The 55,407-nt window shown below is 72.2% G+C and carries 61 protein-coding genes, 1 tRNA gene and 2 pseudogenes (2 of these 64 running past the window's edge); 32 read left to right on the forward strand and 32 right to left on the reverse strand.

Annotated elements, in window-relative coordinates:
• Positions 1–733, reverse strand: a pseudogene (locus tag DQ240_RS24505) (siderophore-interacting protein); it reaches 109 nt to the left of the window's first position.
• 317 nt (positions 734–1,050) lie between these two features.
• On the opposite strand from DQ240_RS24505, the gene DQ240_RS09015 reads away from it, so the two are divergent.
• The 12 genes from DQ240_RS09015 to DQ240_RS09070 all read left to right on the forward strand — a co-directional run bounded on the left by DQ240_RS09015 (position 1,051) and on the right by DQ240_RS09070 (position 9,496).
• Positions 1,051–1,857, forward strand: coding sequence for a hypothetical protein (locus tag DQ240_RS09015; RefSeq protein WP_113839289.1), 807 nt, complete (start codon positions 1,051–1,053; stop codon positions 1,855–1,857).
• A 3-nt stretch (positions 1,858–1,860) separates the two neighbouring features.
• The gene (locus DQ240_RS09020; protein WP_113839290.1) at positions 1,861–2,397 is read left to right on the forward strand and encodes a phage holin family protein; all 537 of its coding nucleotides are present in this window, start codon (positions 1,861–1,863) and stop codon (positions 2,395–2,397) included.
• Positions 2,398–2,437: 40 nt separating this feature from the next.
• Entirely contained in the window at positions 2,438–3,103 is a 666-nt protein-coding gene (locus DQ240_RS09025; protein ID WP_113839291.1) for a DUF3618 domain-containing protein, read from the forward strand.
• Between the two features lie 159 nt (positions 3,104–3,262).
• Positions 3,263–3,652 carry a response regulator transcription factor gene (locus tag DQ240_RS09030; protein ID WP_113839292.1) on the forward strand — a complete coding sequence of 130 codons (390 nt, stop codon included), beginning with the start codon at positions 3,263–3,265 and terminating at the stop codon, positions 3,650–3,652.
• Positions 3,649–4,914 (forward strand): cell wall metabolism sensor histidine kinase WalK, encoded by a 1,266-nt coding sequence (locus DQ240_RS09035; protein ID WP_199589195.1) that lies wholly within the window; start codon positions 3,649–3,651, stop codon positions 4,912–4,914. The genes DQ240_RS09030 and DQ240_RS09035 overlap by 4 nt, the downstream gene beginning before the upstream one ends.
• Before the next feature lie 200 nt (positions 4,915–5,114).
• Positions 5,115–5,726, forward strand: a complete 612-nt coding sequence (locus DQ240_RS09040) for a TasA family protein (protein WP_113839293.1) — start codon at positions 5,115–5,117, stop codon at positions 5,724–5,726.
• A gap of 84 nt (positions 5,727–5,810) precedes the next feature.
• Entirely contained in the window at positions 5,811–6,482 is a 672-nt protein-coding gene (locus DQ240_RS09045; protein ID WP_113839294.1) for a signal peptidase I, read from the forward strand.
• Positions 6,479–6,664, forward strand: coding sequence for a hypothetical protein (locus tag DQ240_RS09050; protein ID WP_113839295.1), 186 nt, complete (start codon positions 6,479–6,481; stop codon positions 6,662–6,664). The genes DQ240_RS09045 and DQ240_RS09050 overlap by 4 nt, the downstream gene beginning before the upstream one ends.
• Positions 6,658–7,311: a response regulator gene (locus DQ240_RS09055; RefSeq protein WP_113839296.1), complete on the forward strand. Its 654-nt coding sequence runs from the start codon at positions 6,658–6,660 to the stop codon at positions 7,309–7,311. The genes DQ240_RS09050 and DQ240_RS09055 overlap by 7 nt, the downstream gene beginning before the upstream one ends.
• A gap of 176 nt (positions 7,312–7,487) precedes the next feature.
• On the forward strand, positions 7,488–8,099 hold the full coding sequence (locus tag DQ240_RS09060; RefSeq protein ID WP_113839293.1) for a TasA family protein: 612 nt from the start codon (positions 7,488–7,490) through the stop codon (positions 8,097–8,099).
• A 32-nt stretch (positions 8,100–8,131) separates the two neighbouring features.
• Positions 8,132–8,779: a signal peptidase I gene (locus DQ240_RS09065; protein WP_113839297.1), complete on the forward strand. Its 648-nt coding sequence runs from the start codon at positions 8,132–8,134 to the stop codon at positions 8,777–8,779.
• Positions 8,780–8,902: 123 nt separating this feature from the next.
• Positions 8,903–9,496, forward strand: coding sequence for a hypothetical protein (locus tag DQ240_RS09070; RefSeq protein WP_113839298.1), 594 nt, complete (start codon positions 8,903–8,905; stop codon positions 9,494–9,496).
• Positions 9,497–9,553: 57 nt separating this feature from the next.
• Here DQ240_RS09070 and DQ240_RS09075 read toward each other — a convergent pair whose 3' ends face one another.
• Positions 9,554–10,255 carry a response regulator transcription factor gene (locus tag DQ240_RS09075; protein WP_113839299.1) on the reverse strand — a complete coding sequence of 234 codons (702 nt, stop codon included), beginning with the start codon at positions 10,253–10,255 and terminating at the stop codon, positions 9,554–9,556.
• Positions 10,256–10,361: 106 nt separating this feature from the next.
• Positions 10,362–10,697, reverse strand: coding sequence for a hypothetical protein (locus DQ240_RS23245; protein WP_158548606.1), 336 nt, complete (start codon positions 10,695–10,697; stop codon positions 10,362–10,364).
• A 148-nt stretch (positions 10,698–10,845) separates the two neighbouring features.
• Here DQ240_RS23245 and DQ240_RS23250 point away from each other — a divergent pair, with 148 nt between their 5' ends.
• Together DQ240_RS23250 and DQ240_RS09085 are read left to right on the forward strand one after the other, a co-directional pair.
• A complete protein-coding gene (locus DQ240_RS23250) occupies positions 10,846–11,136 on the forward strand; it encodes a flagellar FlbD family protein (RefSeq protein WP_158548608.1) in 291 nt (96 codons plus the stop codon).
• A 48-nt stretch (positions 11,137–11,184) separates the two neighbouring features.
• The gene (locus tag DQ240_RS09085; protein WP_158548610.1) at positions 11,185–11,364 is read left to right on the forward strand and encodes a hypothetical protein; all 180 of its coding nucleotides are present in this window, start codon (positions 11,185–11,187) and stop codon (positions 11,362–11,364) included.
• A gap of 13 nt (positions 11,365–11,377) precedes the next feature.
• Here the strand turns inward: DQ240_RS09085 and DQ240_RS09090 are convergent, their stop codons facing one another.
• Positions 11,378–12,172, reverse strand: a complete 795-nt coding sequence (locus DQ240_RS09090; protein WP_113839302.1) for a MerR family transcriptional regulator — start codon at positions 12,170–12,172, stop codon at positions 11,378–11,380.
• 92 nt (positions 12,173–12,264) lie between these two features.
• Here DQ240_RS09090 and DQ240_RS09095 point away from each other — a divergent pair, with 92 nt between their 5' ends.
• Genes DQ240_RS09095 through DQ240_RS09105 form a run of 3 tightly spaced genes read left to right on the forward strand, consistent with a single transcriptional unit; the run spans position 12,265 to position 15,842 of the window.
• On the forward strand, positions 12,265–14,097 hold the full coding sequence (locus DQ240_RS09095; protein WP_113839362.1) for a hypothetical protein: 1,833 nt from the start codon (positions 12,265–12,267) through the stop codon (positions 14,095–14,097).
• Positions 14,094–14,531: a hypothetical protein gene (locus DQ240_RS09100; RefSeq protein WP_233498600.1), complete on the forward strand. Its 438-nt coding sequence runs from the start codon at positions 14,094–14,096 to the stop codon at positions 14,529–14,531. Before DQ240_RS09095 ends, DQ240_RS09100 begins: the two co-directional genes overlap by 4 nt.
• Before the next feature lie 6 nt (positions 14,532–14,537).
• Positions 14,538–15,842 (forward strand): hypothetical protein, encoded by a 1,305-nt coding sequence (locus DQ240_RS09105; RefSeq protein ID WP_113839303.1) that lies wholly within the window; start codon positions 14,538–14,540, stop codon positions 15,840–15,842.
• Between the two features lie 6 nt (positions 15,843–15,848).
• On the opposite strand, the gene DQ240_RS09110 is transcribed toward DQ240_RS09105, so the two are convergent.
• The 4 genes from DQ240_RS09110 to DQ240_RS09120 all read right to left on the reverse strand — a co-directional run bounded on the left by DQ240_RS09110 (position 15,849) and on the right by DQ240_RS09120 (position 17,863).
• The gene (locus tag DQ240_RS09110; protein WP_113839304.1) at positions 15,849–16,406 is read right to left on the reverse strand and encodes a hypothetical protein; all 558 of its coding nucleotides are present in this window, start codon (positions 16,404–16,406) and stop codon (positions 15,849–15,851) included.
• 27 nt (positions 16,407–16,433) lie between these two features.
• Positions 16,434–16,622: a hypothetical protein gene (locus tag DQ240_RS23120; RefSeq protein WP_147261967.1), complete on the reverse strand. Its 189-nt coding sequence runs from the start codon at positions 16,620–16,622 to the stop codon at positions 16,434–16,436.
• Positions 16,623–16,692: 70 nt separating this feature from the next.
• Positions 16,693–17,376, reverse strand: a complete 684-nt coding sequence (locus tag DQ240_RS09115; protein ID WP_113839305.1) for a DUF6766 family protein — start codon at positions 17,374–17,376, stop codon at positions 16,693–16,695.
• 85 nt (positions 17,377–17,461) lie between these two features.
• Entirely contained in the window at positions 17,462–17,863 is a 402-nt protein-coding gene (locus DQ240_RS09120; RefSeq protein ID WP_147261968.1) for a hypothetical protein, read from the reverse strand.
• A gap of 693 nt (positions 17,864–18,556) precedes the next feature.
• Here DQ240_RS09120 and DQ240_RS09125 point away from each other — a divergent pair.
• Positions 18,557–18,841 carry a type II toxin-antitoxin system Phd/YefM family antitoxin gene (locus DQ240_RS09125; RefSeq protein WP_176832633.1) on the forward strand — a complete coding sequence of 95 codons (285 nt, stop codon included), beginning with the start codon at positions 18,557–18,559 and terminating at the stop codon, positions 18,839–18,841.
• On the forward strand, positions 18,838–19,125 hold the full coding sequence (locus DQ240_RS09130) for a type II toxin-antitoxin system RelE/ParE family toxin (protein WP_091382421.1): 288 nt from the start codon (positions 18,838–18,840) through the stop codon (positions 19,123–19,125). Before DQ240_RS09125 ends, DQ240_RS09130 begins: the two co-directional genes overlap by 4 nt.
• A 104-nt stretch (positions 19,126–19,229) precedes the next feature.
• Here the strand turns inward: DQ240_RS09130 and DQ240_RS24510 are convergent, their stop codons facing one another.
• From DQ240_RS24510 to DQ240_RS09160, 6 genes and pseudogenes are all read right to left on the reverse strand, one after another.
• Complete coding sequence (locus tag DQ240_RS24510) at positions 19,230–19,652, reverse strand: MarR family winged helix-turn-helix transcriptional regulator (protein ID WP_113839307.1); 423 nt, start codon at positions 19,650–19,652, stop codon at positions 19,230–19,232.
• Positions 19,653–19,742: 90 nt separating this feature from the next.
• Positions 19,743–20,303, reverse strand: coding sequence for a hypothetical protein (locus tag DQ240_RS09140; RefSeq protein ID WP_158548612.1), 561 nt, complete (start codon positions 20,301–20,303; stop codon positions 19,743–19,745).
• Positions 20,304–20,459: 156 nt separating this feature from the next.
• Positions 20,460–21,770, reverse strand: coding sequence for a ferric reductase-like transmembrane domain-containing protein (locus tag DQ240_RS09145; RefSeq protein WP_091382417.1), 1,311 nt, complete (start codon positions 21,768–21,770; stop codon positions 20,460–20,462).
• Positions 21,767–22,774, reverse strand: a complete 1,008-nt coding sequence (locus DQ240_RS09150) for a flippase-like domain-containing protein (protein WP_113839308.1) — start codon at positions 22,772–22,774, stop codon at positions 21,767–21,769. The genes DQ240_RS09145 and DQ240_RS09150 overlap by 4 nt, the downstream gene beginning before the upstream one ends.
• 83 nt (positions 22,775–22,857) lie before the next feature.
• Positions 22,858–24,788, reverse strand: a pseudogene (locus tag DQ240_RS09155) (glycoside hydrolase family 15 protein).
• Positions 24,785–25,366: a copper chaperone PCu(A)C gene (locus DQ240_RS09160; RefSeq protein WP_091382413.1), complete on the reverse strand. Its 582-nt coding sequence runs from the start codon at positions 25,364–25,366 to the stop codon at positions 24,785–24,787. The pseudogene DQ240_RS09155 and the gene DQ240_RS09160 overlap by 4 nt, the downstream one beginning before the upstream one ends.
• A gap of 530 nt (positions 25,367–25,896) precedes the next feature.
• On the opposite strand from DQ240_RS09160, the gene DQ240_RS09165 reads away from it, so the two are divergent.
• Positions 25,897–27,375 carry an NAD(P)/FAD-dependent oxidoreductase gene (locus DQ240_RS09165; protein WP_158548616.1) on the forward strand — a complete coding sequence of 493 codons (1,479 nt, stop codon included), beginning with the start codon at positions 25,897–25,899 and terminating at the stop codon, positions 27,373–27,375.
• A gap of 104 nt (positions 27,376–27,479) precedes the next feature.
• Here DQ240_RS09165 and DQ240_RS24235 read toward each other — a convergent pair whose 3' ends face one another.
• Complete coding sequence (locus tag DQ240_RS24235; protein WP_255363698.1) at positions 27,480–27,608, reverse strand: hypothetical protein; 129 nt, start codon at positions 27,606–27,608, stop codon at positions 27,480–27,482.
• 284 nt (positions 27,609–27,892) lie between these two features.
• On the opposite strand from DQ240_RS24235, the gene DQ240_RS09170 reads away from it, so the two are divergent.
• From DQ240_RS09170 to DQ240_RS09195, 5 genes are all read left to right on the forward strand, one after another.
• Positions 27,893–28,435 (forward strand): DUF1269 domain-containing protein, encoded by a 543-nt coding sequence (locus DQ240_RS09170; protein ID WP_091382410.1) that lies wholly within the window; start codon positions 27,893–27,895, stop codon positions 28,433–28,435.
• A 223-nt stretch (positions 28,436–28,658) separates the two neighbouring features.
• On the forward strand, positions 28,659–29,558 hold the full coding sequence (locus tag DQ240_RS09175; RefSeq protein WP_199589200.1) for a S1C family serine protease: 900 nt from the start codon (positions 28,659–28,661) through the stop codon (positions 29,556–29,558).
• 103 nt (positions 29,559–29,661) lie between these two features.
• On the forward strand, positions 29,662–30,705 hold the full coding sequence (locus tag DQ240_RS09180) for a TerC/Alx family metal homeostasis membrane protein (RefSeq protein WP_091382407.1): 1,044 nt from the start codon (positions 29,662–29,664) through the stop codon (positions 30,703–30,705).
• A gap of 395 nt (positions 30,706–31,100) precedes the next feature.
• Positions 31,101–31,568 (forward strand): universal stress protein, encoded by a 468-nt coding sequence (locus tag DQ240_RS09190; protein WP_091382406.1) that lies wholly within the window; start codon positions 31,101–31,103, stop codon positions 31,566–31,568.
• A gap of 204 nt (positions 31,569–31,772) precedes the next feature.
• Positions 31,773–32,612: an IS5 family transposase gene (locus DQ240_RS09195; protein ID WP_091382404.1), complete on the forward strand. Its 840-nt coding sequence runs from the start codon at positions 31,773–31,775 to the stop codon at positions 32,610–32,612.
• 27 nt (positions 32,613–32,639) lie between these two features.
• Here DQ240_RS09195 and DQ240_RS09200 read toward each other — a convergent pair whose 3' ends face one another.
• The 7 genes from DQ240_RS09200 to DQ240_RS24515 form a co-directional block, all read right to left on the reverse strand.
• On the reverse strand, positions 32,640–34,010 hold the full coding sequence (locus DQ240_RS09200) for a glucose-6-phosphate dehydrogenase (protein ID WP_091382403.1): 1,371 nt from the start codon (positions 34,008–34,010) through the stop codon (positions 32,640–32,642).
• Complete coding sequence (locus DQ240_RS09205) at positions 34,007–35,833, reverse strand: glycoside hydrolase family 15 protein (protein ID WP_091382401.1); 1,827 nt, start codon at positions 35,831–35,833, stop codon at positions 34,007–34,009. Before DQ240_RS09205 ends, DQ240_RS09200 begins: the two co-directional genes overlap by 4 nt.
• Positions 35,834–35,907: 74 nt before the next feature.
• Positions 35,908–36,459, reverse strand: a complete 552-nt coding sequence (locus DQ240_RS09210; RefSeq protein WP_091382400.1) for a copper chaperone PCu(A)C — start codon at positions 36,457–36,459, stop codon at positions 35,908–35,910.
• A 17-nt stretch (positions 36,460–36,476) separates the two neighbouring features.
• Positions 36,477–37,952, reverse strand: coding sequence for a basic amino acid/polyamine antiporter (locus tag DQ240_RS09215; protein WP_199589202.1), 1,476 nt, complete (start codon positions 37,950–37,952; stop codon positions 36,477–36,479).
• A 5-nt stretch (positions 37,953–37,957) separates the two neighbouring features.
• Complete coding sequence (locus tag DQ240_RS09220; protein ID WP_091382398.1) at positions 37,958–38,212, reverse strand: hypothetical protein; 255 nt, start codon at positions 38,210–38,212, stop codon at positions 37,958–37,960.
• Between the two features lie 125 nt (positions 38,213–38,337).
• Positions 38,338–39,576, reverse strand: coding sequence for an arginine deiminase (gene arcA / locus DQ240_RS09225; protein ID WP_199589204.1), 1,239 nt, complete (start codon positions 39,574–39,576; stop codon positions 38,338–38,340).
• Between the two features lie 32 nt (positions 39,577–39,608).
• Positions 39,609–40,076, reverse strand: coding sequence for an STAS domain-containing protein (locus DQ240_RS24515; RefSeq protein WP_113839310.1), 468 nt, complete (start codon positions 40,074–40,076; stop codon positions 39,609–39,611).
• A 996-nt stretch (positions 40,077–41,072) separates the two neighbouring features.
• Between DQ240_RS24515 and DQ240_RS09235 the strand changes: the two genes are divergently transcribed.
• The 3 genes from DQ240_RS09235 to DQ240_RS09245 all read left to right on the forward strand — a co-directional run bounded on the left by DQ240_RS09235 (position 41,073) and on the right by DQ240_RS09245 (position 43,807).
• Positions 41,073–41,282: a hypothetical protein gene (locus tag DQ240_RS09235; protein WP_204262315.1), complete on the forward strand. Its 210-nt coding sequence runs from the start codon at positions 41,073–41,075 to the stop codon at positions 41,280–41,282.
• Positions 41,283–42,219: 937 nt separating this feature from the next.
• Positions 42,220–42,525: a helix-turn-helix domain-containing protein gene (locus tag DQ240_RS09240; protein WP_091382393.1), complete on the forward strand. Its 306-nt coding sequence runs from the start codon at positions 42,220–42,222 to the stop codon at positions 42,523–42,525.
• 82 nt (positions 42,526–42,607) lie between these two features.
• A complete protein-coding gene (locus DQ240_RS09245) occupies positions 42,608–43,807 on the forward strand; it encodes a tyrosine-type recombinase/integrase (RefSeq protein WP_091382392.1) in 1,200 nt (399 codons plus the stop codon).
• A gap of 178 nt (positions 43,808–43,985) precedes the next feature.
• Here DQ240_RS09245 and DQ240_RS09250 read toward each other — a convergent pair whose 3' ends face one another.
• From DQ240_RS09250 to DQ240_RS09275, 6 genes are all read right to left on the reverse strand, one after another.
• Positions 43,986–44,342 (reverse strand): helix-turn-helix transcriptional regulator, encoded by a 357-nt coding sequence (locus tag DQ240_RS09250; RefSeq protein ID WP_176832632.1) that lies wholly within the window; start codon positions 44,340–44,342, stop codon positions 43,986–43,988.
• The gene (locus DQ240_RS09255) at positions 44,335–44,745 is read right to left on the reverse strand and encodes a hypothetical protein (protein WP_091382390.1); all 411 of its coding nucleotides are present in this window, start codon (positions 44,743–44,745) and stop codon (positions 44,335–44,337) included. Before DQ240_RS09255 ends, DQ240_RS09250 begins: the two co-directional genes overlap by 8 nt.
• Positions 44,746–45,025: 280 nt before the next feature.
• Positions 45,026–45,098: transfer RNA gene (locus DQ240_RS09260), tRNA-Ala, on the reverse strand.
• Positions 45,099–45,191: 93 nt separating this feature from the next.
• Positions 45,192–45,605 (reverse strand): VOC family protein, encoded by a 414-nt coding sequence (locus tag DQ240_RS09265; protein WP_113839311.1) that lies wholly within the window; start codon positions 45,603–45,605, stop codon positions 45,192–45,194.
• 20 nt (positions 45,606–45,625) lie between these two features.
• Positions 45,626–46,039: a helix-turn-helix domain-containing protein gene (locus DQ240_RS09270; protein WP_113839364.1), complete on the reverse strand. Its 414-nt coding sequence runs from the start codon at positions 46,037–46,039 to the stop codon at positions 45,626–45,628.
• Between the two features lie 21 nt (positions 46,040–46,060).
• On the reverse strand, positions 46,061–46,825 hold the full coding sequence (locus DQ240_RS09275; RefSeq protein ID WP_113839312.1) for a M23 family metallopeptidase: 765 nt from the start codon (positions 46,823–46,825) through the stop codon (positions 46,061–46,063).
• A 470-nt stretch (positions 46,826–47,295) separates the two neighbouring features.
• Here DQ240_RS09275 and DQ240_RS09280 point away from each other — a divergent pair, with 470 nt between their 5' ends.
• The 4 genes from DQ240_RS09280 to DQ240_RS09295 all read left to right on the forward strand — a co-directional run bounded on the left by DQ240_RS09280 (position 47,296) and on the right by DQ240_RS09295 (position 51,569).
• The gene (locus tag DQ240_RS09280; protein WP_113839313.1) at positions 47,296–48,843 is read left to right on the forward strand and encodes a mannitol dehydrogenase family protein; all 1,548 of its coding nucleotides are present in this window, start codon (positions 47,296–47,298) and stop codon (positions 48,841–48,843) included.
• Positions 48,840–49,640, forward strand: a complete 801-nt coding sequence (locus DQ240_RS09285; RefSeq protein ID WP_113839314.1) for an HAD family phosphatase — start codon at positions 48,840–48,842, stop codon at positions 49,638–49,640. The genes DQ240_RS09280 and DQ240_RS09285 overlap by 4 nt, the downstream gene beginning before the upstream one ends.
• Positions 49,637–50,764, forward strand: coding sequence for a CDP-glycerol glycerophosphotransferase family protein (locus DQ240_RS09290; protein ID WP_113839315.1), 1,128 nt, complete (start codon positions 49,637–49,639; stop codon positions 50,762–50,764). The genes DQ240_RS09285 and DQ240_RS09290 overlap by 4 nt, the downstream gene beginning before the upstream one ends.
• 91 nt (positions 50,765–50,855) lie before the next feature.
• Positions 50,856–51,569, forward strand: a complete 714-nt coding sequence (locus DQ240_RS09295; RefSeq protein ID WP_233498601.1) for an NTP transferase domain-containing protein — start codon at positions 50,856–50,858, stop codon at positions 51,567–51,569.
• Between the two features lie 67 nt (positions 51,570–51,636).
• Here the strand turns inward: DQ240_RS09295 and DQ240_RS09300 are convergent, their stop codons facing one another.
• The 4 genes in view from DQ240_RS09300 to DQ240_RS09315 are tightly spaced (at most 29 nt apart) and all read right to left on the reverse strand, a layout consistent with a single transcriptional unit that may run on beyond the window.
• Positions 51,637–52,695: a hypothetical protein gene (locus DQ240_RS09300; RefSeq protein ID WP_113839316.1), complete on the reverse strand. Its 1,059-nt coding sequence runs from the start codon at positions 52,693–52,695 to the stop codon at positions 51,637–51,639.
• A 2-nt stretch (positions 52,696–52,697) separates the two neighbouring features.
• Positions 52,698–53,354 carry an SCO family protein gene (locus DQ240_RS09305; RefSeq protein WP_113839317.1) on the reverse strand — a complete coding sequence of 219 codons (657 nt, stop codon included), beginning with the start codon at positions 53,352–53,354 and terminating at the stop codon, positions 52,698–52,700.
• Entirely contained in the window at positions 53,351–54,088 is a 738-nt protein-coding gene (locus DQ240_RS09310; protein WP_113839318.1) for a YcnI family protein, read from the reverse strand. Before DQ240_RS09310 ends, DQ240_RS09305 begins: the two co-directional genes overlap by 4 nt.
• Positions 54,089–54,117: 29 nt before the next feature.
• Positions 54,118–55,407: the 3' portion of a copper resistance CopC family protein gene (locus DQ240_RS09315; protein ID WP_113839319.1), read on the reverse strand. The gene runs 507 nt beyond the window's last position; only the last 1,290 of its 1,797 coding nucleotides appear in the window; its start codon lies beyond the right edge, outside the window; the stop codon is at positions 54,118–54,120.

The following is a 55,407-nucleotide window of genomic DNA, read 5'->3' on the forward strand; positions in this document are numbered from 1 at the left end:
AGGCGCTCCCGCGGGACGTCGAGCTGGCCGCGCAGCCACCGCCGCAGCTCGCGGACCGCACCGGCTTCGCCGTGCACGAACGCGTGGACGGAGCCCTCCGGCAGCGGCGCGGCGAGGACGGCGGCCACGAGCGCGGTCCCGGCACCCGGTCCCCCCTGTGCACCCAGGTGAGCTCCACGCCGTCGGGCAGCGGGAGCTGCTGCTCCTCGGTGTCGTCGGCGACCTCGACGAAGGCCAGCACCCGGGCGCCGGCCGGCAGCTGCTCGATCGTGGCGGCGATCGAGGGGAGCGTCGTCTCGTCCCCCACCAGCAGGTGCCAGTCGGCGTCCGGGTCGGGGGTGTACGCGCCACCGGGGCCGAGCAGCACCACCGCGTCGCCGGGCTGCGCGGCGGCCGCCCAGGGACCGGCCAGCCCCTCGTCCCCGTGGGTGACGACGTCGAGGGTCAGCTCACCGGCGGCCGCGTCCCACCGCCGCACCGAGTAGGTGCGGGTGCACGGCCAGAACTCCCGCGGCTGCTCGGCCTCGACCGTCTCCGGGTCGAAGGGGGCCGCGTACGGCGCACCGCGCGGCGGGAGCACCAGCTTCACGTAGGAGTCGGTGTGCACGGGTGCGAAACCGTCGAGTCCGGGGCCGCCCAGGACGAGGCGCACGAGGTGCGGGGTGACCCACTCGCTGCGGACGACGACGGCCTGTCGGGCGGAGCGCCGGCGGCGCGGGGCAGGGGCGGCCATGACGGGCTCCAGACGACGAAGGGAAGCCTCACCTTACTCCCGTGCCGACGTCCGGTTCGACCTCGTCGTTTCGTCCGCGATCACACGGGTACCGCTTGATCCGCAGGCCGGTGGCCCACTCAGACACGGTGGGACGACCCGGCCGGCGCCCACCGCGGGGTCGCCGGCCGCCTTCCCACAACGCTCCCGAGGTCGCTCCCGCGACCGGTGGAGCCGTGTCCACTGGGCCCGCACGGACGCGGCCCGGTCGCGCCCCGAACAGGGGCACTCACCGGTGCACGCACGCCCCGACCACGTCATTCGCCTGAGGAGGACCGATGACCCACTCCATCGACACCCCGTTCCCGCCGCCCCCCGCCACCAGCGCGGGCGCGACCAGCCCCTCGACCGGCGAGTCCACGTCGAAGGCCGACGTCGCCAAGGACGAGGCCCGCAACGTCGGGCAGACCGCCGCGCAGGGCGCGAGCCAGGTCGCCTCGACCGCCGCCGACCAGGCCAAGGAGGTCGTGCAGGAGACCAAGGCCCAGGCCCAGGACGTCATCGCCCAGGGCCGCGACCAGCTGCGCCAGCAGGTCGTGAGCCAGCAGCAGAAGGCCGGTCAGGGCCTCGCGGGTCTCGCCGACGCCCTCCGCGGCATGGCCGACGGCAACGCCCCGGCTCCCGGCCCCGCCGCCGACCTGGTCAAGCAGGGTGCGAGCAGCCTCCAGCAGTTCGCCGACGCCCTGCAGAACCGCGAGCCCGCGGACCTGCTCGAGGAGATCCGCTCCTTCGCCCGGCGCAAGCCCGGCACCTTCCTGCTCGGCGCCGCGCTCGCCGGTGTCGTCGCCGGTCGGCTGACCAGCGGCGTCAAGGCCGCGCACTCCGACACGAGCACCAGCTCGTCCGGGACCACCGGCACGTACCGCACGCCCGCCAACTACGTCGACCCCGCCCCGGCCTACTCCGGCTACGGCGAGACCGGCGTCTACAGCGAGGCCACCACCGGCTACGGCACCGCGACCACCGGTGGCGCCCCGGTCCCGCCGCCGCCGTACGGCACCGTCCCGCCCGCCGGCAGCGTCGTCCCCCCGACGACCCCCGCCGGCTGGGACGACCCGGCCCGTCGCCCCGGCGGGGTGGTCTGAGCCATGACCACCCCCTACTCCGGTGCCACCCCGGTCGGCACCCAGTCCGGGTACGGCGAGCCGCAGGCGAACTACGCCGTCACCCCTGACCAGTACGGCGCCCACTCCGGCGCCGGGGTCTCGGGCGACATGGGCACGCCGACCACCGCACAGGGCCGCCCCGACGTCGAGGGCACCTCGGTCGGGCAGCTGATGGGCGAGGTCGCGAAGGACCTCTCCACCCTGATGCGCCAGGAGCTCGAGCTGGCCAAGGCCGAGGTCAAGGCCGAGGCGACCAAGGCCGGCAAGGGTGCCGGGCTCATGGGCGCCGCCGGCTTCGCCGGCTACATGGTGCTGCTGTTCCTCTCCATCGCCCTGTGGTGGGCGCTGGAGAACCTCATGGACGCCGGCCTGGCCGCCCTCATCGTGGCGATCCTCTGGGGCGTCGTCGGGGCCGTCGCGTTCGTGATGGGCCGGAACCAGCTCAAGAAGGTCAACCCGAAGCCGGAGCGCACCGTGGACACCCTGTCCCAGGTGCCCGGCGCCCTGAAGCCCCACTGACCAGCGGCCCCCGGCCCCCACACACCTGGAGAGACCAGAGATGACCACTCCCACCAGCAACGACCCGGACGTCATCCGCCGGCAGATCGAGGAGACGCGGCGCGAGCTCAGCTACGACGTCGACGCCCTCAACGAGAAGGTCAACCCCGCGCGGGTCATGGACCGGCGCGTGACCGCGGCCAAGGGCCGCTTCAGCCGAGCCAAGGAGAAGGTGATGGGCAGCGCACACGACACCACCTCGACCGCCCAGTACCACGCGCAGAGCGCCATGAGCTCGGTGCAGGGCACCGCCTCGAACGCGGCCGACTCGGTGCAGGGTGCCGCGCAGCAGGCCGCGCACGCCGTGCAGCAGGCGCCGGACCAGATCGTGCGCCAGACGCAGGGCAACCCGATGGCCGCCGGGCTCATCGCCTTCGGCGTCGGCTGGCTGGTCTCCAGCCTGCTGCCGGCCACCCAGAAGGAGCAGCAGCTGGCCCAGCAGGCCGAGACGGCCCTGCGGGAGAACAAGGACGCGCTGCTGGCCCCGGCCAAGCAGGCCGCCCAGGAGATCGGCGAGGAGCTCAAGCCGGTCGCCCAGCACGCCGTCGAGGAGGTCCGGTCCACCGCGACCGACGCCGCCCAGACGGTGAAGCAGGAGGGCCAGTCGGCCGCTCAGGACGTGCAGGGCCAGGCCCAGCAGTCCAAGGAGACCGTGCAGAGCCAGTAGGACAGCACCGCACAGCGCGCCCCGCCGGTCCTCCGGCGGGGCGCGCTGTCGTCTGCGCAGGTCACCTGGACGGGTGAGCCGGCCCCGGCGCGGGCTGCAGGAGGAGCGCCCGGACGCCGACGTCGACGGTGAGGACCGCCGACCGACGGGAGCACCACCGTGGAGCCGCACGCAGCACGCGTGCTCGTCGCCGACGACGAGGACGACATCCGCGGCCTGGTCTGCCTGGCCGTGCGGCGGGCCGGCGGCACCGTCGTCGCCGAGGCGGCCGACGGGCCCACGGCGCTGGACGCCGCCCGGAGCACCGTCCCCGACCTGGCGGTGCTCGACGTCTCCATGCCCGGCGCCACCGGCCTGGAGGTCTGCACCACCCTGCGCGCCGAGGCCGCGACCGCCGGCGTGCGGGTGCTCCTGCTCTCGGCCGGCGCCTCCGAGGAGGACGTCGCCCGTGGACTCGCCTCGGGCGCCGACAGCTACCTCGCCAAGCCCTTCGCCGTCGCGGGCCTGGTCGCCCGCATCCGCGAGCTGACCACCGGGGGGACCGCGTGACGACCGTCGAGGAGACCCCGGCCGCGCTCGGTGAGGTGGACCTGCTGCGCGCCGAGGTGGCCCGCCTGACCGCCGAGCGGGACGCCCTGCGGGCGGACATGGACCGCCGCGACGGCGAGCTGGAGACGGCCGGCCGGATGCTCGCGGCCCGCGCCCAGACGATGACCAGCGTCATCGACGCCGTCACCGAGCAGTCCATCATCGGCACCGACCTCGACGGCGTCGTCCGGGTGTGGAACCCGGGCGCCGAGAAGCTGCTCGGCCTCCCCCGCGCCGAGGTCGTCCGGCGGCGCCTGATCACCGACTTCCACCTCGCCGAGGAGCTGGCCGCCGAGGGAGGCGGACTCCACGCGCTCGTCCGGCTGGCCCAGGCCGAGGGCCGCGACGTCCGCGACTGGACCTACGTGACCGCCGGCGGCGAGGAGCGCACCGTGTCGGTCGCGGTCACCCCGCGCTCCGACGACTCCGGCGAGCACGCCGGCTGGAACTTCGTGGGCACCGACATGACCGAGGTCCGGGCCAGCGAGCGGCTCAAGGACCAGTTCGTCAGCCTGATCAGCCACGAGCTGCGCACGCCGCTCAGCTCGATCCTCGGCTACCTCGAGCTGGTCCTCGACGACCCCGACCAGCCGCTCACCGAGGAGCAGCGCTCCTACCTCGGCACGGTCGAGCGCAACGCCCAGCGCCTGCTCCGGCTGGTGGGCGACCTGCTGTTCACCGCCCAGGTCGAGGCCGGCCGCTTCACCCTCCAGCCCGAGGACGTCGACCTGGCCGCCGTCCTGCGGGCCGCCGAGGAGAACGCCCGGGTCGCCGCTGCCGCCGGCGACGTGCGCCTGGACCTCGACCTGCCCGCCGCGGACGTCGTCGTCGCCGGCGACCCCGTGCGGCTGGGCCAGGCGTGCGACAACCTCGTCTCCAACGCCGTGAAGTTCACCCCCGCCGGCGGCCGCGTCACGCTCTCCCTCCGGGCAGGCTGGCAGGCGGCGGACGGGGCGTTCACCGAGCAGCCGTGCCCGGGTGGCGCGCCGGTCGCGCGGATCTCGGTCAGCGACACCGGCTACGGCATCCCCGCCGCGGAGCTCGACCAGCTCTTCACCCGCTTCTTCCGGGCGTCCACCGCGAAGCGCAACGCCGTGAAGGGCGTCGGACTGGGGCTGTCGATCACCAAGGCCATCACCACGGCGCACGGCGGGAGCCTGGACGTCGTCAGCGCCGAGGGCCGCGGCACCACCTTCACGCTCACCCTGCCCATCCCCCGCTAGGCGACGTCCGCCACGTCCGCCCGGGCAATACCGCCACATCGCACGGTGCAGAACCGCCATTCCCACGGGGACGGCGGCGTCGGAGGTCCGCTTCTTGCGGAAGCCTTGAGGCACGCGGGCGGGCCGCCTGCGGTTGGGCTCGCAGAGTCGTTCCTGCCAGCCGGGACACCCCGCCCCGGCCCACCCCGCAGGAGAACGACATGAGCACGCGCACCCGCAAGGCCTCCACCACCCGCAAGGTCCTGGGCTCCCTCGGCGTCCTGGGCGCCACCGCCGCCGTCGCCGGCCTGGGCACCTTCGGCACCTTCACCGACTCCACCACCCCGATCTCCACCGACGTCGCCTCCGGCACCGTGAAGATCAACCTCGCCAACCCCGGCGCCGCCATCCCCGCCAGCACCACCAACTTCGTGCCCGGCGACGCCATGACCCGCGCCGTCACCCTCACCAACACCGGCACCTCGGCCCTGTCCACGGTCACCCTGGGCACCACCGCCACCGTCTCCAGCGTCCTCAACACCGACGCCAACGGCCTCAAGCTCACCGTCCGCTCCTGCACCGTGCCCTGGACCCAGGCCGGCACCGCCACCGCCCCGACCTACACCTGCGGCGGCACCGTCACCGACTTCGGCACCACCCCGGTCGTGTCCAACCGCACCCTCGCCGGCCTCAACAGCCTCACCGCCGGCGGCACCGACCACCTCACCTTCACCATCTCCCTGCCCGAGACCGCCGGCAACGACCTCCAGGGCAAGTCCTCCACCCTCAGCCTCGTCTTCACCGGCACCCAGCGCGCCGCCGGCGCCCGCTGACCCCGGCGCCCGCAGCCCGGGCGCCCGCACAGAGGTGAGCGGCCGGCATCCCCGGCCACGACGACGAGATCGACGGAGAAGACCATGACCGCTGTACTCCCCGCCCCGCGGACGGCACAGGCGCCGTCCGCGGGCGGACCGGCCGGAGCCCGCCCCGTCCGCCGCCGCCGGCGCCCGGTCCGCGCGCTCCTGCGGTTCACCGGCCGCTGGACGGTCCGCATGCTGGTGTGCACCGCCGTGCTGTCGTTCCTCGGCCTGGCCGTCGGCCCGCGCGTCGCGGACTACCGCACCATGACGATGCTGACCGGCAGCATGGCCCCGACGATCGACCCGGGCGACGTGGTCGTCTCCACGCCCCTGGACGTCGAGGACGTCGAGGTCGGCATGGTGATCACCTACCACATCCCGATCGACGACCACCGCGTCGTCACCCACCGCGTCATCGAGGTCGACCGCACCGCCGACGGCACCGTCGCGGTCCGCACCCAGGGCGACGCCAACGACGCACCCGACCCCTGGACCGCCGTCCTCAGCGGCGACACCGCCTACCAGGTGCAGGCCGTCGTGCCGGAGATCGGCAACGTCATCACCCTGCTGCGCGAGTCCGTGCTGAGCACGCTGTTCGTCCAGCTGCTGCCGATCGGCCTGGGCGTGTGGATGCTGCTGGCCATCTGGCGGCCGGGCCGCGAGGTCGACGACGCCGACACCCACACCGCCACCGCCGCGCGCACCGAGCCCCCGGGGGCGACCCGATGAGCAGGATCCGGACGTCGGAGCAGCCGCCCTCGCGGGCCCTGCCCCTGGCCGGCCTCCTCGTGGCCCTCGTGCTCACCAGCGCGCTGCCGGCCTGGGCCGGCGCCGTCTCCGCCCGCCCCGACCAGCCCGTCACCGCCTGCGCGGGCGACGCGGCCGACACGCCGGAGCCGGGCCGGTGCTGACCGCCCTGGTGGTGGCCGCCGACGGCACCGACCGCGCACGGACGGCGGCACTGCTGGCCGCCGCCGGCTGGCGGATCCGGGAGGCCGACGACCTGCGCTCCGCGCTCGCGGTGGCCCGCGCGGCCGAGCTGGACCTGGTCGTGGCCGACCTCGACCTGCCCGGCGGCGACGGTCCGGCACTGCTGCGCCGGCTGCGGCTGATCGGCTGCCGCGCCCACCTGCTGGGCACGAGCCGGGGCCTCACCGCCGAGGTGCGCGAGGCCGGGAGCGCCGCGGGGGCGCTCGCCGTCCTCCCCGCACCGGTCGACGCCGGCGTGCTGCTCCGGTTCCTGCTGGACCGCGTCACCGGCACGGCCGTGGACGCTCTGCACGGCGCCGCGGACGACGTGGTGGACGGCGAGCTGTCCGGCCGGCTGCAGTCGCTGTACGCCGGCGCGCTGCCCGGCCGCCTCTCGGCGATCGCCGACGGTGCCCGGTCCGGGGACGCGCCGGCCCTGGCCTCGGCCTCCACGACGCTGGCCGGGACCAGCGCCCAGCTGGGGCACCCCGAGGTGGCCGAGCTGTGCCGCGCCATCGCCGCGGACGCCCGCCGGGGCGTGCTGGCGCACGAGCTCGTCGACCGCCTGCTGGACCTCGCGACCGGCTAGCGCTCCTCCGGCCCGCGTGCAGGGGCCCGCCGCGAGCCTGCGAGCGGTGGGGGGCACGGGGGTCCTCCAATTGCGGTGATCTTGCGGATCGCGGGCGGGGAGCCTGCGGTTGGGCTCGCAGAGTCGTTCCTGCCAGCCGGGACACCCCGCCCCGGCCCACCCCGCAGGAGAACGACATGAGCACGCGCACCCGCAAGGCCTCGACCACCCGCAAGGTCCTGGGCTCCCTCGGCGTCCTGGGCGCCACCGCCGCCGTCGCCGGCCTGGGCACCTTCGGCACCTTCACCGACTCCACCACCCCGATCTCCACCGACGTCGCCTCCGGCACCGTGAAGATCAACCTCGCCAACCCCGGCGCCGCCATCCCCGCCAGCACCACCAACTTCGTGCCCGGCGACGCCATGACCCGCGCCGTCACCCTCACCAACACCGGCACCTCGGCCCTGTCCACGGTCACCCTGGGCACCACCGCCACCGTCTCCAGCGTCCTCAACACCGACGCCAACGGCCTCAAGCTCACCGTCCGCTCCTGCACCGTGCCCTGGACCCAGGCCGGCACCGCCACCGCCCCGACCTACACCTGCGGCGGCACCGTCACCGACTTCGGCACCACCCCGGTCGTGTCCAACCGCACCCTCGCCGGCCTCAACAGCCTCACCGCCGGCGGCACCGACCACCTCACCTTCACCATCTCCCTGCCCGAGACCGCCGGCAACGACCTCCAGGGCAAGTCCTCCACCCTCAGCCTCGTCTTCACCGGCACCCAGCGCGCCGCCGGCGCCCGCTGACCCCCGCCCACGAGACCGCCGGAGATCCCGCCATGACCGCCGTCCTCCCCGCCCGCGCCCCGGAGGCAGCCACCGAGCTGCCCCCGGCCGCCGAGGCCCCCCGCACCGCTCGCGCCGGCCTGCCCGGCACGGTGGCCCGCTTCGTCGGCCGCTGGAGCCTCCGCGCCCTCGTGGCCGGAGCCGTCGTGGCCTTCCTGGGGCTGGCCGTCGGCCCGCACGTCCTCGGCTACCGCACGATGACGATGCTGACCGGCAGCATGGCCCCGAACATCGAGGCCGGCGACGTCGTCGTCAGCACCCCGCTCGCCGTCGAGGACGTCGAGGTCGGCATGGTGATCAGCTACCACATCCCGATCGACGACCACCGCGTCGTCACCCACCGCGTCATCGAGGTCGACCGCACCGCCGACGGCACCGTCGCCGTCCGCACCCAGGGCGACGCCAACGACGCACCCGACCCCTGGACCGCCGTCCTCAGCGGCGACACCGCCTACCAGATGCAGGCCGTCGTCCCCGAGCTCGGGAACCTGATCACCGTCCTGCGGGACCCGGTCGTCAACAAGGTCCTGGTCTACGGCGCCCCGGCCCTGCTCGCCGGCTGGATGCTCCTCGTCATCTGGCGCCCGGCCCGCGACGAGGACGACGAGCCCGCCGCCGACGAGGGCCAGCCCGCCGCCTGACCACCCGGTCTTGCGGATCTCTTGCGGGAGACCCGCGCAGACCCTGCGGTCGGCCCACCAGAGTTCGACGTGTTCCAGCAGTCCCCCGCCGGGACCACCCCGCACCAGAGAGGAGACCGAGCCATGACCCGCACCCGCCGCTGCGTGCTCCTGCTCGTCCTCACCGTCGCCGTCGTCCTCGGGGCCTCGCTCCCCGCCAACGCCGTGTTCTCCTCGACCGCCGCGCCGGCCGTCCAGCCCGCGTTCTCCACCGCGACCGTGACCGGACCGCTGAACGTCCGCGTCGACACCGAGTGCACCACCTACACGCGAGTCATCAAGCGCGTCTACAACACGGCCACGGGCGCCCAGATCGGCTACTCCGACGTGACGACCTCCGCGAGGAGCAGCAGCAACGTCGAGAGCGACAGCACGGTGCGCACCGACAACAGCCCGCAGACCGGCCAGCACACGGTCACGCAGACGATCAAGGACACGACGCTCTTCGCGACGGCCCGCTGGAAGGCGAGCCCGACGCCGGGCATCACCGGCTACACGATGACGGCGTTCCTGGGCACCCAGGCGTACCCCATGGGCACGGCCGCACCGACCGACACCAGCTTCACCGGCCAGTACGACGCGTCGGTGGTGAACTTCCGGCCGGTCCTGTCGATGGTCACGAACACCGGCTACGGGTGGACCGCCCCGGGGACGATGAGCAACACCGTCACCTGCTGACGACGGACACGCGGAGGGGCCCGGACCTGATCAGGTCCGGGCCCCTCTGCACGTGCGTCAGGCGACGAGCCGGTAGCCGACGCCGCGGACGGTCTTGATCTCCGGCGTGCTCAGGCCGGCGGCCTGCAGCTTGCGGCGCAGGTTGGACATGTGCGCCTCGACCAGGCGCACGCTGCCCTCCCAGTCGGTCTGCCACACCTCGCGCAGCAGGGTCTCGCGCTGCAGCACCCGGCCGGGCCGGGAGGCCAGCGCGGCGAGCAGGTCGAACTCCGTGCGGGTCAGGTCGACGACGGCGCCGTCGACGCGGACCTCGCGGCTGTCCTCGTCCACCTCGAGCTCGGCGAGGCGGCGGACGTGCTCCTCGACGGCGGCGGGCTCGGGAGCGGCGGCGACGCGGGGACGGCGCAGCATCACCTGCACGCGGGCGACGAGCTCGCGCGGGGAGAACGGCTTGGACATGTACCCGTCGGCGCCGACCGCGAGGCCGATCAGCAGGTCGACCTCCTCGGCGCGCGCGGTGAGCATGAGCACGTAGCACTCGGACTCGGCCCGGATCTGCCGGCACACCTCGGTGCCGTCGGCGTCCGGGAGCCCGAGGTCCAGGACGACGACGTCGGGGGTGGAGCGGCGGACCTCCTCGATGGCCTCGGCCCCGGTGGCGACCGCGCGCACGTCCATCCCGGCGCGGGTCAGCACGGTGACGACGAGCTCACGGATCTCGTCGGTGTCCTCGACGACCAGCACGGACTGCTCGGCCACGACCTGTTCCTCCCGTCCCGGTGGACGTACGGCGGCGGCGCGGGATGCGTCACCTGACCGGGTGATCGGTCCGGGGCCGACGGCGCTTGACCCGCGACGCGCGGACCTACCCCCTGGGAGTGACCTGCCCGCCGGTCCGCAGCTCGACCGCCGCCGAGGGCATCGGCGCCGTCGCGCCCCGGTGCACCGCGGTCGCCCGCAGCCCGCGCGCGGCGGCCGGCCGCTCCACCCCCGCGGCGACGTCGTCGTCCGCGCCGGGACGCATGACCGAGAAGCCGATCACCACCCGCCCACGCGGGGCGAGGACACGGGCGACGACGGAGCAGCCACGGCCGGCCAGCAGGTCGACCGGCACGCCGAGTCCGCGGCCCACCTCGAGGACGCGCTCCCCCGGCGCGGGCGCGACGATCCCGGCCATCCAGGTCAGGCAGGGCGAGGCCACGCGGCACCGTGGCGCCGCGGCGCGCGTCACCCCGACGAGCGGGAACCAGTCGTCTCGGCTCAAGGCAGCCTCCGGAACAGTCGATCCCTCTCCTGCCCGACGATGGGCGCCGCCGGGGCCCGATGCCCCGCCCAGCAGGAGGACCGCCATGATCGGTCTCACGTGTCGCACCGGGGAGTCGTGCCGCATCGACCCCACCGCGATCCAGCGGGTCGAGTCGACGCCGGACACGGTCGTGTTCCTCGTGGACGGGACGCACTTCACCGTCGCCGAGACGGTGGAGCAGGTGGCGCTGCGGGTCCGCGACGCCCGGGCCGGCGACATCGTCGCCTGCTACGAGCTGGACCGCGGCCAGACCGCCGACCCCCGCGCGTTGCAGGACATGCTGGCGGAGATCGCGGAGAGCCGCGGCTGCCCCGCGGCCGCGCTCCGCTCCTGACGCCCGTTTGACACGTGACACCGACCGGTGTCACATGGAGTCGTGGACGTGACCCCCGACGCCGTCCTCGCGATGGACGGGCTGAGCCTGATCGCGACCGCCGGCTTCTTCGTGCCCGCCGCGGCACTGGTCGCGGTGGTCATCGGCGCCGTGGTGCGCGACCGCCGGCTGACGGCGCGGGAGAACGCCCGGCTCGACGGCTCGCACGAGCGCATCGACCCGGACTGAGCCGCAGCGGGGCTCAGCCCCGGTCGAGACCCTCCAGGCCCTCGAGGACCTCGGTCAGCGCGCCCTGGACGCGGGTCGCCATCTCGGTCCGGAAGCTGGCCAGCAGTGCCTGCGCGGCGGCCGGTTGCAGCCGGTCCACCATGTCGCGCACACCGTCGAGCTGCTCCTCGGGCGTGCCCTCCCCCGACCGCTCCAGCAGCGCGCGCCAGCCGCTCTCCAGGAACATCGAGACGTAGACGTCGGCGATCGCCCGGACGTGCTCGACGACGCGGGTCTGCGCCGCGATCAGGGCGGCCGGCGGCACCCCGAGCTCGACGACCTGGAGGCCCGCGGTGAGCAGCGAGGGGTCGAGGACGCGCAGCCGACCGTCCTCCATCCGCTCGACCAGGCCCAGCCCGACGAGCTGGTCGACCAACCCGGTGTCGGGGGCTATCCCGGCCCGGACCGCCAGCTCCTCGGCGGTCGTCGTCTCCGCCTCCGGCGGCAGCCACGGCGCGAGCAGGGCGCGGTGCAGGGCGAGGGTCGCCGAGCTCGCCGCCTCGGGTGCGTGCGCGAGCGTCCGCTCGATCATCGTCAGCGGGTAGCCCTCGGCGAGCATCTCGCGCACGAGCACGAGCCGGGCGACGTGCTGGCGGCCGTAGTAGCCGGTACGCCCGACCAGCCGCGGCGGCGGCAGCAGGCCCCGGGCGGCGTAGGCGCGGACGTTGCGCACCGTCATGCCGACCCGGGCGGCGAGCTCGTCCACCGTGAGCTCCCGGTCCAGCTCCTCCTCGGGCACGCCCGGCGCACTGACGGACAGCGCTCTCACCCCCTCGATCCTCTCCCCACGGTAACGCCGGACCACATGTAGCACTTGCCGATGTCACATGGCGGGTGTTCCATACCCTCGTGTCGACGACGATGTCCACCGTTCTCGCCGCTGACAGCCGTCCGGCCGGGGGTGCCGCCCTCGGGGAGGTCGCCCTGGCCACCGGCATCGGCGTCGCCCTCACCGTCGTGCTGCTCGGTCTGGTGTTCCTGCACCGCACCCGGCGCACGACCGTCCTCAGCCGGGTCGGAGGCCGCCTCGGCCGGGCCACCGGCGTCCCGGACTGGGTGGCGCTGCCCACGATCCTGACGACGTTGTCCCTGCTGGTCGCCCTGTTGGGGATGCTCTGGGACATCTCGCTGCACATCGGCGTGGGGCGCGACGAGGGGCCGCTGGCCAACCCCGCGCACTACCTGATCCTCTTCGGCCTGTTCGGCGTCTTCGCCGCCGGCGTGCTCGCCTGCGCGATGCCGCTGGACGAGAAGCCCGGCCCGGCCGCCGTGCACTTCATCCGCGGGTGGGACGTGCCGGTCGGCGGCATCCTCCTCGGCGCCGCCGGCTTCTACGCCCTGCTCGGCTTCCCGCTCGACGACGTGTGGCACCGGCTGTTCGGCCAGGACGTCACGCTCTGGGGCCCGACCCACCTGATGCTCATCACCGGCGCGGGCCTGTCGATCGTCGGCCTGCTGATCCTGGAGATGGAGGGCCACGGGGGTGCGTCCACCGACGACGGCGACCGCAAGGTCGGCAACGTCGGCCGGTTCCTGCGCCAGGGCTCGGCGATGGGCGGTCTGCTCCTGGGTCTGTCGGTCTTCCAGGGCGAGTACGACTTCGACGTCCCCCAGTTCCGCCTGGTGCTCGAGCCGTTCATGATCGCCGGCGCGGCCGGGCTGGCGCTGGTCGCCGCCCGCATGTGGATGGGCCGCGGCGGCGCGCTCATGGCCGCGGCGTTCTTCCTCGTGATCCGGGGCGTCATCGCCGTCGTCGTGGGCGGGGCCTTCGACGAGATCACGCCGACCTTCCCGCTGTACCTGGGCTCGGCGATCCTCGTCGAGCTGCTCGCGCTGGCCTGGCCGCTGGCCCGGCGCCCGCTGGCCTTCGGCGCCGTCGCCGGCGTGCTGATCGGCACCGTGGGCACCGCGACCGAGTGGGGCTGGACGCAGTTCACCCAGACCCTGTCGTGGAACTCCGACATCCTCGTCGAGGGCACGATCATGGCGGTCGTGGCCGGGGTCGCCGGCGGCTCGCTGGGCGCGCTGCTGGCGCTCGGCCTGCGCCGCCGGCTGCCGCGCCCGGCGGTCTCCCGCGCCGTGCTGCTTGCCTGCCTGGTCGCCATCGCCGCGGGCGTGACCAACGGCCTGCTGGCCACCGTCCCGGAGGACGTCGAGGCGACGTTCACGATCACCGACGTGCAGACCGACCCGCGGACGGCCGACATCACCGTCCAGCTCAGCCCGGCCGACGCCGTCGACGACCCGGCCTGGGTGCAGATCACCGCCTGGCAGGGGCAGGGCCTGGTGGTCGACGACCTCGAGCGGACCGGTCCCGGGGAGTACCGCACCACCGAGCCCGTCCCGCTGCACGGCACGTGGAAGACGCTGCTGCGCGTCCACGACGGCCGGTCGCTGTACGCCGTCCCGATCTACCTGCCCGAGGACGAGGCGATCCCGGCCGAGGAGATCCCGGCCGACGACGGCGTCACCCGTGGCGCGATCCCCGAGATCGACGTCCTGCAGCGGGAGCTCAAGGAGTCCGGCGGCGGCCTGTGGGCGCTGGCGAACGTCGTGGTCCTGGCCTGCACCCTCGCGCTGATCGCCGGGATCTCCTGGGGCGTGGGCCGCTACTCCCGCCGTGGCAGCGCCGGTGAGCGGTTCCCCGACGCACCCGTCGAGGGTCCGGTGCCCACCGGCGCGGACAGCCGGTGAGCGCCCGGGCACGGACGGCCGCTGCCGTCGGGCTGCTGGCCCTCGTCCTCACCGGCTGCGCCGGGACCGAGCCGGAGTCCGACGGCGACGCCGCCGCGACGAGCAGCACGCAGTCGTCGTCGTCCTCGGCGGGCGGGACCGGCAGCTCCTCCGCGGCCCCGGAGACGCCGGCGGGCACGCAGCTGGCCGTGACGGTCGCCGGCGGCGAGGCCAGCGGCGACACCGGCCGGGTGCCGGTCGGGCTCGGCGAGCAGGTGACGCTCACGGTCACCAGCGACGCCCCGGACGAGCTGCACCTGCACGGCTACGACCTCACCGCCCAGCTGGCGCCCGGCGAGCCGGCGTCGCTGACCTTCACCGCCGACATCGCCGGCGTCTTCGAGGCCGAGCTGCACGACGCCGGGACGGTGCTGCTGAGCCTGCAGGTGGGCTGACACCCGGTGGAGGTGCTGGCACACGGCGTCGGGTCCCGCACCGACCTGCCGCTACCGCTCGGGCTGGCGCTGTACGGGGCCGGGGCGGCCACCCTCGTCAGCTTCGTCGTCCTGCTGCTGCTGTGGCGGACCCCGAAGCTCGGGGACGACCGGTCGGGGCGCCCGCTGCCGACCGCGCTGCAGCGGGTCGCCGACTCGGGAGCCGTCCGACGGGGCGCCCAGGCGGTCGCTCTGGCCCTCGCCGTCCTCGTCGTGGCCGCGGCGCTGGCCGGGCCGGAGGAGACCTCGCGCAACCTCGCCCCCTGGGTCCTGTACGTCACGTTCTGGGTCGGGCTGGTCCCGGCCAGCCTGCTGCTCGGCCCGGTGTGGCGGGTGGCGAACCCGCTGCGCCTGGTCTCCCGGCTGCTGCGCCCGCTGGTGGGCCCGCCGCGCGGTGCCGACCGGCTCCCGACCCTCGGGCTGTGGCCGGCGGCGGCGGCGCTGCTGGCGTTCGTGTGGCTGGAGCTGGTCCCGGCCGGGCGGACCGATCCGGACGTCGTCGCGGCGTGGCTGATCGGCTACGCGGTCGTCCAGATCGGGGCCTCGCTGTGGTTCGGCGAGGAGTGGTTCGCCGCCGGTGACGGCTTCGAGGTCTACTCGACCCTGCTGGCCCGGCTGTCGGTGCTCGGCCGGCGCGACGACGGCCGGCTGGTGCTGCGCTCCCCGCTCACCAACGCGATGACGACGCCGGCCCGACCCGGGCTCGTCGCGGTGGTCATGGTGCTGCTCGGCTCGACCGCGTTCGACGGCCTGACCCGGACGGTGTGGTGGCAGGACGGTCCCGGTGCCGCGAACGACGTCCTCTCCGGGACCCTCGGGCTCGCCGGGTCGGTCGTCCTCGTCTCCCTGCTGTACGTCGCGGGCACGCGGCTGTCCGGGCGGCTCAGCCGGCTGCCCCTCGGGCCGCAGCCACGGCTGTTCGCCGCGACCGTGCTGCCCATCGCGCTCGGGTACACCGTGGCGCACTACTTCAGCCTGCTCGCCCTCGACGGGCAGACGACGTGGATCCTGGCCAGCAACCCGTTCGGGACGGCCGGGGTCGACCTCTTCGGGACCTACGGCAACGTCGTCGACCTGCGCGCGGTCTCCGCCGACCTCATCGCCTACGTGCAGGTCGGCGCGGTGGTCACCGGGCACGTGCTGGGCGTGACGCTCGCCCACGAGCAGGCGCTGCGGGTCGCGCCCCGGGCCCCGGCGTCGGACCAGCTCCCGCTGGTGGTGGTCATGGTGCTGTTCACCGTCGGCGGGCTCGGGCTGCTGTTCGGCTTCTGACCGGGCTCAGATCCCGGTCCCGAGCTCGGCGGTCAGGGCGCGCCGCCGGGTGAGGTCCGCCGCCCGCCGACGGGCCAGGTCGACCAGGTCGGCGGACAACCGGGCGGTCTCCTCCGCCTCCTCGGCGCGCAGTGCCTCGAGGTGGGCCTCCACCGCGTCGACGGCCCGCGCCGCCCACGCCCGCACGGTGTCGGCGTCGACGTCGTGCGCGAAGTTCTCCGGCAGCCGCAGCACCGGCCCGTCGTCGGCCCAGCGGTCCCAGTCCCCCACCGGCGGCTCGGCCTCCGGCGGTCGGCCCGGACGGGTGGCGAAGAACCGGCCGTCGCCGTCGAAGGGCACTCGGACGGTCACGGTCAGCCGTGCGGCGGTGCCGGTGCCGAACGTCGCCTCGGCCCGGCGCAGCCGCAGCAGCTCCGGCGCGGTGGCGCGCAGGACGTCGTCCACGCAGCGGACCGGATCGGTCAGCTCCGCGTCGAGGGACCACTGGAGGACCTGAGCGGTCAGCGCGGTGCGCCGGCGGGAGGTCTCGTCGGCGAACCGGCCGACGGTGAACAGCTGCGGCATACCGCCCATCCTGGCGGGCGGACGGGGCTACTCGCGGACGACCCAGACCTCGGCCGGGCCCTCGGCGGTGTCGCGCACCTGCACCGGCTCGAAGCGCTGGTAGACGCCGAACCAGTGCGGGCCGTCGTAGACGAGCGTGCTGGAGGCCAGCCGCTCCGCCGCCACGTCGTCCACGGCGCCATGGCGGGGTCCACCCCAGTGGAAGATCAATGACATGTCACGACGGTAGTCCCACCGTGGCCGCCCACCGGCCACGGTGGGACCGGGTCCGTCGGGACGGAGGTGCTCACCCCGTCTCGCCGGTCTCGGCGTGGGAGACGCCGACCGGCTTGGACTCCGGGGAGCCGCGCTGGCGGAGGTACACCGACAGCACCGCCATCGAGCCGACGGCCAGCATCTCCGACTGCCAGTTCTGGAAGGACCGGTTCCAGAAGTCGGCTTCCCCGAGGTAGCCGATCCAGCTGACCGGGTCCTGCTTCTCGGCCAGCTGTTCGCTGTTGTAGGCGGCCCAGCCGGCGACCGAGGACGCCGCCCAGGTGAGCAGGAAGATCCCGCCCATCACCAGCCCCAGCGACCGGGAGAAGACCGTCGTCCGCCAGCCGCCGGCGCGCACCCACGCCGGGGAGTCCGCGCGGGCGTGGGCACCGACGCGCTGCTCCTCGTCGGACTCCATGCCCTCGTCGCCCGGTTCCTTCGACTCCGCCGAGCCCCGCTGCACGAGCCAGACGGTGGCGAAGATGTACAGGAAGAACTGCAGGTACTCCGACTGCCCGTTCTCCATCACGTCCACCCCGAACGACGACGAGGTGACGTAGTCGAGGAACGAGACCGGCTCCAACCCGTTCGCCACCTGCTGGGCGTTGTGGTCCGCCGTCCCCGAGACCGCCTGGCCGACCAACGTGACCAGGAAGACCCCGCCGAAGGCCAGGCCCAGCGCGTTGTCCCGCACGAAGCCCCGCTCGGCGGTCATCGGCCCATCGGCCCCAGCGCGGTGACGTAGGCGATGCCCAGCAGGATCACCGTCAGGTAGCTGACATACAGCCGGCGCACACCTCTCATGGCCCCTCCACCTCGCAGTCGTAGGGCGCCTCGCCACGTGACTCGCAGGCGGCGGCCACGACCCGCCAGCCGGTCGAGGTCTCGGTCAGGAACACCGTGTCGCCGCTCAGCCGCACCTGGGCGTTGCCGCCCCAGATCTCCACGGACTCGACCGCGCCGCCGGCCAGCGGCAGATCTCCGATGACGTCAGGGCAGGCCGCCGATTCCTCCGACTCCAGCGCCGCCCGGGTCGCCGCGGCGAGCAGGTCGCACCGGGCATCCGGCGCCAGCCCCGGGTCGACGAAGTCCACCGCGACGTCCCGCACGTCGCCGTCCTGTGCGCTCGCGCAGCCACCGAGAGCGAGAGCCAGCACCGTCGCCGCGCCCGCCACCCGCGCGCCCAGCATCGAGAGCCTCACGCCAGTCCCCTCCCGCGGGCACCGCCTCCGCCGGCTGAGCTCACCCGCGTGACCTGGCGCTACCCGTCCGCCGCGGCCGGGCAAACGGGCCGTCACCCGGCCGGGCGACCAGCGGCTCCGGTACCGGTCGGCTGCGCACCGCCAGCTCCGCCGCCGCGCTCGAGGAGTCGTTCGCCTCGCCGCGGACGCCCGGTGACCTGGCACGGAAACCGGCGTCCGGCCACGACTGCGAGGACCGGGGGAACCGCTCGCGCCGCGCCGACGCCCGAGGAGCGGCCTCCGGGCACGCGCCGGTGCGTGCGAGGCACCGCCGTTCTGCACCGGCACCCGCCGGGACCTCGTCAGCGCCCGGAGACGACTCAGGGCGCCCTCCGGAGAGGACGCCCTGAGTGGATCGGGTGGAGCTGAGGGGACTCGAACCCCTGACCCCCACACTGCCAGGGCGGCTGAGTGGGGTCCAGGGCGGTACGCCAGAGTTCATTTGCGCAGGTCAGAAGGTTGCGTTGTCATCTGCGGACTCCTGCGGACGACCATGAATACCGTCGTCAGGCCACCATGGTGGCACCACACGGCAGCCGCCTGACCGACCGTTGAGCGCCGCCTGAGCAGCTGACGATCGGACGGCCTCCTCACCTCGGGGCTCGTGATGCGCTCACCTGGACGATGCACGGCTATTTGGTCATACTTCCGACCATGACGACTCTGTCGCTCGCGGACGCCAAGGCGCACCTGTCGGCCCTTGTGGCCCGGGTCAGCGGCCAGCACGAGCGGGTCTACGTGACGGTCCACGGCAAGCCGTCGGCCGTCCTGGTGGCGACGGAGGATCTCGAGTCGCTTGAGGAGACGATCGAGATCCTGGCCGATGCCGAGACGATGCGGCGATTGCACGCCTCGGATACCGAGCTGGCCCGTGGCGATGTGGAGACGCGCGAGGAGCTGGACGCGGCCATGCGTCGGCGCCTCGGCTCCAGTTCGTGACCGAGGAGCGGGCGGACTACGACCTAGCGATCACGCCGACCGCCCGCCGCCAGCTCGCCGAGAACCTGCCCGAGGCGGTCGCCGCGGCCGCATATAAGTTCATCACCGGCCCGCTGCTGGACAACCCCCATCGGGTCGGCAAGCGGCTTCGTCCCCCGCTCGAGGACCGGCACAGCGCGCGCCGCGGCACCTACCGGGTCATCTACCGCATTGACGAGGACATCCACACGGTGACCGTCGTCGATGTCGCCCATCGTCGAGATGCGTATCGCTCCGGCCATTGACCACCTGTCGCTACGTTACTGCCGAGGACAGAATCACCAACCGCCAGATTGCGAGTTCGCTGGTGTGCGGTTCGCGGTTGTCCGCCCCCGTACGGATGTGCAGGTCAACGAGGCAGGCCGGTCGGGGGCGAACGGTGCTGGATGACCGTGAACGCCATGCTGTGGCACACACGCTGGCACACAACACCACCAGTCGAGGCGATTGGCTGCCCTCCGCCCGGTCCGCGCCCTCGCCGTCTTTCCAGCCTGAGGCGGAAAAGCTCGTCAAGCCGATCGGCCAACCAGGCGAGCCGGGCCCGAATGGAGCGAGCCTGCAATCCCGCGCCGGCCGCGGTGAGGATCAGCGCGGTTCTTCGAGCGTCAAGCGTGGACGGAACACGCAGGAGACCGGTCGATTGGGCTCGGTCGACGAGCCGACTGGCCGTGGAGGGCGCCACGTCGGCCACGCGGGCGACGTCGCCGATGGTGACTTCCTGGCTGGCGGCGGCCCCCCGAGCGCATGCCTCGACCACGAGCAGGCTCGACATCTCGACCGGAGCGTCGTCCTCCGTGATGATTTTGTAACTGGGTGCGCTCCAGACCCACAGGTCCGGTGGACGGCCTTGCTCACCTAACAGTCAGACCACAGCGCCGTCCTCGCGACGCGGACTGGAGGTCCGCCGCCCGGCGGCGACCGGAGCCTCGGGCCGCGGCGGCCAGCGTCGGTCCAAAGCCACGGTGAGCGGGACGGCGACCGACACCGTGGAGATGGTGCCGGCGATGGTGCCGAGGATCAGAGCGAGGGCGAAGCCGGTCAACGAGTCGCCGCCGAGGGCGAGCAGGGCTGTGACGGTGGCCGCGAAGAGCGTGTGCGGGAGCGCGAGGTAGACGAGGACTGGCCCGTCGGCGCACCGCACGATCGGCCGCAGGTCCTCGGCGGAGGTGACGTCGGCGGCCACATACCGCAGCTGGCGGCACAACGCCGCCCGATGGGCGAAGTCGACCTCGGCGGCGTGCTCGGCGAGTGCAGCGGCAGCCTGCTGCCTGAAGGCGTCATCGTCCCCATCCTCACGGCCGACGCCGATGATGGTGAGGGCGTCGGGCAGTCGGCCCGCGCGCTGCAGATGCGCGAGGGCCGGCAGAAGGTAGCGCCTGCTCAGGTCACCGCCGGCACTGAGGAGCAACAGGGTCGAGGGCACCGGTCCTACCTCTCCGCGTCTTGGTCCGCTGCGCCGGGGCCGCTCAATTCTGGATGGCAGCAAACGCCAGGCAGGCCAGGGTCAACAGCAGGCCGGCGCCGAGGGTGATGCGAGCCATGTAGGCGTGGCGCATGGTCGTTCCTCCGTCGTAAGCGTTCAGACCCAGGCGAACCGTTCGGTGTGGATGCGGTCGGCGGGCACGCCGATCGTGGGAAGAGCGGCTTCCATCGCGTCGAGCATCGGGTTGGGGCCGCAGGCGAAAAACTGGAACCGCCGGTACCCGGAAGGCAGGTGGCGGCGCAGCACGTCGACGGTGACGTACCCGGTTTCCCCAGTCCAATCCGAAGGTGGCTGCTCGAGCACGTGCACGACCCGCAGGTTCATCCGGTCGGTCAGCTCGTCGAGTTCCGCACGGAACGGGATACTGTCCCAGTCCCTGTTGGCGGCGAAGAGCACCACGGGCCGGACGTCGCCGCGATCGGCCAGCGTCCGAACCATGCTCATCGCCGGGGCGAGACCGACGCCGCCGGCGATCAGGACGTACCCGGCACCCTCGTACTGGTCGATCGAGAACGCCCCATGCGGGCCATCGACGTAGACGGTGGTGCCCGGTGCCACCCCGCCCACGGTGGAGGTGAAGTCGCCGGCGGCCTTGATGGCGACGGCGATCGTGCCGCCGTCCTCGGCGCTGGAGGCCAGGGAGAAGGGGTGGGAGGTGACGGTGAACGGGGACCGGCCGACGGTGATCCAGGCGAACTGCCCCGGGGCGAACTGCAGTCCGTCGTGCCCCTCGGCGCGGAGGGCGAGGACGGTGGTGCCTCCGGGCTCGGGGACGACCCGGTCCACGGTCCAGGGCCGGCGGCGCAGCCGCAACGGCCGCAAGATCCGCACCCAGATCAGCAGCCCGACGAACGTCGCCGACATCAGGCCCCAGAGCACCTGCTTCCCGACGCTGTCGACGTAATAATTGACCAGCAACACATGAATCAGGGCGGCGAGGACCGCAACGACCGCCAGGACGGCGTGCGTCAGCTGCCAGGCCTCGTAGGACAGCCACAGCCGCCGGCGCCACACCGACGTCGCTACCAGGACGAGCAGGGCGAGCGCCGCCGCCACCCCGAACCGGACCCGCCACGGCGTGTCCGGAGAGAACAGGGCGGCGACCAGGCCCCAGTCCGCCGACAGCGCCACATGGACCATGACGAAGGTCAGTCCGATGTAGCCGATGTGCCGGTGGAACTGGACCACCGCGTCGGTGCCGAACGGCTCAGCCACCGCGCGGATGCGGGCGACGAGCGCGAACTCCACCCCCATCAGCGCCAGCCCGACAAAGCCGAGCGCGACGGAGAAGTCGGTCCAAAAGCCCTGTCCCGCCCGGTTGGTGCCCACCAGCGCGAACACCAGCGGAGCCAGGCAGATCCCGACGAACACCGCCAGCCAGACGATCCCGCGGGCGACCGGCCTCATGCCGCGCTCCCTGGCGTGCTACCGGCGAGCGCACCGGCCTTCCGGCGGGGTCCGTATCGGGAGCGGAAGAGCAGGTAGGCGACCGGCCCGGCGAGGATGGGCAGCCAGTAGGAGGCCAACCTATACATCAGCGTGGCCAGGACCGCCTGACCGGTGGCCACGCCGGCGAGCGTGAGGGTTCCGTACAGGCCGGCCTCGACGAAGCCGAGCCCGCCAGGGGTGATGGGGATCATCCCCAACAGCAGGGCGGAGGCGAAGACCAGCAGCACCAGCGAGGGGTGCGGACGGCTGCTGCTGGCGGCCAGGGCCGCCAGCAGGGACAGGTAGTCGAAGCCGAGCTTGCCGGCCACGGCCAGCAGCGCCTTCCACCAGCCGGCGCCGAGTACCGCGCGCACGGCGTTGCGCTCCTGCAGCAACCGCTGCGGCAGCCCCGTTGACGGCGGACGGCGGCGGACCAGCCGGTTGCGCAGGGACTGCACGGCTCCGGCCGCGGCGACCAGCGGCCGGTCGGCGACCAGCACGGCCGCGCTGAGAGCGGCGACCAGCACGAAGACGGCCCCACCGAGGATGGCTGACTGGAGCAGGGTGCGGGGTACGTAGACGCCGGTGAGCACCGCGGGCAGGGCCAGCACCGGCAGGAAGAGGACGCTGGCGGTCTGCAACACGGAGAAGGCGGTCAGCCCGGTGACCGCGGTGGCCGGTTCGATGCCGGCGCGGCCGAGCATGCGGAACTGCAGCGCCGCGCCGGCGGCCGCGCCGCCGGGCACGACCCGGCTGAACGCGTTACCCGACAGCTGGGCGGTCGCCACCGGGAACCAGGCGGTGGTGCGCAGCGCCATCCGCTGCAGCACGAGCAGGCAGCAGACGCTGGCGACCTGCCCGGTGACGACGGCGGCGAACCACCCTGGGGCGATGTCGGACAGCTTCGGCCAGGACGCGAAGACCTCGGTGACTTGCGGCGCGAGCAGGTACAGCGCCACCCCCATCACCGTGAGCAGGAGCACCCGCCCGACGCGGATCCGCCCGACCGGCGTCCGGGTGATCCGCTCAGCTCGCGTAGCCCCCACCCCCCAGTCGGCCGGCCCGCTCACGGGCGACCGCGCCGGCCAATGGGGCTGAAGCGGCCGGGGGCGGCCCCGCCGGCCCGGATCAGGTGCATGACGGCGTTGATCAGCGCCAGGTGAGAGAATGCCTGCGGGGTGTTGCCCAAATGCCGGCCGCTGTGCGCGTCCAGCTCCTCGGCGAGCAGCCCCAGGTCGTTGGCGTGGTGCAGCAGCAGCCGGCACAGGTCGTCGGCGCGGGCGGTCTCGCCGATCTCCACCAGCGCGGAGACCAGCCAGAACGAGCAGATGACGAAGGTGCCCTCCTCGCCGGACAGGCCGTCGTCGGTCTCCTCGACCCGGTAGCGCAGCACCATCTCGTCCTCGGTGAGCTCGTCGGCGATCGCCAGCACGGTGGCCCGCGCCCGCGGGTCCTCGGGCGGCAGGAAGCCCAGCGCGGAATTAGCAGCGCCGAGGCGTCCAGCGCGGTGCTGCCGTAGAACTGGGTGAACACGCCGCGTTCATCGACGCCGGAGGCGCAGACGTCGGCGTGGATCTCCTCGGCGGCCGCGCGCCAGCGCGCGGCCTGCTCAGTGGCGCCGCAGAGGTCAGCCAGCTTGGCGCCGCGGTCGGCGGCCACCCAGCAGAGCACCTTCGAGGAGGTGAAGTGCTGCAGCGCGCCGCGGACCTCCCAGATGCCGGAATCGGGATGCCGCCAGTGCACCAGCGCCTGCTCGACCTGCCGTTCCACCAGCGGCCACAGCCGGTCGGGCAGGGCGCCCACGGCGGTGGTGTGCAGGTAGACGGAGTCCAGCAGCATACCCCAAACGTCGTGCTGGGCCTGATCGTAGGCGCCGTTGCCGATCCGCACCGGACGGGAGCCGGCGTAGCCGGACAGGTGCTCGAGCTCGACCTCGGTCAGCGTCCGCTCCCCGCCGATGCCGTACATGATCTGCAGTCGGTCGGTCTCCCCGCCGGCGACCTCGGCGATGAAGTCGAAGAAGTCGCCCGCCTCCGCGGTGAACCCGAGCGTGTGCAGGCCCCACAGCGTGAAGGCGGCGTCGCGGATCCAGGTGTAGCGGTAGTCCCAGTTGCGCTGCCCGCCGAGCTCCTCGGGCAGGGAGGTGGTCGCTGCGGCGACCATCGCGCCGGTGGGCGCGTACACCAGCCCCTTAAGCGTCAGGGCGCTGCGCTGCATGTGCGCCCGCCAGGGATGGTCGGGAAAGGTGCCGCCGGCCAGCCAGTCTCGCCAGTACGTGCCCGTGTACTCAAGCCGCTCGTGTGCCTCGGCCACCGAGCCAGGCGGTGCGGCGCCGGCCCAGGACAGGGCAACGACGGCCTCCTCACCGGCGGTCAGGACGGTGCGCCAGCCCACGCGGGCGCCCTCCGCCAGTAGCGGCCGGTCACTGGTCAGACGCAGCGAGAGCCCTGAAACGGGGTCGCTCGCCGACGCCTGTCCTTGCGTGGCGGGATCCAGCTGCCAGGCCGGCGCATGGCGGCCGTAGTCGAAGGCGGGGGTGCAGTCCACGCTCAGCTCGACACTGCCATGTTCGCAGCGGGCGGTGCGCAGCAGGACGTGCGCGGCCCGCTGGCCTGAGGCCTCGCGGCGGTAGGGCGGCAGGTCGCCGCAGGCGTCGTCGTCCCAGGGGGCGACCAGCAGCGCGTCGGTCACCGTCAACCAGCCGGAGCTTGTCATGTACGTCGTCTCTAGCACGAGCGTGCCCGGCAGGTAGCGTCGGGTGACTGGTACCGAGGTCTCCGTGGGGGCCAGCGTGAAGGTGCCGGCGTCGCGGTCGAGGACTGCGGCGAACAGGCTCGGCGAGTCCATCCGCGGCGCGCACAGCCACTCCACCGCACCGCGGGAGGTCACCAGGGCGATGGTCTCCCCGTCGGCGAGAAGCGCGTAGTCCTCGATCGGCGGAAAGCCCTGGGTGCGGTCGACATGTGTGTCCCGGGGCGAAGAGTCCGGACGGCTCATGACGGGTCGGCCGGCGTGCTGGAGACCGCCGCCGGGTCGTAGGTCGCCACCGGCACCTGCAGCGTCACCGACCCGGCGCCGGTGAAGGTGAAGGTGATCTCCACGCTGGTCCCGCTGCGCAGCTCCTCTCTGAGCCCGGTCAGCTCCAGGTGCGGGCCGGCCACGTCCTGCAGGTCCGCCACCCCGCCGGCCGGCACCGGCACGTCGATCGACGACGTCGCGGCCTCCCCGCCCTGGCGGAGGACGACCTCGGCGGCCTCCTCGCTGCTGACAGCGGATAGCGTGTCGTCGGCGTCGCCGTCGTTGGCCACCGTCAGCAGCAGCTCCGCGCCGCCTTCGGGCGTGTGGGTGCTGCCCCGCTCACCCGGCGAGGCGATGTACACGTGCAGCAGCCGCAGGTCACCGACCTGCCCCTCGACGCTGTCGAGATCCGGACGGCCCACGCTGGGACTCAACGGCGAGCCGTGCTCGGCCTCGTCCTCGCCGCACCCTGCCCCCACCAGTCCGACGATCAGCAGCAGCAACAGCAGAGGAGCGGCGGTGGGAACCCAGCCCGTGCCGCGATCGACATGGAGCATTACGACCCTCCCAGCCATCTCGCCTGACCGACGGACGAGCTCAAACGGTGCGGTCGGTTGCTCGACCCCGGAGCCTCTTACCCTGGTGACACCGTCGGAACCCTCGTTCGAACACCGTCCTCGTCGCCGGGTATGTCCACGTATTCGGCGGGTACCAGTCGCAGGGGCCGAGCAGACGGCGCTGCAGGACGGTCCCGGCAGAGCCGGTCGACGTGACTCGGATCCGCGCAGCGCGCCGGGCCCATGAGTTGTTCCACTGGGTGCCTGCGGGGTAGACGTCGTCGAGCGAAATGGGGGGAGACAGCGCGTGTCTCACTTTTGTGCTTAGCGTGTCGACGTCACGTCCGCGGACCCCACGGGGCACGTGCCCGCAGATGCAGCGATCAGTCCTTTACTCGGCTCGAACCCGCACGCCCTCGCCACGCATTGAATGAGTGAGAACGCCTCGACCAAGCGCGAAAGGCGTGTCAGGTCCCCTGCCTTCAGTTCCGGCCAACCCACGCCCGGAGGTACTGACAATGGCGGCACACGTGTTCGAGCAACTGAACAGACTCGTCGGTTCAGCGGTATCGGGATCGAGTCTCGCGGATCTGTCCAGATCGAAGCGGCAGGCCCTGCGGGACTCCTTCTTGATGCCCGACGCCCTCGACCTCGAGGCCGTGCACTCCAGCGAGGAATTGCAAGACATCAATGTCGTCGTCGTGGGCGGTGGGTTCGCCGGACTTTCCGCGGCCTGGTACCTGAACCGCTGTGGGGTGCTGGTCGCCGTACTCGAGGCCTCGGAGCGGCTCGGCGGTCGGGTGCGCACCGACCGGGACTTTGTTGCGAACAGGACTGTCGAGGCGGGCGCCGAGCTGATCGGGGCGAACCATCCCATGTGGAACGACCTGGCCGACACCTTCGGATTGCAGCTCATCGAGGTTAGCGAGTCCGACCCCCGAGTACGGATCGGAGACCACGACCTCACCCACGATGAAAAGAAGCAGGTGTACGACGAACTGTTGGACGTCATCGACGTGATCGGTCAGGACGCGAAGGACATCGACCCAGTACATCCGTGGCTCTCGCCAGGCGCCGCCGCCTTCGACGCGATGACCGTCGCCGAGCGGCTCGACGAGTTACTCGGGGCCGCCGGCTCGCTGACTCGCTCGGTCATTGACTTTCAACTAGGCAACGACAACTGCGCGCCACCCTCGCAGCAGAGCTACCTCGGGCTGCTCGCGCTCGTAAGCGCGGGCCGCGTCGATGATTGCGACGAGACGACGAGCTTGCGCGGCTACTGGGACTACACCGAAACTTTCCGCTGCAGCGGCGGCAACGATCAGCTGGCAGCCATGCTGGTCGGCGACATCGACGCGGACAACGTGACCCTGAACGATCCAGTCACCGACATCGCGGTCCGGGAGGACCGAGTCGACTTCACCACCGCATCGGGCACCGGGACGTGCGACTATCTCGTGCTTGCGGTGCCGCCGACGGCATGGCCGTCCATCACCTCCCACCTCGAGTGGGATCCCGCCGAACGCACTATGACCCACGGGCCGGCCGTGAAGTACCTCAACAGCTTCGTCACCGCGTTCTGGGACGACTCAGGACTCACACCCAATGCGCTCGTGGACGGCATCGGGTCAGTGTGGGAGGGCACTGATAGTCAGCCTGTTGCGCCTGACGCGGAGTTCGCGCTGTCGGTCTACTCCGGCGGCACATTTATCCGTGACCGAAGCAGCTACCCGACGCAGCTCGCCTCGATCTTTCCGGGCTACGCGCCGGTCGATGAACGATTCGTGGACTGGCCGAATACGCCGGGCGTGCTGACCGGGTACTCGGTGCCCGCTCCGGGCGAGGTCACCACGGTTGGGCAGGCCCTGGCTGAGCCGCACGGCCGCATGTACCTGGCGGGCGAGCAGACCTGGATGCCGTTCTTCGGGTACATGGAGGGCGCGCTGCAGTCCGGGGCCCGCGCCGCCCGGGAAATCATCCGGCTCGAATGTCCGGAGGCGATGCCGTGATCGGCGCTGAAGCGGACGGCGAAGACCCCGGCGATCACCTCCTTGCCGCCGCGCACGGCGATCGCCATGGCCAGCGCGGTCTACGCCAGCTGCGCGTCGTGGGCTCACCGGGGCGAACCCTGTTTGACCTCAGCTCCTTGGGCCTCCTGTGCGTTCAGCTTGCCGGTCTCGAACACCAGCCGGACCGCGCCGGACTTGAAGTCCTCGTCGAGCTTCTGGTACTGCCTCGTCATCGCTGCCCTCCTCACAGACGCGATGTCTTCACGCTATGGGGGGAAGCTCAGCGCTGTCTCCATCGATTTGAGGGAGGAGCGCTGAGGCTCGCTGTCGGTGCGGACGGAGCCGAAGGACTCATTGTCGGGTGAATGCTCTCCGTCGCGCCGGGTATGGTTCGTGGCGGTTGAGCAGTCAGCCTCAAGCATGTGGCGTCCTTGGCAAGACTTCCGCTGGAGAGTTCGGACGGCGCCCATGGAGGGCTCTGGCCTCGGAGCGGGGTCACGGGACGAGGAGAAGGCGCATGAGTCAGTTGCTCGTGTTTGGGGTGGACAGCCCGCAGACCGCTGAGAAGGTCTTCGAGCTCGCCGGGGAACTCGATCGGCAGCAGTTGCTGGAGCTGGCCGACGCCGCCTGGGTGGAGCGGACTCCCGACGGGAAGATCAAGCTGCACCAGTCGGTCAACCTGACCGCGGCTGGAGCCAGCTACGGAGCGGCCAGCGGCGCGCTGTGGGGGTCGCTGATCGGACTGCTGTTGCTCAACCCGCTCGCCGGCGCCCTGGTGGGGGCGGGGGTGGGTGCCGGGTCGGGAGCCCTGGGTGGGTCGCTGGCCGATGTCGGCATCCCCGATGACCTGATCCGTGAGATCGGGCAGACCCTGCAGCCCGGTGGGGCGGCAGTGTTCTTCCTGGCCCGCAACGCCACCGTCGACCGGGTCGTTGAGGCGATCCGGCCCTACAACCCGACGGTGATCCAGACCAACTTGAGCCGCGACTCCGAGCGTGAGCTGGTCGCGCTTCTACAGCAGAACCACCCCGTCGGTGCCTCGGCGGCAACCGGGTTGTGACCCCATGTCGTCCCCGCGTACCACTCGAGACGGGGCGCCGTCTGCGGGTGTGTGCCGCCACGTGGTGGCCCGACCGCGGTCAGCAGTTGCGGCAGGCGTAGTCGCGGCTGCACTGCTCACCGGCGGCTGTACCGGCTCCGACTCCTCGGCTGACCAGCAGGCGTCCAGCGCCACGACGACCGCTCAGCAGCCTGCCGAGGCGGCCGCCGGAGGCCTGGAACAGGTGCCGCAGGTCCTCGCGCGGGCGCAGCCCAGCGTGGTGACCGTGCTGGTTGCCGGCGGAAACGGCAGCGGGGTCGTCTACACCGCCGACGGGCTCATCCTCACCAACGAACACGTCGTGCGCGGCGCCTCGGACGTGGAGGTGGCCTTCGCCGACGGGCGGCGCGTCCCGGGCACCGTCACCGCCACCGACCCGGTCACCGACCTCGCCCTGGTGCAGGCCGACCGGCGCGACCTGCCACCGGCGGAGTTCCGCACCGACCTGCCCCAGGTGGGCACCCTCGCGGTCGTCGTGGGCAGCCCGCTGGGCTTTGCGAACACCGTCACCGCCGGCATCATCTCCGGCCTGCACCGGGAGATCCCTGGCAGCGCAGTGCAGTCCCAGGCGCTGGTCGACCTCATCCAGACCGACGCCCCCATCAGCCCGGGCAACTCCGGTGGCGCCCTGCTCAACGCTGCCGGTGAGGTGATCGGCATCAACGTCGCCTACATCCCACCCCAGGCCGGCGCGGTCGCCCTCGGCTTCGCCATCCCGGCGGCAACCGCCGTCGACATCGCCGACCAGCTGCAACGTTCCGGTCGCGCCCAGCACGCCTATGCCGGGCTCGTGCCCGTGCCGATCACCCCGGAGATCGCCGCGCAGCTGGGGCTCGGCGACCTGGAGGGGGTCATCGTCGCCGCTGTCGCCGCCAGCGGCCCGGCCGAGCAGGCGGGCTTGGCCCCCGGCGACGTCGTCACCGCAGTGGACGGGGAGCCGACGCCCACGCCTGAGGACTTCCTCGCCGCGCTGCGCCCGCACAGCCCCAGCGACGTCCTGACCCTGACGGTCACCCGCCCCGGTCAGAGAGAACGCGAGGTCGAACTCACGCTCGTGGACCGACCCGTCACCAGCAACCCCTGAGGGCACTGCCGCCCTCGGCACAGTCGCCGCCCGACGCAGTCTCGTTGGCCGGCGCGGGAGCCTCCGCCCACAGGTCGGGAGCGGAGCCGATCAAGGAGACAGCGTGACCGACATCAGTGGCCTGACCTGGACGCTGACCATCGTGCTCATCCTCGCCCTGCTGGCCGTGGACCTCGTCCTGGCCGCGGTCCGTCCGCACCGGGTCGGCTTTCGCGAGGCCACCGCCTGGTCGATCTTCTACATCGCCCTCGCGATCGGCTTCGGGATTTGGTTCACCACGGAGTACGGCGGCGGACCGGGCACCGAGTACTTCGCCGGCTACGTCGTCGAGAAGAGCCTGTCGGTCGACAACCTGTTCGTCTTCGTCATCATCATGACGACCTTCGCCGTCCCCGAGGAGCACGAGCACAAGGTGCTGACCTTCGGCATCGTGCTCGCGCTGGTCATGCGGGCGATCTTCATCGCGCTGGGCGCCACCCTGCTGTCGCTGTTCTCCTTCATGTTCCTGCTGTTCGGCCTGCTGCTCATCTACACCGCCGTCCAGCTGTTCCGGCACCGCGACGAGGACCCCGACATCGAGAGCAACGCGATGGTCAAGGCCGCCCGCCGCCTGCTGCCGGTGACCCCCGACTACGTCGGCGGCCGGTTGCTTACCCGGGTCGAGGGCCGGCGCATGGTCACGCCGCTGATGGTCGTGCTGATCGCGATCGGCAGCGTGGACCTGCTGTTCGCCCTCGACTCCATCCCCGCGGTGTTCGGGGTGACCGATGAGCCCTACATCGTCTTCACCGCCAACGCCTTCGCCCTGCTCGGCCTGCGCGCGCTGTTCTTCCTCGTCAAGGGACTGCTCGACCGGCTGGTCTACCTGTCCGCTGGGCTGGCGTTCATCCTGGCGTTCATCGGCGTGAAGCTGATCCTGCACTGGGCCCACGTCGACATCGACCCCAGCGTGCCCGAGATCCCCACCCCGCTCAGCCTCGGCGTGATCGTCGTGGTCCTGGCCGTCGTCACGGTGGCCAGCCTGCTCAAGACCCGCCGCGACCCCACCGCCAAGGCCCACCCCGGATCACTGCGCGCAACCGGAACCAAGGACCGGCACGCCCGTCCCGGGTCCACCGGCGAGGGAATCGGTGCCCACGGCTCCTGACGCACCAGCCCCCTGCGCGACCCTCCATGGGCGGTCCTGGTGGAGACCGGCGCCGATGCGCAGCCCTTGATCCATGCTGACGGGGACTCGTGAACGGTCTCGAGATCAGGTCTTACCTCGTCGGGCTGTACAGCGGCAGGTCGCCGATCAGAATCTCGGTGGACCGCAAGTCCGCAGGTGCGAGACGGATCAGCGAGCGGGACAAAATCCGGTTGATCGACGCGGAGAAAAGGCTCCCCACGAAGTAGCCCACCTCGTACGTGGTCTTCGGCTGTGACATCTCGGTCCTCCGTGACCATCGGGTGCTCCTACGGCCTTGACTGGCGTGTCCGGCTCTGCAAGGTGTGCGATGGGGAAGACACCGCCCCGTCGTCGACCGGCAGGAGCACGACGCCATGAGCACTCCGGGCACCGATCCGCAGTCCGGTTCCGGCCGCATCGTCGTGGGAGTGGACGGCTCGTCGCACTCGGAGGAGGCGTTGCGCTGGGCGCTCGGCCAAGCGCGGCTCACCGGCCAGCCGGTCGAGGCGGTCATCTCCTGGAGGATCCCGGCGGTCGGGGTCGATGGGGCCGGTGCCCTCATGGCCATCGACTGGGAAGGCGATGCGACCAGCATGCTGGAGAACACGGTCGCGAGGGCGGTGGACTCGTCGGATGCCGACCGGGTGTCCCAGCGCGCGGTCATGGGTCATCCGGGGCAGGTCCTGGTCGACGCGGCGGCAGATGCGGCTCTGCTCGTCGTCGGCAGTCGTGGCCGTGGCGGGTTCACGGGGATGCTGCTGGGCTCGGTCAGCCAGCACGTCATCGCCCGCGCCGCCTGCCCGGTCGTCGTCGTCCGCGGCCCCGTCGACCCACCGGAGTGACCGGACCGCGCGGGCGGACGGCCGGGTCGACGGCGACCTGGCCGTGCCGGTCTGCGGCCCGTTGGCCGATCGACGCCGACGTCAGACTGCTAAGGGCGTCCGCCAGTAGGGATGATCACCACGTTCGGCGTGGCTGGTCGTCGGGGGCAGGCACGAGGGCCACGCTCGCGAAGGTGCTGACGCTCCGTGAGCTGTGGACCGCTCGTGCCTGCCGTCCCATCGTGCATCCTTGACCCGCTGCGCGAGCAGTTCCTCGCGCTGCTGCCCACGCGTGTCGATGAGCACCCGCTGGGCTGTCACCGGCCGCGCATCGCCGACGCCGTGGTGTTCGACCACCTGGTCGCCGCGCTGGTGTTCGGCGCCGGCTACGACCGGATCGCCGACGCCGACTGCTCGGCCACCACCATGCGCCGCCGCCGGGACGAATGGATCAGGCTGGGCATCTTCGACCGGCTACGGCTGGCCTGCCTGGACGCCTACGACACGATGATCGGCCTGGACCTGGCCGACCTGGCCGTGGACGGCTGCACCACCAAGGCGCCCTGCGGTGGACAGTGCGCCGGTCGCAGCCCGGTAGACCGCGGCAAGGGCGGCATGAAGCGGTCCCAGCTGTGCGACGGCGCCGGCGTGCCGATGGCCACGGTGTCCGCGCCGGCCAACACCCGCGACGACGCTCTGCTCGGGGAGACCCTGGACGCGCTCAAGGACTTCCAACCCCTGCCAGCGGACGTGACCGTGCACCTGGACGCCGGCTATGACTACCGGCCCTGCCGGGAAGCCCTTGACGAGCGAGGCCTCGCCGGGCAGATCGCCGCGCGCGGTACACCCGCGCCGATCCAGGTCGGCCGGCGGTGGGTTGTCGAGCGGACCAACTCCTGGCTCAACGACTTCGGCCGGCTGCGTCGCTGCACCGAACGCCGCCAGGTCTGTGTTGACGCCTTCCTTGCCCTCGCTACCGCGATCGTCACAATCCGTGCGTTGCTGCGGGCCGCCTGGTACCGCTATCGATGGGACACCCGTCCAAGATCACCACGGATCCGCTGACCTAATGGCGGAGGCCCTAAGCGCAGTTCAGCGCTCGCGCTGATCGAACGGCCCGTCCGATCCGGCGGGGTACTCCTGGAGCGGAACCAGGTCCTTGGCCCATGCGTCGAGCACGGGTGTAACGACGCGCCAGGATTCCTCCGCTTCGTCACCGCGGATCGACAGGGCAGGGTCACGGTGGAACACGTCCAGCAACAGCCGACCGTAGGCGGGTAGTTCGGCCGGTTCGAGTTCAGCGGCGAGGGTCAGCGGGACCAGCGTGTGCGCGCGGGCGCCGACGCCGGACATCTCGACGACGACGCTCTCGGGCTGGAGCCCGAAGCGCAGCACGTTGGGTTGCGGGTCGCCGCGCATGCCACGGGGCAGGTGCGGCACCGGCCGGAAGTGCACCGCCACCTCCATCCGGTTCCGCCCGAGCGCCTTGCCGGTCCGGAGCCGGAACACGGTGCCGCGCCAGCGCCAGTTGTCCAACCGGAGTTCCAGCTCGGCGAACGTCTCCGTCCGGTGGGCCGGGTCGACGCCGTCCTCCTCCACGTACGCAGGAACGGATACGCCGTCGACGAGCCCGCTCGTGTAGCGGGCCCGACGTGTGTGACGGACGACGTCGTCGGCGCTCAGCGGGCGGATCGAGCGCAGCACGTCCACCTTGCGGTCCCGCAGGTCTCGGGCGTCGAGACTGATCGGCGGCTCCATCGCCACCAGGCAGAGCAACTGCAGCAGGTGGTTCTGCAGCATGTCCTTCAGCGCGCCGACGCCGTCGTAGTATCCGGCCCTACCCTCCAGGGCGAGCGTCTCGTCCCAGACGACGTCGATCTCCGCGATGTGCGCGCTGTTCCAGATTGGCTCCAGCACCCGGTTGGCCAACCTGGTGCCGAGGACGTTCTGCACGGTCGTCATGGCCAGGAAGTGGTCGACGCGGAACACCGATTCCTCAGGGACGACCCGGGCGAGCAGGGCGTTCAGCTCGACCGCCTGGGCGAGATCCTCACCGAACGGCTTCTCCAGCACGATCGAGCTCCCCTCCGGCAGCCCGGCACCGTGCAGCGCCGAGACGGTGGGGGCGAACAGGAACGGCGGAAGGGCGAGGTAGGCCGCGATCGGCTCGGCACCCCGGACTACGGCGCGCAGGGCGGCCGGGTCGGTGACGTCGGCCCGGTGGTACTCGGCCGCCGACACGATCGCGTCCCGGTCAGCGGCCGGGAACTGCCCCCCGTGCTGACCGAGCTGGGCACGCGCCCACCCGCGGAACTGCTCGTTCCCCCAGTCCTCCCGGCCCACGCCGATCAGCCGGAACCCGTCGCCGAGGTGCCCGCCGTTGCCCAGCGCCGCAAGCCCGGGCAGGAGGTATCGCGCCGTCAGGTCGCCGGTGGCCCCGAGGAGGACGAAGCGCTCGATCACCTCCCCCTCCTCATCGCCCTGGCCAGGTTCACCCCGCTGGCGATCACTCCGATGTGGCTGAACGCCTGGGGAAAGTTCCCGGTGAGTTCACCGCTCGACGGGTCGATCTGCTCCGACAGGAGGCCGAGCGGGCTCGCCCTGGCGCACAGCGACGCGTACAGCCCCTCGGCCTCATCCAGCTTCCCCTGGAGTACCAGGTTGTCGACGAGCCAGAAGCTGCACAGCAGGAACGCACCTTCGTCACCGGCGAGCCCGTCCGGGGACTCGTCGTGCCGGTAGCGGTAGAGCAGGCCGTCGCCGGCCGACAGTCGCTCGGCGATCGCGGCGGTCGTGGCGACCATCCTCGGGTGATCGGCCGGGATCACGCCGCGCAGCGGGAGCGCCAGCAGGCTGGCATCTAGGCTGTCGCCACCGTCGAGGTGCTCGGACAGGGTTTTCGCGTCCTCGTTCCACGCCCGCGTCAGGATGGTCTCCCGGAGATCGGCGGCCTCCCTCCGCCAGCGCGCGAGGGGTCCGGCGAGACCGAGTTGCTCACCTGTCGCCGCGGCCCGGTCCAGCGCCACCTGGCACATGGCGGCGGAGTAGGTGAACACCCGGCCGCTGCTGCGCACCTCCCAGATGCCCTGGTCCGGCTGCCGCCACGCCCGGCCGGCGGCGTCGGCGATGCCGCTCAGCCCACCCCACAGGGCGGGGTCGAGCCGGCCGCCCGCCTTGACCCACTGGTCCGCGCAGTCGAGGACCTCGCCGTAGACGTCGTGCTGGCGCTGGTCGGCCGCGCCGTTGCCCCAACGCACCGGCGCCGAGCCGCGATATCCCTCGAGCTCGACGTCCTCCCATTCGTCGGGGATCGGGTCGCCGGCGATGGTGTACATGATCCTCGGCTGCCGGCTCCGCTCGAACGCGTCGAGGACCCAGCCGAGGTAGGCATCGGCCTCGTTGACGAAACCGATCCGGCGCAGCGCGAAGACGGCGTAGGCGGCATCGCGGACCCACGTGTAGCGGTAGTCCCAGTTGCGGATCCCCCCGACGGGCGCCGGCAGGGACGACGTCGGCGCCGCGACGAGCGACCCGTGCGCCCAGTGGTCGCAGAGCTTGAGCGTGATCGCCGCCCGCCGGACCATGTCCGGCTGCGGGCCGTCGTAGGAGAAGCCGGTCATCCACCGCCGCCACCCGTCGGCCGTCTCGGCGAGCCTCGCCTCGGCGTCGAGCGGGTGGTGCCGATGCAAGCGGCCCCACGAGAGGACCAGGTCGAGCCGATCGCCCTGCTGCAGGTCGTGGGTGCTCAGCAACCCGGGAAGCGGGCGATTGGACCGCAGGTGCAGCCGCAGTCCCGGCTGGCGGGCGCACTCGACGGCCAGGCCGTTGAACGCCGGGCGGGGCTGCGCGCCGCCGCGCGGCTGCACGGCGACGCGGAGCCGGACGTACCCGGAGAGCACCACCGCTGAGCGGACGAGTTCACCGCGGTCGGCGGGGGCATCGTCGGTGAGATCGGCCCCGGAGCGCAACGCCAGGGCGTCCGTGAGTCGCACGAGCCCGGTGTCGCTGCGCAGCTCGGTGATCAGGACGCCGGTGTCCGGCTCGTATCGCTGCCGCGCCTCGACCAGCCGTTCCGGTACCACGATGAACGAGCCGCCGCGAGCAGAGTCCAGCAGTGAGCAGAACAGCGGTTCGGAGTCGAAGTCGGGGACGCACATCCACCGGATAACACCGTCGAGTCCGACCAACGCCGCGGTCGCTCCGTCGCCGATCAGGCCGAGGTCGGCCAGTGGCGGGTAGCCGTCGTGGAGCCGGATCGGCCGGAAGCCGGGATCGAGGTCGAGCACCGCGGACCCTCCTAGAACTTGATGAGCACCTTGACCACGTCGTCGAGTTTTGTCTTCCAGGGGTGACAGCCCGGTCAGCGGCCGACCGCGTCGGCGGGCTCCGTGAACCTGTCCGGCCGGACGTCGGTGTAAGTGCGGATCGGCACGGAGAGGGTTACCGAGCCGGCGTCGCGGAACTCGAAGGTGACCGGGACGCTGAAGCCGCTGCGCAGGGCCCCACGGAGCCCGGTCAGCTCCAGGTGGAGGCCGCTCACCTCGCGGAGGGCCGCGACCCCGCCGGCGGGCACGGGCACCTCCAGGCGCGGTTCCGCCTCCTGGTCGCCGTCCCGGAGGACGACCGCCTCGGCGACCTCGGCCGAGGCCCCGGTGAGTTCATCGTCGGCCTCGCCGCCGTTCGCGATCGTCAGCAGGAGAGCGGCGCCGTCCCCGGCGATGTGCAGGCTGCCGCGGGTCCCGGGGGACGCGACGGACACGCCGAGCAGCCGGAGGTCTCCTACCCGCCCGTCGACGCTGTCGAGCCCGATCCTGGCCCGGTCGAGGTTCGGCGGGTCGGCGCGCGCCGACGTGCAGCCGGCCAGCACCAGCAGGGTGAGCAGGGCCGCCACGGCGACTCCGGTGCGGTTCATGTCAGCTCCTCCGGGGCTCAGGTGGTGATGAAGCCGGTCCACAAGCCGACGACGCCGGTGATGCCGGCGGCCACGATCACGGCGCAGAGCACCATCTCGGTGGGGCTGAACAGCCGGCGGCTGTGCTCGCTGCGCGCTTTGACGTACAGTAGGGTGGCCGGGGCGAGAATCACCGTGGCCAGCAGCAGGAACTTCAGGCCGGCGGCCTCGAAGAGGAACAGCGTGTAGGCGGTGGCGATCCCCGCGATGATCGCCTCCTTCCGACGCGTCCTGGCGGTCACGTCCTCGTAGCCCTCCCCCGTGAGGCCGAGCTTCAGCGCGTACGCGGCGGTCAGGAAGTAGGGGATCAGCGCCAAACAGGTGGACAGATCGAGCATGAAGTTCAGCGCATCGGTCAGGACCAGCGTCGCGGCGAGGAGGCCCTGGACCGCCAGCGAGCTGACGACGAGTGCCGTGATCGGCGTGGCCTTGTCGTTCTCCCTACCCAGGAAGGCCGGGAGGTCCTCATTGCGGGCCGGGATGTACATCACCTCGGCCGCCATCAAGCTCCAGGCGAGGTAGGCGCCGAGGACGGAGACGATGACGGCCGCGCTGATGAACCAGCGGCCCCAGTCGCCGACGACGGACTCGAAGAGGCCGATCATCGACGGCTGGCGGGTCGCGGCAATCTCCGGCTGCGGCATCACCCCGTAGCTCGACAGCGTCACCAGGGCGAAGATCGACAGCACGCTCAGGAAGCCCAGGACGGTCGCCCTGCCGACGTCTTGGCGCCGCTTGGCGTAGCGCGAGTAGACGCTGGCGCCCTCGATGCCGATGAAGACGAACGTCGTGATGATCATGGTGTTGCGGATCTGCTCGTCGAGCGAGCCCAGGTCGCCGTAGCCGGTGGCGATCCAGTTGTCGGCGAAGACGCCGGCGTCGAACGCCACGAACAGCACGACGATGAAGGTGAGGATCGGCAGAATCTTGAACACCGTCACGATGCGGTTGACGATGGCGGCGTCACGAACGCCCCGCGCGATCAGGTAGTGGAAGAGCCAGACACCGACCGTGCCGAGCGCCACCGCGAGGACCGTGTCGCCGTCACCGAACACTGGGAAGAACGCGCCGATGGTCGCCGTGATGAAGATCCAGTAGAAGGCGTTGCCGGAGACCGTGCTGGCCCAGAAGCCGATCGCCGAGTTGAACCCGACGTAGTCGCCGAACCCGGCCTTGGCGTAGATGAAGACCCCGGAGTCCAGCTGGGGCTTGCGGATCGCGAGGTTCTGGAACACGAAGGCGAGCATCAGCATGCCCGTCCCCGCGATCGTCCAGGCGATCAGCGATCCGAGGACGCCGGTTGCCACGCCGAAGCGCGCCGGCAGCGAGAAGACGCCCGCGCCGACCATGCTGCCGACCACCATCGCGGTGAGGGTGGGCAGCGACATCTTTCCCGGCGTCGCGACCGGGGCGTCGGCAACCGCGCCGGCAGCCCGTGGGGCCGTGTCGACCATCGCAGTCACTCCTGTCCTGGGGCTCGGCCGAGCGCCACCGGCTCGACCTTTTCGATCTTGAAGCCGACGACTCCGTACAGAACGCATAGCGCCGCGATCGCGGCGCATCCCACCAGAGCCACCTGAAGTGGTCCGTCCAGCGCGTCGAAACCGAACAGCACGAGGGAACTTGCAATCAGGACCGCCAGGGCGACGAGGTCCAGCAGAGCATCGACGAGCAACGTCGGCCGTCGCGCCGTCAGGACATCTCGCTCTTCCATGGCGTCCCTCTCAATCGGGCAGCCGAGGCCCCGGACGCCAGGCTCGGTGACGGACTCACCGACTGGTCTGACCGGAGCTCTCCTCAGTAGCAGCCGGACGGTGCCCGGCTCGACGAGCGATCGGCTCAGACGTCGACGGGGTCGCGGATGATCGGGCAGGTCATGCAGTGCCCGCCGCCACGACCCCGGCCCAACTCCGCGCCGACGATTGTGATCACTTCGATGCCGGCCTTGCGCAGCACGGTGTTGGTGTAGGTGTTGCGGTCGTAGGCGAAGACCACCCCTGGGGCGACGGCGACGACGTTGTTGCCGCTGTCCCACTGCTGGCGCTCGTTGGCGTACTCGTCACCCCCGGTCTCCAGCACCCGCAGCTCGGACAGACCCAGCGCGTCGGCGACGACGTCGGGAAAGGTCCGCTTCTCCTCGGTGACCTCGACCGGTTCCTTGTCGCCGGGCCGGAGGCTGAAGGTATGGATGCCGTCGACGATCTCCCGGTAGGCGGTGGCGACGTCACGGTCGGCGAAGGTGAACACCGTGTCCAGGTGCATGGCGGCCCGCATCTTGGGCATGCCGGCGACGATCACTCGGGTGGCGGCGCCGTGCTCGAACAGCGCTGCAGCGAGCTGGGTGATGGCCTGCCGGGAAGTGCGCTCGCTCATGCCGATGGCCACCGCGCCGTTGCCGATCGGCATGACGTCGCCGCCCTCGATGGTGGCCAGGCCCCAGTCCCGCTCGGGATCGCCCCACCACACCGTGGCGCCGGCGAAGTCGGGGTGGAAGGTGTAGATGGCCTTGTAGAGCAGCGTCTCGTCGTGCCGGGCCGGCCAGTACAGCGGGTTGAGCGTGAGCCCGCCGTAGATCCAGCAGGTGGTGTCGCGGGTGTAGAGGGTGTTCGGCAACGGCGGCATCAGGTACTCGCGGACGCCGAGCTGCTCCCGGGCGAGCGCCAGGTACCCGGACCGGAAGTCGGCGGGCAGGTCGACCGTGGCCAGCCCACCGATGAGGAGCTCTGCCAGCCGGCGGTCGTCCAGGGACTCGAGGAATGCCCGCGTCCCGTCGACGAGCCCGAGGCCGACCTCGTTGGCCGTGACCTTGCGGTCCAGCAGCCACGCCTTCGCCCCGGGGATGGCCATCGTCTCGGTCAGCAGGTCGTGCAACTCCACGACCTCGACACCGCGACTGCGCAGCTTGGCGACGAAGTCGAAGTGGTCCCGGCGGGCATTGTCGACCCAAAGGACGTCGTCGAACAGCAGGTCGTCGCAGTTGCGTGGTGTGAGTCGGGAATGGGCCAGACCCGGTGCGCAGACTAGGACCTTGCGAAGCACGCCGACCTCGGAGTGCACGCCGTAGGCGGCGACCGGCACGTCTGCGCCCGTCCTGGGAATAGTCGTATCGGTCATCGTCCGCGCGCTCCTCGCTTGAGAGAGGACCGGTGGCCACCGGACCAAGGCGGGACGAGGTGCCCCCACGGGAGGAGAGCTAGTTCGACGAGTCGCTCGACAGCCGCGGCTGTCGGAGGTAGATCGCCCTCAATAGGCTCGGACGCGCCGGCCGCCTTCGGTATTAGCGGGAGATGAGGCGTGGGGTTGACCAGCCGTATTCGGCACGCACGCGTGGTGGCAAGCGTCTGTGCGCAGACGGAAACCCGCAGCCCTTCATCATCGCAGAACGAGATCGCGGAGCCGTCCACCGCGACGGTTGAATTGCCTGTGAGAGGCAGTACAGCCAGTGCATCAAACAGCCAACTGGCGCGACGGCGGTCGAGATCGCCAATGGGTCCGACCCACCCCGCGAGTGCATCCACCCACAAGACGCGGTGATCAAAGGTCTCGGCGGTGGGCGGCTGAGCAGTAACCAGACGCATGAACTTGCCTCCGGGTGCCGGAGGCCTAAGCCCTATCCGGGCGCTCCCGCACACAATGTATGTGCTGAACGGCCCGATGCTCGACCGATTTCACGGTAGAGCGGCAACCCCCGACGCGCAACTGGACGCGGCCAGCAGGTACCTGCCGCAACGCGTCCGATGATCAAGGCAGGACCGCGAGGGCAACCCCATACGTGCGATGACGTCGTGAACGCCAGCCCGCGACCGTGGACAGGATCACGACAGTGCCCGTGTGGCGGATCGACGGCAATCGCCTCCGCCTACACGCCACGCCACGCCATCAGCCATCAGTGGCGTCCGGTGAGCAAGGTCCCCTCACGTATGTCATCGGTTCCCATGCTCAGCCGCTGCCCGTAGGGGACGGCCGTCCTTCTCATTCATCACACGGTGAACCGCCCCGGGGCGGGACAGGCAGCGGGAATGCGGCTGCGGCGATCCAGCGGCAAGAGCCTCAACGACGACCTTGCCGAGGGGGGGCCACAGGCGGACACCCCTCCCAGGGGCTCCCACCGAGGCCTTCCACCGAACCGTCAGCAGCTCGCCATCCAACCCGTCACTCGCCCCCTACCCGACCGATCGACCAGCACTGGAGATCTCCCCTCCCAATCAAGATCACGAGCCGACACACCTCATGCACTTGCGGTCCTGGAACTCGTGGTGACGAGTTACTGCAGGGTCGTCTGCAGACTCTGTGCCATGGGAACCATCGGAACCCCCGAGCACCGGGCCCGCCGCCGAGCTCGTGAGCAGCAACGGCGGCAACACGTCGCCCAGGCACCGACCGTGTCCGCCGATGCAGAACAGACCGGCGCTTCGGCGGAAGGGCGCGAACGGCGCACCGCCGCGACGACCTGCGGATGGTGTGCTGGGCCGATCACGCCGCGCGGCCGGGGGCCGATCCCCAAGTGGTGCTCGGCCACCTGCCGACACCGAGCCTGGGAGCAGACCCGCGCGGCGGCCTCCGGCCGATCCGCGGTGCAGGTGGTCGAACGGCGGGTGCAAGTCGGCGTCCCCCTGGAGCCGACCCGGCGGGACTGGCCGGCACTGCTCGGCGAGCTGACCCGGCAGTTGGACGACGGCCGCATTTACGACCGTGACCTGCCCGGCCTCAGTCGGTCACTACAGCCCGTACTGGAGGCCTACCGCTGGCGGGCCGGCCGGACCGGCGCCCCCGACGTGCGCTGAGCCGCGAACCTCCAGTTTTTCTCCAGTAGTAGCAGAAGACGACTGCGCCGGAGCACGTGCCCTGGAGAGCCGGTGCACCGAACCGCGGACCGATCGCACCGGCGTCGTCCGAGGTCGACGACGCACACAGACGTCACCCCATCTCCTGCTCGCTCAGCGAACCGCCCGAACCCAGCGCAGTTCTCGTCACAACGGATTCGCTCGGCCTGGATGCACCAGGTGTGTCGGCTCGTGATCTGGCTGCGCGGCTCGGGCGGACGGGATAGGGGGAGGCAGCAGCACGGGCCTAGCAGAAGCGCTGCTCGGCCGGCGACCGTGGCGAGCGGCGCGGCCGGGAAAGCGAGCCAGCCTGCGGCACTGCAGTCCCATCCAGACGCCTGCACGGCCGCGTCCGTGGAGCCGGCCGCAGGCGAGGAGCCGAGCGGCCGGTGCGAAGCGCCCCGGGATAGCCGGTGCGCGAGCACGACCTGCACACGGTCTGGAGCGCCGATGCAGCTCTGCTCTTGCGACGCCCGGCCTGGGCGCTGTCGACAGACCTGCTCCGCGAGTTCGTCCGGACGCTTGGCGACCGGGGCGTCCGATGCCCGGCCACCGCAGCCCCCCGCAGGCGCGACGCCGTGCTGGCAAATAGCAGCCCATGGCGCCACGACCCCGCCCGAGCAGGCGCCGGTTCATGCCTTGGACGGGGTGACGCCCACCGCCCTCCGGGGTGACACCGGGCGGTCACCTGCGTTCTGCCATGTCACCCCGGGCCGTCCCGCTGTCGCGGCCGGCCTAGCGGCCGCACGGAGGCCGCGGCCCCTGGCACACGAAGAAAACCGGAGAAAATCAGGAGATTGCCGCGGCAGTGTCACCAATCGGCCGAAAATGGCGCCTTCTCCAGGTGGGTTGCCGCGCCGAATGCCGGCGCACGAGGCCAGCCGACGAGGAGGGCGACATGGGCCACGCGCAGCGACCTCGGGAGCCGGCGCCCAGCGAGCCGCTGCTGCTCACCCCCGAGGAGGCCGCTGAGCTGCTCCGCGTCGGCCGCACCACGATCTACACCCTCATGAAGGCCGGCGACCTGCGCCCGGTGCACATCGGACGCAGTTGCCGCCTCCCCCGGGCTGAGCTCGAGCGCTACGTCCGAGGGCTCGAGGCTCCCGCGCCGAGCGCGCCGGCTCACCCGCGCCGGCACCGGCGAACCAGCACGAGTCAGCGCGGCTTGTTCGAGCTCACCTCCGACCCGGTGGAACGAGCCTGACCTGTGGATTCCCAGCACCACAGGTCAGCGCGCACCACGACACTCGACGCCGAGTCTGAACCAGCGACGCAGGGAGCGACCGATGACGGACGCCAAGGAATCAGACAGCACGCCCGCGCGGCGTCGACGAACGTTGGAGCAGAGGAAGCGTGCCAGCGGCGAGTCCTCCATCTACCAGGACGAGGACGGCCGATGGCACGGCTTTGTCTCCATGGGGAAGAAGGAGAACGGCCGGCGCGACCGACGCCACGCCTCCGGCGCCAAGCGCGCCGACGTGGTGTCCAAGGTCCGTGCCCTCGAGGCCAAGCGGGACGCTGGGATGGTGGACGCGGCCGGCCGCGCACCCACGGTCGGTGAGTGGCTGGACCACTGGCTGGACAACATCGCGGCGCGGAAGGTCCGCGCGCGGACTCTAGAGAGCTACCGCAGCACCGTGCGGCTGCACCTGCGCCCGGGCATCGGGCACCACCGGCTGGACCGGCTGCAGCCAGAGCACCTGGAGCGTCTCTATGCCGCGCTCAGCGACAAGGGCCTGGGCCCGGCCTCGATCCTGCGCGCCCATCGGGTCCTGTCCCGCGCCCTGCGTATCGCCTCTCAGCGCGGCAAGGTCGCGCGCAACGTTGCCACCCTCGTCGATCCGCCTGCGGTCAGGCGACCCGAAACCGCCCTGCCGCTGACCGCGCCGGAGGTCAAGCAGGTCATGGCCGCCGCGCTGACCCACCGCAACGCGGCCCGGTGGACCGTGGCGCTGGCCGTCGGGTTGCGTCAGTCCGAAGCCCTCGCGCTGCGATGGAGCGACGTGGACCTGGACAACGGCACGCTGAGCGTCCGACGCGGACTGCACCGGGTCAGCGGGCGGGGGCTGATCTATGAGGAACCGAAGGCCGACCGCAGCCGCCGCAACCTGGCGCTGCCCACACCACTCGTGCAGGCGTTGAGGGCGCACCGGGCGGCCCAACTCGAGGAGCGGATCGCCGCCGGCTCGTTGTGGGAGGACCACGACCTTGTCTTCGGGCAGCCCAACGGCCGGCCAATCGAACGCAAATCGGACTGGCGAGCCTGGAAAGCCCTCCTCCAGGAGGCGGGCGTGCGCGAGGTCCGCCTGCACGACGGGCGGCACACGGCGGCGACCCTGCTGCTGTCCGAGGGCGTGCATCCGCGGGTCGTCATGGAGGTGCTTGGCCACGCACAGATGCGCACGACGACGGACACCTACAGCCACGTCATGCCGGCCCTCGGCCGGGACGCCGCGGACCGCATGGGCCAGGCGCTGTGGGACTGACGTGGTGCACTGCGTGTGCTCCGGTGGTTGCCACGCTGGCTTAGCGGCGGCGCTTCGCCTTGCCGATAAGCGCATCAGACTCGCGAATCAGGCATCTCGAGTGGGCGAGTTGGCGGCTCGACGGTCGTAGAGGGCGTTTTCGACTTGCGCCCCCGCGGCAACCCGGCACAGCGCGCGCTCACCCGACAAGGTTGGCCAAGTCCAATTCGATGTCTTGACCATCCACCGTCACGACGATGCGTGGATGGTCGCCAGCGGCCGTCAAGTACTGCGTCAGCGTGGATAGGAGCATGTCGTGCTGACGCTCCAGGCGACTGATGACCGTCTGGGCCACCCCCATCTGCGTAGCCAGTGCGACCTGCGTCAGATCGGCGGCCTTCCGGATCTCTGCGAGACCTGCTGCGTGGACTCGGTCAGTATCGACCATCTCGGCCCGGACCTGTGCGGAGCGCTCCGCCACACCGGGGATGGCACGGGCCCGCGCCATCTTCTCCGCAGCGCGCTCGGCCCCGACGAACGTGGCCTGTTCACTCATCACTGTCTCCCTCGGTACGGGTGCGAAGCAGGTAGCTCTCGATAGCGGCGTCGGCCCGCGGCCCAACGCTGTCGTAGAAGACATCGCCCATGCGGGCCTTGTCGGCGCCGAACAACACCAGGACGACCTCGCCGGGGCGATCGGGCGGAAACCAGACGATCAAGCGGATCGCGGTACCAGGGCTGAAGGGATGGGCCACCCGCCAGACCTGGTGGCGGCGCGACTGGTGAACCCGGCGCAGCGTCGGCGTGTCCGCATCCGGTACAGCTGTGAGTTCTTGCAGGACGCCGAGCTCGGCGTCGACGAGTGCGAGCTGCTCCAACGAACGTTCATCACCACCTACGGCGCGCTCGATCAACTGGTCGTACCAGCGATCGAACTCGCCGGTCCAGTCGATCAACACGCCAAGAATATAACACGGTAGTACTAGTACTCCAGCATACTCAGCGGGCGCCCCGGGTCCTCCCAGCCGGCAAGCCGGCTGATGACGGCTGTCGTCTCAACCCCCGACCGGGCTCCCACCCGCGCGAGTTGGGCGGGCAGAGCGCCGGGTGAGACGCGGCGACCGGATGGGACGCACTGTCTGCCTGACCCGACGCCGCATCTGCTCCGGTGGCCACCATGCTGGCACCAAACACGACTCAGGCCGTCCCTCCGGAGGAGGAACGGCCTGGTCATCGGGGTGGAGCTGAGGGGACTCGAACCCCTGACCCTCACACTGCCAGTGTGGTGCGCTACCAGCTGCGCCACAGCCCCGTTCCCGGCCCCGGTCGAGTGCCCCTGAGCCGATGAGAACTGTACATCCCCCGCCGGAGGCCGACGGGGAGGGGGTCGGGGCGCGCCGTGGTCCTAGCCCTGCTTCAGCTGCGCGATCCGCAGGTGGTTGCCGAAGGGGTCGCGCAGGCCGAAGTCGATGCCGTAGGGCTGGTCGACCGGCTCCTCGGTGATCTCCACGCCCTTCTCCTTGAGCTCGGCGTGGGTGCGGTACGCGTCGTCGCAGGCGAGGAAGAGGTGCCCGCCGGCCACACCCTTGCTGATCGCCTGGCGCACCTCGGCAGCGGTCTCCTCGCTCATCGAGGGCGGACCCGGCTTCTCCAGCAGGACCTGGCGGTCGGGCCGGCCGGCGGGGGCCACGGTGAGGAAGCGCATCGGCCCGAAGGCCATGTCGGTGACGACCTCGAGGCCGAGCTTGCCGACGTAGAAGTCGAGCGCGGCGTCCTGGTCGGGCACGTAGATCTGGCTGATGGTGATCCCGGTCAACATGCCGACGACGCTAGGGACCCTCACGCCTGCGGCGCTTCTCCGAAACTGCTCGGTCGCAGCCAGGCCATGGCGAAGCAGGACGGCGCGGGCGGCAGCGGCCCGCGCCGCCGGTGCGCGGACGGCGACTCCCCCACCACGTCGCGGAAGACACGGCTGAAGGTGCCCAGGCTGGTGAACCCGACGGCCATGCAGATGTCGGTGACGCTGCGGTCGGTCGACCGCAGCAGGGACATCGCCCGCTCCACCCGCCGCCGCTGCAGGTAGCGGTGCGGGGTCTCGCCGAACACCGCCCGGAAGGTGCGGATGAAGTGGGCCTCGGACACGTGGGCGATGCGGGCCAGCGTCGGGATGTCCAGCGGCTCGGCGTAGGCGCGGTCCATCGCGTCCCGGGCACGCAGCATCCAGCGGTTGGTGTCCTCGCTGGTCCGGCCCACCACGCCATCCCAGCAGGCGGGTCAGCCGACCTGCACGCCCCGGTCGGCCAGCCAGTCGACGGGGTCGACGCGCCGGCCGTCCATGCCGCCCTGGTGCACCTCGAAGTGCAGGTGCGGGCCGGTCGACTGGCCGCGGTTGCCCAGCAGCGCGATCGTGTCGCCGGCGTCCACGTAGTCGCCGACCTCGACGAGGATCTCGTCCATGTGGCCGTAGACGGTGACGTCGCCGTTCTCGTGGAGGATGTAGACGGCCAGGCCGAACCCGCTGGCCGAGCCCGCCCGCAGCACCACGCCGTCGGCGGCGGCGTACTCCGGCGTGCGCATCGGCGCCGCCAGGTCGATCCCGTAGTGGAAGGTCCCCCACCGCGAGCCGTAGCCGCTGGTGAACCGCGCCCCGGCGACCGGCAGCACGGTCTTCGGCCGGGCGGCCTCCGCGGCGGCCGCCTCGGCCTGCGCCTCGGCCTCCGCCCGTGCCGCACGGGTGGCCGCGACCTCCTGGAGGCGGACCTGCGCCTCGGCCTCGGTGATGGAGGCCATCGGCATGACCTCCTGCGTCTCGTCGGCGATCCCGAGCTCCTGCTGGGCCGCGAGGACGCTGGTCGCCTCGGCTGCGGCCTCCGGCGGGTTGTGCAGGCCGAGGAACGCCGCACCGATGCCGCCGGCGACCAGCGCCCCGAGCAGGGCGGCCGGCCGCCGTGCCCGGACACCGCCGGGGGTCACGGCGCGGTGCGACCCGGTGGACGGGCCGCTCCCGGTCTCGCCGGCACGGGGAGGGGTGCTGCGCATGTAGCTGCCTGCTCCGAGGGGGGAAGAGCCCGCGAGGGCCGGATCGCTGGCGTGCTCATGCAAACACCCTGTGACCGATCCGTGACCCCCTGCACGGCGTGTCGGCGAGGACACGCGGACTGTGAGGTCCCACACGCCCCAGCAGTCTCGGTCCGGTCACATCGCGGCACCAACGGAACCACTCCGGCCGCCCGGTAGTTTGACTGTCCGAGGGGATGGGCATGGATGCCTTCCCGGCGTGGAGCCAACGCGCCGGTCCGACGTCCCCGTCGGGCCGCCGATCCCGCCGGTGATCGAGGAGTCGCTCCTCGTCCCCCCAGTGGACAGCGGCTCCGACGTGAACCGATGATCAGCTCCCCCGCTGATCCGCCCTGCGCCGTCACGGCGCTCGGCACCCGCCTGCGGGACCACCGAGTGGTGGACCCAACTGGAGGTCATCGCACCGACGAGAGTGAAGGAACGGATGCCGCATGACGACGCCGGAGCTCGTTCTCGGCTCGCCGGCCACGGCCGGCCCTGCCGCCTGCCCGACCGCCCCGGCAGTCGCCCCCGTCCGTCCGCTCTCCGACAAGACGCTGGTGCTGCACGGTGAGCACCTCACCGTGCCCACCTACGACCGCACGGCGCTCACGCCCGCCGTCGTGCACCTCAGCGTCGGCGGCTTCCACCGCTCGCACCAGCTGACCTACTTCGACGACCTGGCCCAGCTCCGCATCTCCGCCGACTGGGGCGTGGTCGGGGTCGGCCTCCGGCACCGCGCCATGCAGGACGCCCTGGCTCCGCAGGACCACCTGTACACGGTGGTCGAGCGCAGCCCCGACGGCGAGCGCGCCCGCGTGGTCGGCGTGATGGTCGACTACCTCTTCGCCCCCGACGCGCCCGACGCCGTGCTCGACCGGCTCGCCGACCCGCGGACGCGGATGGTGACCATGACCATCACCGGCGCCGGCTACCCCCTGGACCCGCACACCGGTGCGCTGGACCTGACCTGCCCGGACCTGCAGCCCGACCTCGCCGATCCACGCCGGCCGTCCACCGCCATCGGCTACGTCGTCGAGGCCCTCGACCGGCGGCGGCGGGCCGGCACGCCGCCGTTCACGGTCGTCTCCTGCGACAACATGCACCGCAACGGCGACGCGACGCGTGCCGCGGTGGTCGGGCTCGCCCGGCAGCGAGACGAGGTGCTCGCCCGCTGGATCACCGATCGGGTCTCCTTCCCGAGCAGCATGGTCGACCGGATCACCCCGCAGACGACCGAGCAGGAACGAGCCGCGGTGGCCCGCCGCTACGGCGTCGACGACCGCTGGCCGGTCATCACCGAGCCGTTCTCGCAGTGGTTCATCGAGGACGACTTCTGCAACGGCCGCCCCCCGCTGGACGCGGTCGGTGTCCGGTTCGTCCCGGACGTCGCCCCGTACGAGCTGATGAAGACGCGGCTGCTGAACGCCAGCCACTCCGCGCTCGGCTACCTCGGGACGCTGGCCGGCTACGAGCAAATCGACGAGCTGATGGGCGACGAGGTGTTCGCCGCCTACGCCGCGCGGTTCATGGACGCCGAGGTGACCCCGCTGCTTCCGCACCCCGCCGGGGTGGACCTCGACGAGTACAAGGCCGTCCTCCTGCAGCGCTTCGCCAACCCGGCCATCGGCGACCGGCTGCCGCGGCTGTGCCGGCGCGGCTCGACGAAGATGGCCCATCACCTCCTGCCCTCGCTGCGCCAGTCGCTGACGGCGGGCCGGCGTCCTCCGCTCCTCACGCTCGCCGTGGCGGGCTGGATCCGCTACCTGCAGCTGCACGACGCGGTGGAGGACGAGCGCGGAGCCGAGCTGCAGTCGCTGGCCCGGGCGGGTGGGACCGACCCCCGGTCCGTCCTGTCCGTCCGCCCGGTCTTCGGCGACCTGGCCGACGAGCCCGCGTTCGTGGCCGACCTGACGACGGCGCTGCGCGACCTCGTCCGTGACGGCGTCCGGCAGACCGTGGGCGCGGCCGTGCGCCGTTCGCGGGTGCTGGGCCGATGAGCGCTCCGACCCCGCCGGCGGTGGCCGGCGCCGCCGTCCTGCCCGACGACGTCGTGGCAGGGCTCGACGCTCTGCTGTGCGACGCCGACGGCAACCTCTTCCCCAGCGAGGAGCCGGCGTTCGTCGCCTCCGCCGACGTCACCAACCGCTTCCTCGCCTCGCTCGGGTCCGCGCAGCGCTTCACCGCGGAGGAGCTGCGGCTGGCCACGACCGGGATGAACTTCCGCACGACCTCGAGGCGGCTGGCCGTCGAGGCCGGCGTCCCCGACGCCGACATCGAGCCGTGGGTCGTGGAGGAGAAGCGGGCCGTCACCGCGTACCTGGGCGAGGTGCTCCGCCCGCACGAGGAGACGACGGCCGCGGTCACCGAGCTCGCCCGGTACCTGCGCCCCGCCGTCGTCAGCTCGAGCGCGCTGACCCGCCTCGACGCCTGCTTCCGGGCGACCGGCCTGGACGGCGTCCTGCCGCCGGAGGCCCGCTACAGCGCCGAGGACTCGCTGCCGGTCCCCACGAGCAAGCCCGACCCGGCCGTCTACCTGCACGCCTGCGAGCGGCTGGGCATCGCACCGGCCGCCGGCCTGGCGGTCGAGGACTCGGTGGCCGGCACGCTGTCGGCGGTCCGCGCCGGCTGCCCCACGGTCGGCAACCTGCTGTTCGTCCAGCCGCAGGAGCGCGCCGAGCGCGAGGCCGCCCTGCGCGAGGCCGGCGCGCTGACCGTCGTCGGCTCCTGGCGGGAGCTGGCCGACCTGCTGTTGCCGGTGCTCACCCGCCGCGACACCACGGGAGGAACCCGGTGAACATCGTCTACGTGGCCTTCCGCGGCCACTTCTCCGACAGCCCGCGGGCGATCTACGAGGAGCTCGTGCGCCGCGGGGTCGACGCCACCCACACCTGGCTGTCGGCGCCGCACACCCGGGCGTCGTTCCCCGCCGACGTCGCGACGGTCGAGTTCGGCTCCCCCGAGTCGATCGCCGCGCTCGAGGCGGCCGACCTCGTCGTCTCCAACGACCACATCCCGCTGGACTGGGAGAAGCGGCCGGGGACGACGTACCTGCAGACCTGGCACGGCACCCCGCTCAAGCGGATCCACAACGACGTCCTCTGGGCACCGGAGGGCCGGCTGGCCTACCTGGAGCACGACATCGCGCGGTGGGACCACCTGCTGTCGCCCAACCCGGCCAGCACTCCTCGCTTCCGCCAGGCCTTCGGCTTCCAGGGACCGGTGCACGAGACCGGCTACCCCCGCAACGACGTGCTGAGCAGCCCCGAGCGGGACGCCGTCCGCGCCCGGGTGCGCGCCGAGCTCGGCATCGCCGACGGGCAGACCGCCGTCCTGTACACGCCCACGTGGCGCGACGACCTGGTGTTCAACAAGACCGGGCCGCGGGACTTCGAGTTCGCCATCGACATCGACGACTTCTCCGCCCGGCTCGGCGACGACCACGTGCTGCTGCTCCGGCTGCACAACATGGTCATGGACCGGCTGGAGGTCGCCGAGGGCTCGGCCGTCCGCGACGTCTGCGGCCACCCCGACATCAGCGAGCTCTACCTCGCCGCCGACGTGATGGTCACCGACTACTCGTCGACGATGTTCGACTTCGCGATCACCGGCAAGCCGCTGCTGTTCCTGACCTACGACCTGGAGTACTTCCAGGGCGAGCTGCGCGGCTTCTACTTCGACCTGGCGGAGGTCGCACCGACGCCGCTGCTGCGCACCAGCGCCGAGCTGGTCGAGGCGCTGGCCGACCTCGACGCCGTGATGGCGCGCAGCGCCGACCGCTACGCGCGGTTCCGGGAGACCTTCTGCTCCCTGGAGGACGGTCACGCCACCGAGCGCGTCCTCGACCTGATCTCCCCGGCGGGCACCGTGCCCGCCGGTCCCGTGAACACCCGAGGAGGGGACGACAGTGCGCATTCTTGACAGCGCTCTCGACGCCGTACCGGCCACCGGTCTGCTGGAACTCGCCCGCTCCGCCAGTACCCGACAGCCCGCGACCGCTCCGGTCCAGGTCGTGATCCTGGCCGCCGGCATGGGCACCCGGCTGGGGCGTCCGCACCCCAAGCCGCTGACGCCGCTGCACGACGGGCGCAGCATCATGCAGCGCCAGCTGGACACCCTGCGCCAGGTCCTCGGCGAGAACGTGGACATCACCGTCGTCGTGGGCTTCAAGGCCAAGCGCATCATGCGGGCCGCGTCCGACGTCCGGTTCACCTACAACCCGGACTACGCCAAGACGAACACCTCGAAGAGCCTGCTCCGCGCGCTGCGTGCCACCCGGGACGGCGGCGTGCTGTGGCTCAACGGCGACGTCGTGTTCGACCCCGAGGTGCTCGAGGCGGCCCTGCCGCTGGTGCAGGCCGACGAGAGCTTCGTCTGCGTCGACACCTCCACCGTCGCCGACGAGGAGGTCAAGTACACCCTCGACGCCGACGGCTGCATCGCCGAGCTGTCCAAGAAGGTGACCGGCGGTCTCGGCGAGGCGGTCGGCATCAACTACGTCTCCGCGGCCGACAAGGCGATGCTGATCGAGCACCTGACCGCGTGCGACGCGCAGGACTACTTCGAGCGCGGCATCGAGACCGCGATCGGCACCGAGGGGCTGCGCTTCCGGCCGGTGGACATCAGCCGGTTCTCCGCGGTCGAGGTCGACTTCGAGACCGACCTGGAGCGCGCCAACGAGCTGTTCTCGGCCCGTGCCCGGCTCCGGGTGGCCGAGACCGCCTGAGGTCCTCCCTCGCCGTCGCGCGTCCTCCCTCACCGCACACCGTGAGGGAGGACGCGCCACGATCAGGTCACCTGATCCCGGCAGCCTCCGTCCGGGCACCCGATTCCCGGAACCGGCGGACGGCCGCGGTGCCGCCGCCCACGAGCCCGGCGCCGAGCCCGAGCAGCAGGGCGACGACGACGCGGGCCAGCGCGTCGGGGCCGGTGGCCAGCACGTTCGCGCTCCACATCACGTCGACGTCCGGCAGGCCCTGCACGAGCAGCAGCCAGCCGAGCACGACGGCGAACAGCCCCGCCATCGCGCCACGGCCCCGCCACGCCGCCCGGGCGCCCAGAGCCGCGACGGCGACCGCGGCCAGCGCCGGCAGCAGCGCCGAGGCGATCGCCCCGCCGTGCGAGGCGATGCTCGCCGGGGGCTCCGGCGTCGTGAGGGCGTGCACCAGCGCCGCCGCTCCCCCGAGGACCAGCAGCCCGCCCAGCGGCCGGGCGTCGCGGGCGACCAGGCCGGCGGCGAGCGCGACGCCGGCGACGGCGAGGTGCGCCGGCCAGACCACCCAGGGCGAGGGCGGCGGCTCCCAGGTGAGCTCGCCGGCCACCTCGATGTCCGTGCCGCCGTGCGACATCGGCACGACCCAGGTGGCCACGAGGTGCTCGCGGTCCGGGTCGGCGGCCACCGCCGGCGGCAGCTGGTCCTCGCTCATCCAGTGCGTGCGGTGGTCGTGCCACACGTACTGCGGCTGGGTCGAGACCTGCACCCACTCCGGCTCGGCGTCGACGTCCACGGTCTCCGGGACGTCGGCGCCGCCGAAGCGGTCCAGGTTGAGGTAGGTGGCGGGGCTGCGGCTGTTGCGCCAGACGCCGTCCGGGCCGATCCGCAGGTAGGGCTCGTCGCTGTAGCCGGGGATCTCCACCTCGGTGCCGGTGGTGTTGACGACCTCGAACTCGTCGCCGAACTGGAGCACCCGCACGGTGAGTCCGGGCACCTCCGGGGTGACCGACGTGACCCGGCCGTCGAAGTCGCTGCCGGCGACGTCCCCCCCGACGTGCGCGACCGCGGGCCCGCCGAGCGCGAGCACCGCGACGACCCCCGCCAGCAGCACCAGGAGGCGGGCAGCTGTCCGCCGCACGGCTACCCCTCCACGATGGCGGCGACGTCCGCGGCGATGTCCGCGGGCGTGTTGCCGCCGTCGAACGCCACCTGCGCCTCGTCGTCGGCGCCGTAGAGCAGCATCTGCGTCGAGTGCAGCCGGCCCTGGTCCTCGGCCAGCGGGACCCCGGCGGCGAGCTGCGCCCGGTCGATGGCGCCCTGCTCGCCGGTGAGACCGACGAAGGGCACCGGCAGGTCGGCGTCGAAGCGGTCCAGGTACTCCCGCAACACCTCGGGGGTGTCGGTCGCCGGGTCCGTCGTCACGAACACCATCTGCACCTGCTCGGCGACCGCCGGGTCGAGCCGGCCCAGGGCCAGCCCGACGTCGAGCATCGTCGTCGGGCAGATGTCGGGACAGCTCGTGTAGCCGAAGAACAGCAGCGTCGGCCGGCCCACCGTCCGCTCGGCGAAGTCGTACTCCGCGCCCGAGGTGTCGGTCAGCGTGAACGACGGGCGCTGGAACGGATCCGGCAGGTCGATCCCGGCGAACCGGTCGTCGGGCCCCTCGACCGAGACCCCCGAGGAGTGGTCGTGGCCTCCCGGGGAGGCGTCCGCCCCGTCGTCGTCCGAGGAGCAGGCACCGAGGAGCAGGCCGGCGGCCAGCAGCACGGCGGGCAGTCGGCGGGCGCGGACGGTCACGAGGACACGGTACGTCGACCGGCCCGGTAGCCGAGGACGACGCCGGCGACGCCGGTGAAGAGCGCCAGGATGGCCAGGAAGAGGGCCAGGCCGCTGGCGTCCCCGGAGTCCGACACGTCACCGTGGCCGTGCCCGCTGTCCTCCTCGGCGGCCGCCGTACCGTCGCCGTTCGCCTCGGCCGACGCGAGCGTCAGCACCGGCGCCGGGCGCTCGGGCTCGTCCTGGCCCTCGACGGTCGGCTCGATCCAGGCGGCCTCGGTGCCGTCGTCGTAGGTCTGCACCGTCGGGAAGTTCACCGTGTCGGCGTCGGGGAACGGCCCGCCGGACAGCGCGAACACCTGGAACTGGCCGGGGGCGATGCCGGCGCCGGCGTCGGCGCGGAACTCCACGACCGACACGTAGCGGGTGATCTCCTGGCCGTGGCTCTCCAGGGGCTCGTCGAGCTCGCTCTCGGTGAGCGTCGCCGTCCACCCGGGCACCGGCTGGATGCGCAGCGACGCCAGGGCCGCCTCCTCCGGGATGGAGATCCGCAGCGCCACCGTGCGGGCCGTGTCGCTCTCGTTGGGGACCCGGAAGGCGAGCAAGCCGTAGCCGCCGGGGGCCGCGTCGCCGGAGGAGACGGTGACGTGCGCCGAGGCCGTGCTCGCGACGGCCACCGAGGCGGCGAGCGCGGTGAGGACCGCCAGCAGGACGAGGCCCAGCCGGGCCACGGGGCGGGGCGGGGAGAGGGACACAGTGCTCCTGTCGGACGGGGGCGGGACGCTCAGCGGACCGGGAAGTCGGTGCGGGCGGTGGTGGCGGTGAACTCGTCGAGGCGGACCGAGACGGCGAGCGTCCAGGTGCCGGCCGACGGGAGGACGACGTCGTCGCCGACGTAGTGGCCGGGGCCGGCCGGCTCGAGGTCGACGTCGAGCGGGCCGATCTCCTGGCCGGACTCGGTGAGGGTGACCCGGATGTCCTCGGGCTGGGTGAGCTGTCCGGCGTCGTCGAAGAGGTAGACGTGCAGGGTGTTCGCGCCGGTCGACGCGGGGTCCAGGGAGATCTGCACCGAGCCGTCCTCGCCGGCCGCCGACTGCAGCGGCAGCGTGACGTCGACCGGCTCGGCCGCCGTGGCGCGCGCCGGCGGTGTGCCGACCAGGACGGCGGACAGCGCCAGGACGACGACGGCGAGCCCCGCCTCGACCAGGACCGAGCGCCGCAGCGCCCCCCGCTCGGCGGCCGCCGACTGGGCGAGGTCCTCGTCGCGGGCGGCCGCGGCGGCGGCGACCTCGGGCGCCGGCTCGGCAGGAGCGGCGAAGGCGTGCGCGGTCACCCGGCGGCGGGGAGCACGGGCGCGGCGGACGCCGAGCCGCTGCTGGACCCACACCCGGGAGACCCCGGCGGCGGCCAGGAGCAGCAGCACCAGGGCCAGCTTGGCCAGCAGCAGCCGCCCGTAGCCGGTGGAGAACAGCGCGGACGGCGAGCCGACCTCCCGGACCGACTGGACGACGCCGGAGACCACCAGGACGGCCACCGACGCCGCGGCCAGCCGGGAGAAGCGGGGCAGGACCGTGGCGAGCTGCCCCGGCGGCACCCCGTCGCGCAGCGCACCGGCCAGCAGCACCCCCAGCCCGCCCAGCCACACCGCCATGGCGGCGACGTGCGCGGTGGCGGCCAGGATGGCGATCGCCGGATAGGGCCCGGCCACCGGGTGGCCGACCGCGGCGGTGGTGACGACGACGCCGGCGGCGAGGACGCCGCCCAGCACCAGCCCCTGCGCGACCGGCGGCTCGTCGCGGCGCAGCCAGGGCAGGAGCAGCAGCGCGAGCCCGGCGGCCAGGGCCAGGCGGGCCAGCAGGGTGAGGCCGACCTGGGAGCCGGCGGTGGCCGACAGCAGCGCCGGGTCGGCGACGGAGCCGAGCCCGGTCGCGGCCGAGTACGGGCCCTGCAGCAGGAAGGCCAGCGCCGCGCCGACCGCCGTCGCGGCGAGCCCGGCCGCCGTCAGGCGGCGCAGCAGGGACGAGCCCCATCCGCCGGGCCAGCAGAGGGCGAGGACGGTGGGGATGCCGATGCC

It is taken from the genome of Blastococcus sp. TF02A-26 (assembly GCF_003319125.1).
Taxonomy (GTDB): Bacteria; Actinomycetota; Actinomycetes; order Mycobacteriales; family Geodermatophilaceae; genus Trujillonella.

Coding starts and splice junctions, on each gene's coding strand:
- DQ240_RS24510 (WP_113839307.1), bottom strand. CDS start 19,652: ATGTCGAGCCTGCTCGTGGTCGAGGCATGCGCTCGGGGGGCCGCCGCC.
- DQ240_RS09060 (WP_113839293.1), top strand. CDS start 7,488: ATGAGCACGCGCACCCGCAAGGCCTCGACCACCCGCAAGGTCCTGGGC.
- DQ240_RS09070 (WP_113839298.1), top strand. CDS start 8,903: ATGACCCGCACCCGCCGCTGCGTGCTCCTGCTCGTCCTCACCGTCGCC.
- DQ240_RS09110 (WP_113839304.1), bottom strand. CDS start 16,406: ATGCCGCAGCTGTTCACCGTCGGCCGGTTCGCCGACGAGACCTCCCGC.
- DQ240_RS09050 (WP_113839295.1), top strand. CDS start 6,479: ATGAGCAGGATCCGGACGTCGGAGCAGCCGCCCTCGCGGGCCCTGCCC.
- DQ240_RS23120 (WP_147261967.1), bottom strand. CDS start 16,622: ATGTCATTGATCTTCCACTGGGGTGGACCCCGCCATGGCGCCGTGGAC.
- DQ240_RS24515 (WP_113839310.1), bottom strand. CDS start 40,076: ATGCGTCTGGTTACTGCTCAGCCGCCCACCGCCGAGACCTTTGATCAC.
- DQ240_RS09145 (WP_091382417.1), bottom strand. CDS start 21,770: ATGAGGCCGGTCGCCCGCGGGATCGTCTGGCTGGCGGTGTTCGTCGGG.
- DQ240_RS09025 (WP_113839291.1), top strand. CDS start 2,438: ATGACCACTCCCACCAGCAACGACCCGGACGTCATCCGCCGGCAGATC.
- DQ240_RS09015 (WP_113839289.1), top strand. CDS start 1,051: ATGACCCACTCCATCGACACCCCGTTCCCGCCGCCCCCCGCCACCAGC.
- DQ240_RS09045 (WP_113839294.1), top strand. CDS start 5,811: ATGACCGCTGTACTCCCCGCCCCGCGGACGGCACAGGCGCCGTCCGCG.
- DQ240_RS09125 (WP_176832633.1), top strand. CDS start 18,557: ATGACGACTCTGTCGCTCGCGGACGCCAAGGCGCACCTGTCGGCCCTT.
- DQ240_RS09250 (WP_176832632.1), bottom strand. CDS start 44,342: ATGAGTGAACAGGCCACGTTCGTCGGGGCCGAGCGCGCTGCGGAGAAG.
- DQ240_RS24235 (WP_255363698.1), bottom strand. CDS start 27,608: ATGACGAGGCAGTACCAGAAGCTCGACGAGGACTTCAAGTCCGGCGCG.
- DQ240_RS09170 (WP_091382410.1), top strand. CDS start 27,893: ATGAGTCAGTTGCTCGTGTTTGGGGTGGACAGCCCGCAGACCGCTGAG.
- DQ240_RS09280 (WP_113839313.1), top strand. CDS start 47,296: ATGACGACGCCGGAGCTCGTTCTCGGCTCGCCGGCCACGGCCGGCCCT.
- DQ240_RS09220 (WP_091382398.1), bottom strand. CDS start 38,212: ATGGAAGAGCGAGATGTCCTGACGGCGCGACGGCCGACGTTGCTCGTC.
- DQ240_RS09095 (WP_113839362.1), top strand. CDS start 12,265: ATGTCCACCGTTCTCGCCGCTGACAGCCGTCCGGCCGGGGGTGCCGCC.
- DQ240_RS09240 (WP_091382393.1), top strand. CDS start 42,220: ATGGGCCACGCGCAGCGACCTCGGGAGCCGGCGCCCAGCGAGCCGCTG.
- DQ240_RS09190 (WP_091382406.1), top strand. CDS start 31,101: ATGAGCACTCCGGGCACCGATCCGCAGTCCGGTTCCGGCCGCATCGTC.
- DQ240_RS09215 (WP_199589202.1), bottom strand. CDS start 37,952: ATGGTCGACACGGCCCCACGGGCTGCCGGCGCGGTTGCCGACGCCCCG.
- DQ240_RS09265 (WP_113839311.1), bottom strand. CDS start 45,605: ATGTTGACCGGGATCACCATCAGCCAGATCTACGTGCCCGACCAGGAC.
- DQ240_RS09115 (WP_113839305.1), bottom strand. CDS start 17,376: ATGACCGCCGAGCGGGGCTTCGTGCGGGACAACGCGCTGGGCCTGGCC.
- DQ240_RS09040 (WP_113839293.1), top strand. CDS start 5,115: ATGAGCACGCGCACCCGCAAGGCCTCCACCACCCGCAAGGTCCTGGGC.
- DQ240_RS09245 (WP_091382392.1), top strand. CDS start 42,608: ATGACGGACGCCAAGGAATCAGACAGCACGCCCGCGCGGCGTCGACGA.
- DQ240_RS09160 (WP_091382413.1), bottom strand. CDS start 25,366: ATGCTCCATGTCGATCGCGGCACGGGCTGGGTTCCCACCGCCGCTCCT.
- DQ240_RS09275 (WP_113839312.1), bottom strand. CDS start 46,825: ATGCGCAGCACCCCTCCCCGTGCCGGCGAGACCGGGAGCGGCCCGTCC.
- DQ240_RS23250 (WP_158548608.1), top strand. CDS start 10,846: ATGATCGGTCTCACGTGTCGCACCGGGGAGTCGTGCCGCATCGACCCC.
- DQ240_RS09020 (WP_113839290.1), top strand. CDS start 1,861: ATGACCACCCCCTACTCCGGTGCCACCCCGGTCGGCACCCAGTCCGGG.
- DQ240_RS09065 (WP_113839297.1), top strand. CDS start 8,132: ATGACCGCCGTCCTCCCCGCCCGCGCCCCGGAGGCAGCCACCGAGCTG.
- DQ240_RS09210 (WP_091382400.1), bottom strand. CDS start 36,459: ATGAACCGCACCGGAGTCGCCGTGGCGGCCCTGCTCACCCTGCTGGTG.
- DQ240_RS09285 (WP_113839314.1), top strand. CDS start 48,840: ATGAGCGCTCCGACCCCGCCGGCGGTGGCCGGCGCCGCCGTCCTGCCC.